Origin of the sequence: Salinisphaera sp. S4-8 (genome assembly GCF_040361235.1) — a bacterium.
In the GTDB taxonomy this organism is placed as follows: Bacteria; Pseudomonadota; Gammaproteobacteria; order Nevskiales; family Salinisphaeraceae; genus Salinisphaera.
The window spans coordinates 1-57,168 of the sequence record NZ_APNF01000006.1 but is presented as its reverse complement, the minus strand read 5'-3'; the positions used below and the strand labels follow the sequence as shown (position 1 = coordinate 57,168).

Sequence of the window (57,168 nt, the reverse complement as noted above, 5' to 3'; positions counted from 1 at the left end):
AGGCGTTTGATGCGTGCCGCCAGCGCCCGCTCGCGTAGCACCAGCGGGCGCCGCGGCAAGCGCAAGCGACCAGCGCGTTTAAACGATACGGCAGTATCGACGAACGGCGCGATATGGGGCAGCAGGTCTGGGTGCAACCGACTGCCATAGACCACATCGTGATCAAAAGCGGCCTGCACCAATGGATGGCCGACAAACGCACAAAACTGATGCTCGACCCCGGCCGGCACGTCCAGATTGATCCGATGCAGGATACGCATTACGTGGATTTAATCCTCCAGAAAATCGAAGCGTCAGCCGTTCACCGCCATGGCCGAGCCTATGCCGGGCCGGTCGCCAGACGCATGATGGCGCGATCGAGTGCCGGTCCATAATCGACGACCGAAAAACGCTGGCCCACATGGGCCAACCCCGCCCGGCTCACACGATGATAAGCCGCATCGCTGCCGAGCAACGTCATCACCGCAGCGGCAAGGCGATCCGGCGTCGGGGCACGCGGGGCGACGAGCTCGTCCTGGCGAGGATCGTAAACCCATGGCACCCCCAGTTCGGCCTGGCCATCAAGTTCGCGGGCGTATTCCGCCAAAGACCATTCCGGCGCGACCAGACTTTGTGCATGCTGTGTCGCGGCAAGTGTTTCCGGCAGGCCGTCGACCCAGGTGGCCACCACGGGGCACCCCCGAGCCTGGGCTTCGATGCTGGTACGCCCGAACGGCTCGCGCATGGATGCGACAAGCATGATGTCGATCGCATCATAGAATGCGCGCATATCATTAACACCCCCCTCAAAGCGCACGAAACGCGACAGCCCCAAGGTGTGTGCGGCTTCCCGCAGCGCCGCTTCGCGTTCGCCCGTACCGGCAATCGCCAGGCGCGCATCGATGCCATGAACGTCGCGTAGCACCTTGAGCACATGCAGCGCGATCAGATGTCCCTTGAGTTCGATCAGCCGGCCTGCACTGCCCAGCCAGATCGGCCGTTGCTGCGGTAACGCCGTGCGCGCAGCGTCTACATCGAGAATACCGTCGATCGCGCAATAGACCCGCTCGGTCGGCCCCTGCCAACCCCAGCGCAGCGCCAGCATGCGCTCCGCGGCCAGACTGTTACTGATCACGCCCTTTGCACGGGCCATATAGCCACGCGCGTGGCGGCGCTGCTCACGCCAGGCCTGCCCATGCTCGTAATGGATAAGCGGCAAGGCTGCCTGTTCGGCGATGTCTGCGATATCGCGATTGCCGATACTGTTCCACCCGACCAGCGCCGTTTCATTGCCGCGTACCAATTGGGCCGTGGCCGTACGGGCGCGCAGATGGCGAGCCGCGCGTGGCAAACGGATTCCGTGCCAGCGGGCTAGCGTGCGACGGGCAACCGTTCGCATCGGCGGTGCAACCACGGGCGTGAAACGTGGATGGATCTCGCCGTGCACGATTACGGTGTCGGCATGCGCGGCACCACGCCGATAGTCGGCGTATTGCGCAAACGATACCTCGGCGCCGCCCACGACATTCAGATTAAGCCGATAGATCAGGGCAGCCGGCGCCGCTCGACCATTCGATTCAACCGAATCGCCCATGTCTTGTGTCCTCGCCTTTGTATTCACGAAAGGCCTGGAACGTCGATTAGGCGCGTCCTACTCAGTCGACGGACGAGCGGGTGCAGCAACAGGTCGCTCATTCCGGTTCCTTGTCTACTGCGCGACTGTCCAGATAACCACGCAGGCGGCCGGCCCGCACCTGCCACTGCCAGCCATACTTGAGCCGAAAATGGCGTGGCCCGAAGGCAAAAGGCGCATAGCGTAGCCAGGCCCGAAGTGCGCCGGACCAATAGCGCAACGGCACGCCGAAGACATAGAGCCCGCGCTCAGAGCGACCATGCGTTAGCGCCATACTGCGTCCCCATAGGTAGGCGCGCGACCAGACCGCTTTCACGGTCAGTTGCTCCGGGCGCACGCGGTGCTCGGCGCGTGCCGCGGGCACATACACATACGGGTGATAACCCAATCGTGCCAGACGGTACTCGAATTCGGTCTCATCGCCCATCAGGCGATGCGTACCCCCTGGCCCGAGTCGCTCATCGAAACGGTGCTCGCCGATGGCGCTGCGCCGGATCATCATGTTCGGGCCGAGCGGCACACGGGTCGTCAGGCCCTCATCTTCACGTGCCTCGTAGTAGGCGAACATGGGGCTCTGGCGTACGTAGCGCTGGTCTTGAACCCAGTCCGGCGCACCGGCGGGAAATACGGGAATAATCGGGCCGCCGAAGATTGCATGATCCGGCCAGCGCCCTGCGGCGTCGATGTAGGATTGCAGCCAAGCGGGGCCCAGATTGACGTCGTCGTCGATAAAGACGACCAGCCCATCGTCGATCTGCTCGAGCGCCCTGTTGAGCGCGCGCGGCTTGCCTGGCTTGCCCTCGCGCAGCGGGTGCAACGAAAATCTGGCGTCACTTGCGAAACGATTCAGTACATCGGGCGTTTCATCCGTACTGGCATTGTCGACCGCAATCACACGCCAAACTGCATCTACCTGTTGTTGCGCTAGACATTCCAACGTAACCGCAAGCGACTGAGCGCGGTTGTGTGTGGCTACCACCACAGCAACCGGGGGGCGAGCGTCAAACAACGCGCGTTGATCAGCCATTGCGACTAGCCTTTGGAATCGAACAGACAAATCAGCATTAAACGCCGGCACGCCCACAATACCGGCGTATATGCTCGTTGAAGCAATACTGACGCGCGCGGAGAAAATTCCGCTGCATCCGGTGTTATCTTGAGCTCAAACGCACAGGCACCCTGCAGAATGGAAATACCAAACGAGCAGGCGCGTCATGATAACAATCTGAATCGGGACATGAGTGAGTTGGGCAACCATCCAGTCAAATCCAACCCAGCACCATCTGCCATGTGGCACGCTGCGAACGCTACGTCAGAATCTGCGCGGCAACCACGCGTTACGGTTTTCATACCGGCGTTTAACGTCGAACGCTATATTTCCGACGCGATCCGAAGTGTCCTGGCCCAAACCTTCACGGACTTTGAACTTCTCGTCATCGACGATGGGTCGACAGACGCTACATCGGCGGTCATCTGTAGTTTTGCGCACGACTCACGATTGCGGGCCGTATCCCATATCCAAAACCTAGGCAGGCCAGCCACCCGAAATCACGGTATCGACCTTGCGTGCGGTGAATATATAGCATTCCTCGACGCAGACGACATGTGCGCTGCAAACCGTCTCGAACGCCAGGTTTCATATCTTGACGCAAGTGGAGACGTGGCCGGCGTGGGAAGCTGGATGAACTCGATCGATACGAACGGCAACCCACTGGTTGGACAGACTTACCAATTACCAACTGCGCCGGACGATATCGCCTGTCGAATGCTCTACGAATGCGCTCTCGCGCAAAGCTCGATGACGGTTCGGCGCTCAGCATTCGAAAACTACCGTTACGTCGATGAGTTCTGGATTGCGCAGGATTACGAGCTGTGGGCTCGTATGATCAGAACACTTCGCTTTGCCAACCTGGCCGCATTGCTGACCGACTACCGGCGTCACGAAGCCCAGGTTTCGGTAACCCAAACCGCAGCCCAGCAAGCAGCCGATCTGGCGATTTATAGCCGTCAACTCGCTGCGCTTGATCTCGAGCACAGCGACCATGATCTATTGCGACACGGCTGCCTGTTCAAATGCCACGGCCGCAAACCGGTGCTCGAACACACGGGTCGACCGTTCGATACAAACTATCTGCGCTGGTGCCGGATATGGCTGGAAAAATTACTGCATGCGAATGAACGACACCAGATCTCTCCAGAACCGGCATTTTCCAACATGATCGTACATCGTTGGTTGTTTGCGTGTCGCAAAGCGGCACGTACCAGCTCCTGGTTGACGGTCGCGGTTGAGTTTTCGAAATCCTCGCTTTCTTTGCGTGTCACTACTTACCACTGGAATAAGTCCAAAACCGCTGCGCGGCCTGCCCCCTGACGACCCGAAGCGATCATTACTCACGTCAAATTCACGTAACGGTCTATCTGTTTTATGAGGTTATTCGGAAAACCCGCGAAGCCCACGCCAGCGCCGCGCTCCAGCGATGAAATCATCCACGCCTACGAAAACAACGAAAACATCACGCGTGACGAGTGCCGAATACTCTACGACCTGGTCGAAGCCCCCTGGGATCTGGGCTCGCAGACACATTATGAATCCTATGCCCACTTGATCGCGGTCACCGACAAGTACATCGACTGGGCCAATATCGACTGGGTGGTCGATTACGGCAGCGGTGTCGGGACGTTCACCAAGGCGCTCAAGGATGCCCACCCGCATATTCGCTCGCTCGGCATCGACTTCGACCGTGCGCGCGAAGCGGCCGACCGGCGTTTCGGGAACGATTTGTTCGACGCGTTCTATGAGATGACACCCGGCATCAGTGAATACGACCTGATGCGCGATGGCTTGCCGGATATCGATCTCGCACGTGTGTGTATCTGCTTTATCAACAGTACCTATTACGTGTTCACAGAGCAGCGGCGACGCCAGCGAATCGAACATATGTCACGCCTGATTGGGCGCTTCGAGGAACGAGCTCGAGCCAATGCCGTCAAGTATCTGCTCGTGACCGCCAACAATACCGACCGTGCGGCGGTCGATGCGATCAACAAGCGCGGCGCAGAATTGGTCTATCTATCACGCGATCTGGAACTGGCCAGCCGTATCGCACAGTTCAATTCCGAACTGCATACCCGCGTATGGCAACGATGAGTCGAGATCAATTGTGTTCGTTGGCGCCCTGCTGCATATCGCTGATCCAGGCCTGCCATATTGCGGCCACCGCACGGCGCTGTTCGGCGTATTCATCGGCCTTGATCATGGCTCGCTGACGTTGCAGCGACTGCGCATGGATGATGCGCCGATAACGTCGATAAGCCGAGGTAAGCGTCTTGATGTCGGCGTATTCCGCCCGCCCAGCTGATTCGTAGGTTTCCAGTACCCGAATCGCGTCGGTAAAGATCAAAAGTTCCGGGCACTCTGCACCGTAGGCGAGTGCGATGAACTGGGCGATGAACTCGATATCGATCAGCCCGCCGGGCATTTGTTTTACGTCGAGACATTCACCCTGACTTTCGTCCTTGACCCCGCGCATGCGATCCCGCATACCGCAGACCTCGCGCGCCAGTTCTTTCATATCGCGGCGCTTGCCGAGCACCGCGCGCCGGATCTCGTCGAAGCGCGTGCCTAGGCCCGCGTGGCCGCTGACCGGCCGCGCGCGCACCAGCGCTTGATGCTCCCAGGTCCAGGCGTGCTCCTGCTGATAACGTTCGAAGGCATCGATGTGCGTGACCATCATGCCGGCCTTGCCGCTAGGGCGCAGACGCATATCGATTTCATATACCCGCCCGGCCGCGGTCTGCGTACTCAGCACATGGATCAGGCGCTGCGCCAGGCGCGTAAAAAACGCCTGGTGCGTAAGCTGACGATCACCGTCGGTCATCGCCTGGGTGGCGCCGCCGTAGACGAATACCAGATCCAGATCGGAGGTATAGCCCAGCTCCAGACCACCCAACTTGCCGTAGGCGATGATTGCGAACGGGGCGCGTTCGCCGTTGTGGTCGCGGGGTGTGCCATAGCGACGGGTCATCTGATGCCAGGCCATATCAAGGGCCACATCGAGTACGAGTTCGGCCAGCTCGGTGAGATGATCGGACACGATCATCAGCGGCATGGAATTACTGACGTCCGCCGCGGCAATACGCAACGTCGCACTCTGCTTGAAGCGCCGCAGCGTATCCATACGCAGTTCGAGATCATCCGCGTCGATGGCCGCCATATCGGCGGCAAGACTGGCCGCCAATTCGGCACGCCGCGGCGGGCGATAGAGCTGGCGCGGGTCCAACAGACTGTCTAGCAACGAGGGCTGCGCGCGGATACGACTGGTAATCCACTCACTGGCCGAACACAGCCGCATGAGCGTGGACAGTGCAGCCGGATGCTCCACCAACAAGGCCATGTACGTGCTGCGGCCGACGATGGCGGACAAAACACCAATGGTGCGCGTGATCGCCAAATCGGGATCGTCGGCGCGGGCGGCGGCACCGAACAACAACGGAATCAGCCGCGCGATCCAGCGCCGCCCGCGATCCTCGAGGCCACGATAAAGACTCTGGCCCTGGATCTCTGCCAATGCCTCGCGTACGGCAACGACATTCTCGATGCCATATTCGGCCAGCAACTCGCGCGACTGCGCTTCGTCGAGATCGCCATCCCAGAAAGCGCTCAGGCGCTGGGTTTCCGCGTCGGCCGAGGTGTCGTCAGCCTGCGGCGACACGAAGACCTGCTCGAACGCCTGGTGGACGCCATCCCGCGTGTCCTGCATGGCCTGGCTGAACGCGTTCCAGCTGTCGTATCCCATCGACTCGGCGAGCGCCACGCGCTCTTGCTCGTCTTCGGGCAGCTCGTGGGTCTGGCGGTCGTCGACCATTTGCAGTCGATTTTCGGCACGACGCAGGAAGCGATAGGCGGTTTCCAGCTCCTGTGCTGTGTGCGACGGTAAATGGTCGTCTTGCGCCAAACGCTTGAGCGTCGGTAGCAAGCGGGCATCCTGCAGCGAGGGCTCCTGGCCGCCACGAATCAGCTGAAACGCCTGGACGATAAATTCGATTTCTCGAATGCCGCCGCTGCCGAGCTTTATGTTGTTCTGCAATTCGGCCTTGACGACCTGTCGATCGATCAGCGCTTTCATCTCGCGAATCGACTCGAACGTGCCGTAATCGAGGTAGCGCCGGTACACGAACGGACGCAGCGCCCGAATCAGGCTTTGCCCGCCGTTCAGATCGCCGGCCACCGGCCGTGCCTTGACCCAGGCGTAGCGTTCCCATTCGCGCCCGTGCGCCTGGTAGTAATTCTCCATTGCCGTGATGCTCGCGGTCAGCGCGCCGGAATCGCCGAACGGCCGTAATCGCGTATCAACGCGATAGACAAACCCCTCGGCTGTCGTTTCGCTCAGGATCTGGACCAGCCGCCGGGCAACGCGCTTGGTATAGCCTTCGGCATCCAACGGCTTGTCGCCATCGGACTCGCCCGGCCCGCGGTAGGCAAAGATCAGATCGATATCCGAAGAAAAATTCAGTTCACGACCGCCAAGCTTGCCCATGCCGATCACGATAAGCCGCTGCGCGTGGCCTTCGCTATCGCGCAAGACGCCGTGCCGTTCCTGAACAGCCTGCTCGGCCGCGACAAGCGCTGCCTCGATACAACGATCGGCCAGGGTGCTCAATGCCCCCAGCGTGGTTTCCAGCGCATCGATGCCGGCCAAATCACGCCAGGCGATGATCGCCATGCTTTCGTTTCGATAGGCTCTCAGCGCGGCGTCGAACGCATGCCCGGATACCGGCTGTGGCGCCTCGTCGACGATCTGCGCATCGATGTCATCGAATCGGCCGTGGCGGGCGAGCGCCTCAAAACGGTCGGGATTGTGTTCGCACCATGCGTCGAGAAAATGGCTCCAGCGGCGCACCTGCGCATCGGTTTCGGGTTGAGGCACTCAGAACACTCCGAATCGGTCGTCGGTCAACGCGCATGGTATCGCTGTTATCGGGTCGTGCCATCCCTATATGTGGCTCACCAGCAAACACGCCCGCAGGAACCATTGCTGCGCCGATGTTTGCCGAATCCCCTCGTTGCTGAAAGCACCAATCCGCCAACCCGCCGCCTCGATCGTCTGGCGCAGTCGGCCCGAACACATAAACAAATGCCCCCGCGCGACTACCCGCGTATGCGCGTTGCGCCCTCACCCCATATCGCACGCATAAAAAAGCCCCGCACGAGGCGGGGCTTTATTCACGCTGGGATTGGCATCCCGGACGTGGACCGCATGATTTACATCATGCCGCCCATTCCGCCCATGCCACCCATGCCGCCCATATCGGGGGCACCGCCCTTGTCGTCGTCCTCGGGGACGTCGGTCACGGCGGCTTCGGTCGTCAGCATGAGGCTGGCGATGGAAGCGGCGTTCTGCAGCGCGGTACGGCTGACCTTGGTCGGGTCGAGAATACCCATGGCGACCATGTCACCGTATTCGCCGGTCGCGGCGTTGTAGCCGTAGTTGCCTTCCTTGGAAAGCACTTCGTTGACCACGACGGACGGCTCGGCACCGCTGTTGTGCACGATCTGGCGCAGCGGCTCTTCGACCGCACGACGCAGGATACGGATACCCGCGTCCTGATCGGCGTTGTCGCCCTTGGCGTTTTCGATCGCCTTGAGGGTGCGCAGCAGGGCCACGCCGCCGCCCGGGACGATGCCTTCTTCGACGGCTGCACGGGTGGCGTGCAGGGCGTCTTCGACACGCGCCTTCTTCTCTTTCATCTCGACTTCGGTGGCCGCACCGACCTTGATCAGTGCCACACCGCCGGCGAGCTTGGCCACGCGTTCCTGCAGCTTCTCCTTGTCGTAGTCCGAGGAGCTTTCCTCGATCTGCGCACGGATCTGCTTGATGCGGGCTTCGATATCGCTGTTCGGGCCGGCGCCGTCGATGATGGTGGTGTTCTCTTTCGAGATCTGCACCTTCTTGGCTTCGCCCAGATCATCCAGCGTGGCCTTCTCGAGGCTCATGCCGAGATCTTCCGAGATCACGGTGCCGCCGGTGAGCACGGCCATGTCTTCCAGCATCGCCTTGCGACGATCGCCGAAACCGGGCGCCTTCACAGCGGCGACCTTGACGATGCCACGCATGTTGTTGACCACCAGCGTCGCCAGGGCTTCGCCCTCGACGTCTTCGGAGATGATCATCAGCGGACGGTTCGCCTTCGCCACGTTCTCCAGCAGCGGCAGCATGTCGCGGATGTTGGAGATCTTCTTGTCGTGGAGCAGGATGTACGGGTTATCCAGCTCAGCCTGCATTGTCTGGTTGTCGGTGACGAAGTACGGCGACAGATAACCGCGGTCGAACTGCATGCCTTCGACGACATCCAGCTCGTTGGACAGGCCGGAGCCTTCCTCGACCGTGATCACGCCTTCCTTGCCGACCTTGTTCATCGCATCGGCGATGATCTTGCCGATATCGGCGTCGGAGTTGGCCGAGATCGAGCCCACCTGGGCGATGGCTTTTTCGTCGTCGCAGGGCTTGGACAGGTTGGCCAGTTCGGCCACGGCCGCGTCGACGGCCTTGTCGATGCCGCGCTTGAGATCCATCGGGTTCATGCCCGCGGAAACGGCTTTCACGCCTTCGCGCACGATGGCCTGGGCCAGAACCGTGGCGGTGGTGGTGCCGTCACCGGCGATGTCGGAGGTCTTGGAAGCGACTTCCTTGACCATCTGCACGCCCATGTTCTCGAACTTGTCTTCGAGTTCGATTTCCTTGGCGACCGAGACACCATCCTTGGTGATCGTCGGCGCGCCGAAGCTCTTGTCGAGCACGACGTTGCGGCCCTTCGGGCCGAGCGTCACCTTGACGGCGTTCGCGAGCGTGTTGACGCCGCGTACCAGACGCGAGCGTGCGTCTTCGCCAAAACGTACTTCTTTAGCTGCCATTGCTAGCTTCCCCTAAATACTGTGTGCGTAAACGGTGAACGTCAGCGACGCGGGCTTAGCCCAGCACCGCCAGGATGTCGTCTTCGCGCATCACGACGACTTCGTCACCGTCGACCTTGATTTCGGTGCCCGAGAACTTGCCGAACATGACCTTATCGCCGACCTTGACTTCCGGCTTGCGCGTTTCGCCGTTATCCAGTGGCTTGCCGTTGCCAACAGCGACGACTTCGCCGCGCTGGGGCTTTTCGGCCGCCGTATCGGGAATGACAATACCCCCGGCCGTCTTCTGCTCTTCCTCGAGCCGTTTGATGACGACACGGTCATGTAAAGGACGGATATTCATGCCACCCTTCTCCTCGAAACGTTGGTTGTTGATCAAAACATATTGCCGACGTGCCATCTTCGGCCGCCGGGAGAGAGCGTCTTCATTGACGTTCTCAATCACCGCCATTGATGCGGCCGTGGCGCAGCCTTTCAAGAGCGCATCGATATTTTTTTCCGCTCGCGCCCACGAGCGAACGTTTTGAAGCCCAAAAGGATTTGAAAGGGTTTCTTGTCACTTTGCACTGCAACAATTATCTTGGGCGCGTCAATCAACCGCGCCGGCATCGGGCCGGCGACACTGGAGGGATCAATGGCCGAGAACATGCCACGCCGAGTCGCCATCGTCGGCGGCGCCCGTATTCCGTTCTGCCGCTCGAACACCAAATACTCGCATCAGTCCAATCAGGACCTGCTCACCGCCTCGCTCAAGGCGCTATCGGAAAAATACAAACTCGCCGGCAAGCAGATCGGCGAAGTCGCCGGCGGCGCGGTGCTCAAGCATGCGCGCGACTTCAACCTGACCCGGGAAGCGGTGCTCGGTACCGATCTGGATCCACATACCCCGGCCTTCGACGTACAGCAGGCCTGCGGCACCAGCCTCGAAGCCACCCTGCTGATCGCCAACAAGATCGCCATGGGCCAGATCGACTGCGGTATCGCCAGCGGTGTGGACACCACATCGGATGCGCCGATCGCGATCAACGAAGAACTGCGCAAGATCCTGCTCGACGTCAACCGCGCCAAGACGGGCGGCGAACGCGCGAAGCTGCTGGCCCAGATCCGGCCACGTCATATCGTGCCGAACTTCCCGGGCGTGTCCGAGCCCCGTACCGGCCTGTCGATGGGCGAGCACTGCGAGCTCATGGCCAAGGAATGGAAGATCTCGCGCAAGGCGCAGGATGAACTGGCCGTGGCCAGCCACAAAGCCGCCGCCCAGGCCTATGTTGACGGCTTCTATGACGATCTGGTCTTCCCGTATCTGGGCGTCGAACGCGACAACAACCTGCGTCCGGATACCAGCGTCGAGAAGCTGGCCAACCTCAAGCCCGCCTTCGACAAGGAAAACGGCACGCTCACCGCGGCCAATTCCACCCCGTTGACCGACGGCGCGTCTTCGGTGTTCCTGTGCAGCGAAGAATACGCCGAGGCCAACGGCCTGCCGGTACAGGCGTTCTTCACGCCCTATTCGCGCACGGCGGCCGTCGATTTTGTCGATGGCGGCGAAGGCCTGCTGATGTCGCCCACCTATGCCGTGGCCGACATGCTCGACGCGGCCGGGCTGACCCTGCAGGATTTCGATTTCTACGAAATCCACGAAGCCTTCGCCGCGCAGGTGCTGTGCACCCTCAAGGCGTGGGAATCCAAGAAGTACTGCAAGGAACGTCTGGGCCGTGACACGCCGCTGGGCTCGATCGATACCAGCAAGCTCAACGTCAAGGGCTCGTCGGTTGCACTCGGCCACCCGTTTGCTGCCACCGGTACACGCATCGTGGCGACGCTGGCCAAGATCCTGGACGAAAACGGGGGCGGCCGCGGCCTGATCTCCATCTGTGCCGCGGGCGGTCAGGGCGTGACCGCGATCCTGGAAAAACCGTAACGCCATATCCAAAGGGCATCGAAGGGCCCTTAAGGCGAATGAAAAGACGGGCCACGTGCCCGTCTTTTTTTGTGTGCGGCACGCGCGGCAGCAAACCAACCGGCCGGCATCGCAGCGATTCACACGCTGCGCCACGACTATCGAACGGTTGCGCGGCCACTGATCACGACGCACGCAGGCCTGTGATCCAAATGGATAGAGGACAGCATGATTCTAAGATGGCAGGATGACAAAACCGTGTCGGCGCAAGGGGAAATCACAGGCCGGCACGAATAATGCAAAGCCAGCGTAGCAGGCACAGACCCTTACGCTACGGCGACGATTCAGCAACACAATCAGGGGGTAGCATGAACAGCAACACGATTATCGATGGCATTATCGGGCTGACCCGGCCATGACGGTAGCCCGCGAACATTGGGGGAGTCGCCTGGGCTTCATCATGGCCTCGGCGGGTTCGGCAGTCGGGCTCGGCAATGTCTGGAAATTTCCTTACATGGCCGGGGAAAACGGTGGCGGCGCGTTCCTGATCATCTATCTGGGCTGCGTGTTGTTTTTCGGCCTGTCGCTGGTCATGGCCGAACTCCTGATCGGGCGCATCACCCAGCTCAACCCCGTTGGCGCCTTTCGCAAGCTCGGCGGCCGCGCCTGGGCCGGCGTCGGGGCCATGGGCGTACTCACTGCCTTCATCATCCTGTCCTTCTATATCGTGGTCGCTGGCTGGACGCTGGCCTATATCGTATTCATGGGTGAGAACACCTTTGGCGGCCTGAACGTCGACCAAAGCACGGCGATATTCGAAGGCTTCGTGGCCTCGCCCATCCAGCCAGTCATCTACGCCGCCGTCTTCACCGTTCTCATGGTCGGTGTGGTGCTTGGCGGGGTGGCGTCGGGCATCGAGCGCGCATCGAAATGGCTGATGCCGCTATTGTTCGTTCTACTGGTCGTTCTGGCGATTCGCGCCGTGAGCCTGCCCGGCGCCGGTGAAGGCGTGGCCTTCTATCTGATGCCGGATTGGAGCCGTGTGACGGCCGGCACCTGGGGTGGCGCGATCAGTCAGGCGTTTTTCTCCTTGTCGCTGGGCATGGGCGCCATGCTCACCTATGGCTCCTACATGTCGCGCGAGCAGAACCTGCCCCGTGATGCGTCGCTGGTCGTGGGCCTGGATACGCTGGTCGCCCTGCTCGCCGGGCTCGTCATTTTGCCGGCCGTTTTTTCTGCCGGCATGGAACCCAGCGCCGGCGCGGGGCTCACCTTCATGACCTTGCCCACGGTATTCGCGCAAATGCCGGCCGGGGCGATATTCGGGCTGGCCTTTTTCGTGCTGCTCGCTATCGCCGCACTGACATCGGCCGTGTCGCTACTCGAAGTGGTGGTGAGTTATCTCGTCGACGACAAGGGCATGAGTCGTTTCAACGCGGCCGTGGCCACGGGCATCGTGATCTTCATCCTCGGCATTCCGGTATCCCTGTCGCAAGGGATCTGGGCAGAACACACCATCGCCGGGATGAGCTTCCTGGATTTCGCCGATTTCGCCACTGCGCAGGTCATGATGCCGATTGGCGGTCTGCTGATTGCGTTGTTCGTGGGCTGGCAGCTGGGACCGCGTGCCGTCGAGTCGCTGAAGTCGCATCCCGATCAGTCGTTGCCGCTGGCCGGGCTGTGGTTGTTCATCCTGCGCTTTGTCGCACCGCTCGGGATTGCCTGGATTCTGCTACAGGGGTTTTTCTAAACAACGTCATTCGGGTTGCACACGTAGCCCACACAGGGGGATTCAAAAATGGAAATGCTTACTAACGCGCTGAGCACGCTCAGCGGCTGGGTCTGGGGCCCGGTCATGCTGATACTGCTGCTGGGCACCGGTATCTATCTGACCGTGGGGCTGCGCGGCATCCCGCAGCGCAAGCTGTTCTACGGTTTTTCGATGCTGTTCGCCGGGCGCAAACAGACCACCGAGCCCGGCGATATCACGCCTTTTCAGGCCCTGGCGACCGCCCTGGCGGCAACCGTCGGCACCGGCAATATCGCGGGCGTGGCCACCGCCATCCACCTCGGCGGGCCGGGCGCGGTCTTCTGGATGTGGGTGACCGCCATCGTGGGCATGGCCACCAAGTACGGCGAAGCCGTGCTGGCGGTGAACTATCGCGAAACCAATCGCGATGGCGCCTATGTCGGTGGGCCGATGTACTACATTCGCAACGGCCTGGGCGCGAACTGGAAATGGCTGGCCTTTGCCTTTGCCCTGTTTGCCACGGTCGCGGCCTTTGGCATCGGCAATACCGTGCAATCCAACTCGGTATCCCAGGTATTCGACGAAACCCTGTCGATCCCGCGCTGGCTGACCGGCCTGGTCATGGCGGCCGGCGTGTTCGCGGTGATCATCGGCGGCGTGCAGCGCCTGGCCAGCGTTACCGACAAGCTCGTGCCGGTGATGGCCATCGTCTACGTGATCGGTGCTGCGGTGGTGCTCATCCTCAATGCGGGTGAAGTCCCGGGTGCGATCGGGCTGATCTTTTCCGATGCCTTTACCGGCACGGCGGCCACCGGCGGCTTTGCCGGCGCCGGCATCATCATGGCCATCCGGTTTGGCGTGGCCCGCGGTATCTTCTCCAACGAAGCCGGCCTGGGTAGCGCGCCTATCGCCCACGCCGCCGCGCGGACCGACAGCCCGGTGCGCCAGGGCGTGGTCGCCATGCTCGGCACGTTCATCGATACGCTGATCGTGTGCACCATGACGGCACTCGTGATTATCGCCACCGGTGCCTGGTCGTCCGGCACCACCGGCGCGCAGTTGTCCGCCGAGGCCTTCACCACCGGCATGCCCGGCCCCGGCGGCTGGATCGTGAGCTTCGGCATGGTGATCTTCGCCTTCTCCACCATGCTCGCCTGGAGCTACTACGGCGAACGCACGGCTGAGTATCTGTTCGGCTCGCGTATCGTCACGCCCTATCGCCTAGTGTGGGTGGTGGCCGTGTTCGTCGGCGCGATCGCCGAGCTGGATTTCGTGTGGCTGGTCGCCGACGTAATGAACGCCCTCATGGCGATTCCGAACCTGATCGCCCTGGTGCTGCTCGCGCCGGTGGTGTTCAAGCTCACGCGCGCCTATTTCGATAAGACGTAGGTGACCACGCCGCGGTAAAATGGGTGACGGGATGCAGCCGCCCGGTTGCATCCCGTATCATCGCCACTACGTATCGTACCCCGCGACACGATAGCGAGAGCCCATGCCGAATTCCCGCAGCGCGCAGCGCCCTATTGGGGTGCTTTTTACCAATCTGGGCACGCCCGACGATACGTCGGTACCGGCGGTACGCCGCTATCTCGCCGAATTTCTGAGCGACCGCCGCGTAGTCGATCTCAATCGAGCGCTTTGGCTGCCCATCCTCTACGGCATCATTCTCACCTTCCGGCCCAAGAACTCGGCCGAGGGCTATCGATCGGTATGGACACCGGAAGGCTCACCGCTGCTGGTGTATGCCCGTCGTCAGGCGGAGCAAATCCAGGCCCGCCTCGACCGCGAAGTCGAGCGCCCCGTTCATGTGGCGCTGGCAATGCGCTATGGCAACCCCTCCATCGAAACCGGTCTGCGCGAACTCGATGCCGCGGGCTGTAAACAGGTGCTGGTGGTGCCGACCTATCCGCAATATTCGGCCACCACGGTAGCCACCACGTTCGACAAGATCGGCGAAGTGCTCGCCGACTGGCCGGAGCCGCCGGCGCTACGACAGATCAACCGGTATTACGACGAGCCCGGCTATATCCAGGCACTGGCCAACTCGGTACGCGAGCACTGGGCCGAACACGGGCGCGCCGAAAAGCTGGTGATGTCGTTTCACGGCATTCCCAAACGCTATGTGAAAAACGGCGATCCCTACCCGCGCGATTGCGGCATCACGGCGCAATTGCTGGCGACCGAACTCGGGCTGACCCGCAGTGAATACAAGGTCTGCTTCCAGTCCCGCTTCGGCCGTGAACCCTGGCTTCAGCCGTATCTCGATGAAACGATGAAGGCCTGGGGCGCGGCGGGCATGAAAAGCGTCGACGTCATGTGCCCCGGCTTTTCTTCCGACTGTCTGGAAACGCTCGAAGAAATCAAGGAAGAAAACCGTGAATACTTCGAGGAAGCCGGCGGCGGCTCGCTGCGTTATATTCCGGCCCTCAACGACCGCGACGATCACGTGGACATGTTCACCCGCCTGATCAAGCGCGAACTCTCGGGCTGGATCTGACCGGTCGACTTCCATGTCGACAGAATTCGCCCCCATCTGCTTAACGAATAAAGGCGTGCCATGGAGCTGATCGCCGACTTCGCCCTGAATTACGGGCTGTTTCTTGCCAAGGCGTTGACCGTGGTCATCGCCCTCGGCCTGGCCGTGGCCTGGATATTGAGCATGGTCGCTCAGGCCCGCGCCGCGCGTGAGGGCGATCGGCTCAAGATCACGCATGTCAACGAGCGCCTCGAGCGTATGGCCGACACGCTCAACGCCACCCTGCTCAACGACAGCGAGCGCAAGGCCCGCGCCAAGCGCAAGAAGGTCGAAGACAAGCAACGCCGCAAGGCAGAAAAACTAGGCAAGCGCCACGAACCCGCACGCCTGTTCGTGCTCGACTTCGATGGCGATATCCGCGCCTCGGCGGTGGAATCGCTACGCGATGAAATCACCGCCCTCCTGCAGGTGGTGGAAGCCGAAGACGAGGTCATGATTCGCCTGGAATCGGCCGGCGGCATGGTCCACAGCTACGGCCTGGCCGCCTCCCAGCTCGCGCGGCTGCGGGACGCCGGCATTCGGCTGACGGTCTGCGTGGATCGCCTGGCCGCCAGTGGCGGTTACATGATGGCCTGTGTGGGGGAGCGCATCGTCGCGGCACCGTTTTCCATCATCGGCTCGATCGGCGTAGTCGCCCAGATTCCGAACTTTCATCGCCTGCTCAAGGACAAACAGATCGATTTCGAACTGCATACCGCGGGCGATTACAAACGCACGCTCACCGTGTTTGGCGAAAACACCGAAGAAGGCCGGGCCAAGTTCCGCGAAGAGCTCGAAGACACCCACGGCCTGTTCAAGCATTTCGTGGCCCGCTACCGGCCCGCACTGGATATCGACCGCGTGGCTACGGGCGAACACTGGCACGGCACGCAGGCGCTTGATCTGGCCCTGGTCGATGAAGTCGCCACCAGCGACGATGTGATGCTCGCAGCCGCCCGCGACGGGCGCGACGTCTTTACCGTGGCCATCGAACACAAAAGCGGCCTGATGGCGCGTATCGCCGAGCAGTCACGGCTGGCGATCAGCCGCAGCCTGGGCGAAAGCGGTCTGGCCCGCGTGGTACATCGGGCGCGCTAGCGCGCCACCCGGCGGGCATAGCGGGCCCATTTTGTCCGCTGTGCCCTGCAACTGCCTGTATTGGCCAGGTTCTCGCACACCCCATGAAACTCGTATGCCTTGATACGGTCTTAGGCTGCGGGACGATCCGGGGTACGCCGGTCGTATGGTGAACACACCAACGAGAAAGAACCTATGACGCCAATCGCACGTACGCGTTTCACGACGCTGATTTTTTCCTTTTTCCTGTTAATGGCTTTGAGCAACGCGCAAGCCGCCATACCCAGCGGCATGCTCAGCGGCGACAACCCGTCGCTCGCGCCCATGCTCGACAAGGCCCTGCCGGCCGTGGTCAACGTGGTGGTCACCGGCAAACCGCAGCAGATGCCGGATAACCCGCTGTTCAACGACCCCTTCTTTCGGCGCTTTTTCGACATGCCCGAACAGCAACAGCAGCGCCAGACGCCGCGTCAGCCCACCGCTGCCGGCTCGGGCGTGATTGTCGACGCCGACAAGGGCTATGTGCTGACCAACCACCACGTGGTCACCGACGCCGAGAAGATCGTGGTCCGTCTCAACGACAACCGCGAGTACGAGGCCAAGCTCATCGGCGACGATCCGGAAACCGATATCGCGGTTCTGCAGATCAAGACCGACGACAAACTCACCGAACTGCCCATCGCCAACTCCGACGATCTGCGCGTGGGTGATTTCGTGGTCGCCATCGGCAACCCCTTCGGCCTGCGTCAGACCGTGACCTCGGGCATCGTCAGCGGCCTCGGCCGGCACGGGCTGGGCAATCGCTACGAAGACTTCATCCAGACCGATGCCTCCATCAACCCCGGTAATTCCGGCGGCGCCCTGGTCAATCTCCAGGGCGAACTGGTGGGCATCAACAGCGCCATTCTGTCGCGCACCGGCGGCAATATCGGTATCGGCTTCGCCATTCCCAGCAATCTGGTCAACAACGTCTATACCCAGATCGCCGAGAACGGCGAAGTGCAGCGCGGGCGCCTGGGCGTGGTCGGCCAGAACCTGACCGCCGATCTGGCCTCCGCCTTCGACCTGGATATCAATCAGGGCGTGGTCGTGGCCCAGGTCATGCCGGATTCCCCCGCCGCCAAGGCCGGCATCAAGGAACGTGACGTGATCACGCAGGTCAACGGCAAGGACATCGACGACTTCTCGCAGCTGGCCAATGCCATCGGTCTGAAATCACCCGGCGACAAGGTCACCATCACCCTGTTGCGCAACGGCAAGGAACGCGAGGTCAAGGCCACGCTCGGCAACGCAGCCGACGCGCCCGACAGCGCCGGCACCGCGGGCGGTAACAGCAGCGACCTGGCCGCCGGGTTGCAAGGCGCGAGCTTCGGCCCGCTCACCGACGACAATCCGCTGGCCGGAGAAGTCGAAGGCATCGTGGTAACCGACGTCGAACGCGGCTCGCCGGCCGCACGTGCCGGCCTGCGCCCGGACGATGTGATCACCTCGATCAACCGCCAGCCGATCAGCGAGGTGTCGCAGCTGCAGAAACTCGCCGGCCCGGATACGAAGCAACTGCTGTTGCACGTACGACGGGGCCGCGGCGCGCTGTTCCTGCTGATCCGCTAGCCCGCTTACGCGATCCACGCGATCGCTACTCAAGGCCCGGCTTCTTGCCGGGCCTTTTTTTTGTATATTTCCCGTAGCGCCTGCCGGGCGCTATACTCGGAGCCCTATCCAGGGAGCGCTATGAGCCAGTTCGAGATCGCCCACTTCGAAGACCGTGTCGAGGCCTTGATCCAGGCCTATCGCGCGCTGCTGCGCGATTACGAAGCGCTCCAGCATACTTATGAGCAGGAACAGGCCCGTAATCGAGAAACGCGTGAACGTCTCAACGGCGTGATCGAACGTATTCGCGCCCTCGAGGCGGAAGCCGACAACGCCTAACGGATCGACGCATGCCGCCAGAAAAACAAACCGCGCTGACCATCCGTATCCTCGGCCGCGATTATTCCATCGCCTGCCCGGAGGGCGAGCGCGAAAGCCTGTTGCATTCCGCCGAATACCTGTCGCGGCGCATGCATGCGATCCAGCGCAAGGGCAAGACGCTAGGCATCGAACGCATCGCCGTGATGGCCGCGCTCAATATTGCCCGCGATCTGATCGCTGCCGAACGCCGGCTCGAGCGCCAGGACGCCGGCCTGCCCGCCACCGATGGCGAAATCACCGAGCGCCTGTCGCAGCTCCAGCTGCATATCGAATCCGCGCTCAAGGAACCCAACTAGCCGGGTAACTCATCATCGCGCGCGAAGACAGCCCTCGCTTTGCGATAATCGCCTGCGGCCCCGGCACACGCGATCGTTCGATCGCATGATTGGCACCACCGCTTCGAGCCGCGTATCATCAATCTTGCCGGCACTCCTGCGGTGTTCGACGACCTCCCGGTTCCCCTTGAGCCTAAGTACCTAAACCGGGGTGGGAAACGTCGCAGGTGAGTACGCCCGCCTTGCTGCGGGAAACCTAATGCGGCGTGGAACGCCCCACTTGAGCATTCGTCTCAAGGATAGTGGACGGTCGACGGCACAGGCGGGAGTGTCGGCCCTTTCGTTTTCTCTGCCAGTCGTGGATGCTGTCACGCCATGAGCGTTTCCATCGACGACCAGCGCCGCGCCGCGCTTCGCGCGCGCCGCCGCCTCGCCCCCCAGCAAGCCCGTAGGGCCAGCCGCCAGGCCTGCCAACGCATTGCACGGCTGCCCGTGTTCCGTCGTGCGCGCCGTATCGGCCTGTACTGGCCCATGCGCCACGAAGCCGATCCGCGGCAGCTGCTGCCCTATTTTCAGGCACATCAGCAGGCTTTATTGCCGCGTGTCGCCGGCCAGCAGCTGGAGTTCATCGCCATCGACGGTGCGGAGTTTCGTCAGCGCCGCAGCGCGCTGGGTATCGTCGAGCCCACCCAGCGCCATGCCCGGCCCGTAGCCGCGCTCGATCTGCTCATCATGCCCCTGGCCGCGTTCGATGCCGCCGCGCGCCGTATCGGCATGGGTGGCGGCTTTTACGACCGCACACTCGCGGCCAAGCGCAATCGCGGTTTTCGCGGCCCCTGGCTGCTGGGCCTGGCCTTCGACGTGCAGCGCGTCGACCGCATCGCCACCCGCGCTTGGGACATTCCTCTGGATGCAGTGGCCAGCGATGCCGCCATTTACCGGCGCGCGACCTGCCCCGGGTCACTGCGGTAAACTCGGGCGCAACGCACTCAATACGTTTTAAAGGACTGGCTACGCATGCGTTATTGGCTGATGAAATCCGAACCCGACGAGTTCAGTATTCAGGATCTACAACAGCGCAAGAACCAGACCGAAGGCTGGGACGGCGTCCGCAACTATCAGGCGCGCAACTTCATGCGCGACGACATGTCGGAAGGCGATCTGGCTTTCTTCTACCACTCCAACACCAAGGTGCCCGGCGTGGTCGGCATCATGCGTATCTCGCGGGCCGGCTATCCCGACGACACGGCCTTCGACCCGAAGGATGCCCACTACGACCCCAAATCCGATCCGGCAAAGCCGCGCTGGTATCGCGTTGACGTCACCTTCGAGCGCGAACTCGAACGCGTGATTTCCCTGGCCGAAATCAAGGATCATGCCGACGAACTCGGCGATTTCCCGCTGGTGCGCAAGGGCAACCGTTTATCAGTCATGCCGGTGGATAAAGAGCACTGGGATTTCATCCTCGGCCTGGAACACAACGCACCGAAATAGCCCATTCCCTGCGCACGTCGTCCTGCGCCCCAACTTAAAGAGGCCCGATTCATGCCCCAAGATCCGATTGCCGCGTGGCACGAACTCGTCGAACGCCGTAGCCCCGAAGGACTGGATGCGCTGGTTGATGAAAACGCCGTGTTCTACTCGCCCGTCGTCCACACGCCGCAAACCGGCAAGGCCGTCACGGTGCAGTACCTCAGCGCAGCACTACAGGTATTCGTCACCGACGATTTCCACTACGTGCGTCAGGTGAAAGACGACAACAACGCCATCCTCGAATTCGAGGTGGAACTGGACGGTATCCAGGTCAACGGCGTGGATATGATCCGCTGGAACGACGCCGGCAAGATCACCGAATTCAAGGTCATGCTACGACCGCTGAAGGCCGTCAACCTCATCCATCAGAAGATGGCGGCCATGCTGCAGCGCGGCTAGCGCGTAGCCACGGCCTGATCGACCCGCTCGGTCACTGCTCCCACCGGAATTAGCGCCATAACACCTGCGTCGTCCTCGATACGGGTGCCCCATTTGAGGGTATCGGGCGTGGCGTTGCGATAGCGGGCTGCGGCTTCGGCGAAATAGTCGACACAGAATTCGCGTGAGCGGTAGGCGCCGCTGCGGCGTGGGTCGGTCGCGGCATGCAGCGAAATCGTAGTGATGTCGGTGGCGTTGGCCATATGCGCCGGGCCGGAATCAGGGGTGACCAGTATCCGGCCGCGCTCGAACAGGGCGATCAGCTGTTTGAGGTTGGTCTGGCCGATCAGGTTGGTGGCCGGCGTTGTCATCGCCGTCTCGATATCGGCGCCCATCTGACGTTCGAGGTCACTCGGCCCACCGACCAAGACAACTCGGAGCCCATACTCGCGCGCTGCGTAGTCGGCGACCGCGGCGTAGCGATCGGCCACCCAGTTGCGGCGCGTATGACTCGAACAGGGGCTGATGAACAGAATTTCGCGGGCATCGTCGCCGAGCAGTTCGCCCGCCCGCGCACGATCGGCCTCGGCGATTGGCACACGCCAATCCATGACCGGCTCGGTCGCACCCAGCATGCCGGCAAAGGCGAGAAAGCCGTCGACGACATGTCGGCTTTCCACGGCGGGGATACGTTCGCGCACGAACAGGCGCTGGGCGTCGCGCGCGCGGCGGGCATCGAAGCCAATACGCCGGTTAGCCTTGACCAGCAGACTGATGCGATTGGCCCGCCAGCTGGCATGCATATTCAACAGCGCATCGAAATGGCGACCGGCGAGTTGGCGCTTGAGATCGACAATCGCCGCACGCCCACCGCGTTTGTCATAGACCAGACAATCCACACCGGGGATATCGGCCAACAGTCCGGCTTCGGCCTTGTTGATGATCCAGCTGATCTGGATATCGGGGCGCGCCGCCTGCAGGGTCCGGATCGCGGGTACGACGTTGGCGCAGTCGCCGAGTGCCGACAGCCGCAGAATACAGACTCGGCGCGGTATTGCGTCCTGCCGCCCGCCGGTCATTGCGCAGGTTTGGCGTCGTCCGGCTCGCCGCTATCGTTTGCGCGCTTGTCATCGCCCGGCGACGGCCGGTCGGCCGAGCGCTCGGCTTCGATAAATATCCGTTTGACGTTTTCGCAGCGTGCCTTGATATCGCGATCCATGCGCTCGATCTCGGTCTGGATCTGCTCGCCGGTCAGGCCGCCGGCAAAGCGCACACTGATATTGACGAGAATGAAATTCGGCCCGACATGCATGGTCAGCACTTCGTTGACCCGGGCAACGGCGTCGTGGGTGGACACCACGTCGCGAATATCGCGGACCACGTGCTGATTGGCCGCTTCGCCAATCAGCAGGCCCTTGGTTTCGATCGCCAGCCATACGGCCGTGATCGCGAGGATAATGCCGATACAGATCGAGGCGATGCCGTCGAAGATCTCGATACCGGTGAGCTGGCCGGCCAGCAGCGCCGCGAAAGCCACCACCAGGCCGAGCATGGCGGCACTGTCTTCGAACAGCACCAGGAATGCGCCCGGGTCCTTGCCGCGGCGCACGGCCTCGAACACGCCCCACTTGCCCTTCACCCGGTTGAATTCCTTGGCCGCGACAAACCACGCCGCACCTTCGAAAAGCATCGCCAGGCCGAGCACGATGTAGTTGATCAGCGGGCTTTCGACCGGATGCGGGTGCAGCAGGCGATTCACGCCTTCGTAAATCGAAATGCCGGAACCCACCGCGAAGATGAGCACCGCGACCATGAAGCTCCAGAAATAGATTTCCTTGCCATAGCCAAACGGAAATTTCGTATCCGGCGGGCGTTTGGCCCGCTTCATGCCATAGAGCAGCAGCCCCTGATTGCCCGTGTCCACGGTCGAGTGAATGCCTTCGGCCATCATCGCGGCACTGCCAGTGAAGGCCGCGGCGACGAACTTGGTCACCGCAATCAGCAGATTGCCGGTGAGCGCGGCGATGATGACGGTCTTCGAACCCGAGGCCATGGCGTTATCCCTGAGAGACAAACGGCCGCCGCCCACACGGGCGACGGCTTGAACGATCGATCAGTGCGAGTGCAGAAACAGCTGGTAGGCCGGGTTCTGACTTTCCTCGGCGTAGTCGTAACCCAGCGCATCCAGCGTGGCGCGGCAGTCGGCCTGCTGATCGGGCCCGACCTGCATGCCCACCAGCACGAGCCCGTGGGCATGACCGTGGTTGCGATAGTGAAACAGCGAGATGTTCCAGCGATCGCCCACGCTGTTGAGGAATTTCAACAATGCGCCCGGGCGCTCGGGGAATTCCACCCGGAACAGCACTTCGTCACCGGCACCACGCGCCCGGCCGCCGACCATATGGCGCACATGCAGCTTGGCCATTTCGTTGCGGCTCATATCCACCACCTCGTAGCCATCGGCTTCGAGATCGGCGATCAACGCATCGCGCTCGGCTACGCCGTTGGTGAGCTTGACGCCACAGAACACCTGGGCACGCTCGGCATCCGCATAGCGGTAGCTGAATTCGCTGATCGAGCGATCGCCAATACGCATACAGAACTGGCGAAACGAGCCGGGGCGTTCCGGAATGGTCACCGCCAGCAGCGCTTCGCGGCGTTCGCCCAGTTCCGCGCGTTCGGCGATATAGCTCAGCCGGTCGAAATTGACGTTCGCCCCCGACGTGATCGCCACCAGATCCTGGTTTTCGATACCGGTTTCGGCGACGTATTTCTTCGCACCCGCCACGGCCAGCGCCCCGGCCGGCTCGGCCAGCGCGCGGGTGTCTTCATAGATATCGCGCACCGCGGCACAGATTTCATCCACGCTGACGGTCATCATCGCGTCGACATGCTTGCTGCACAGCCGAAACGGTTCCTTGCCGGCCTGCTTGACGGCCACGCCATCGGCAAACAGCCCGACTTCCGGCAGCATCACCCGCTCGCCCGCACGCAAAGCCGCGCCCATGCTCGCGGCATCTTCGGGCTCCACGCCGATCACGCGGATCTCGGGGCGTACGCTCTTGATATAGGCGGCCACGCCGGCCAGCAGCCCGCCGCCACCGACACACACGAACACCGCATGAATATCCTGCGGATGCTGACGCACGATCTCCATACCGATCGTGCCCTGGCCGGCGATGACGTCCGGATCGTCGTAGGGATGGATATAGACCAGCCCATCGCGTGCCTGCAATTCGGCCGCGTGGGCCGCGGCTTCATCGTAGCTGTCGCCGTGGAGCACGATCTCGCCGCCAAAACCGGCCACCGCCCGGACCTTGATCTCGGGCGTGGTGCGCGGCATGACGATCACTGCGCGAATACCCATATTGCGCCCGGACAGCGCCACGCCCTGGGCATGGTTGCCGGCCGATGCGCAGATCACGCCGCGCTCACGCTCTTCGGGCGTGAGCTGGGAAATTTTGTTGTAAGCGCCGCGCAACTTGAACGAATGCACCGGTTGCAGATCTTCGCGCTTGAGATAGAGCGCGTTACCGATACGCTCACTCAGCTGGCGGGCCTGCATCAACGGCGATTCGATCGCCACATCGTAGACACGCGCGGTGTTGATGCGCTTGAGATAATCGGCATCGCCGATATCCACGGCCGGCGCGGTCGACGATTCGGCGGTCTGTTTCAGGCTGCTGTTCATGGGTCGCATGGGTTAGAACAAGCGTCAATGCTAAACCCTTGCGTGCTTGCAGACCATCGTCGAGGCGTATCCAGGCTACCGATATCGGCTCGCGACAGGCACACGCCATCGCGTATCATGCGCCCAGTTTGTCGACCGGGGTCGAAATGGACACCAGCATTGTTTTTGTAGGCGGCGGCAACATGGCCACCAGCCTGATCAGCGGCCTGCGCAACGCCGATTGGGCCGGCGATCGTATTACCGTCATCGAGCCGGATGAGGCCAAGGGCGAACAGCTCGCCAAAGACTACGGCGTGAACACCGTCGCCCAGGCGGATGCGCAAACCCTCAAGGCGGATGTGATCGTGCTCGCGGTCAAGCCGCAGATGCTACGTGAAGTCGCGCAAGGCCTGGTCGAACCGCTGGGCGATCACAAGCCGCTGTTCGTGTCGATCGCTGCGGGCGTACCGATCGCCGGGCTGCGCGAATGGCTGGGCGCGGATCATGCCTATGTTCGCTGCATGCCCAATACGCCATCGCTGATCGGCGCGGGCGCGACCGGCCTGTATGCCGACGACGGCGTGAGCGATGAGCAGCGCAAACTCGCCGACGCCATCCTCGAAACCGCCGGCGTGACTGCCTGGGTCAACGACGAATCGCTACTCGATGCGGTCACTGCCACCTCCGGCAGTGGCCCGGCCTATTTCTTTGCCTTCATGGAAGCCATGCAGGCGGGCGCAATCGAACTCGGCCTGGATGAAGCTACCGCCCGCGAGCTGGTACTGCATACCGCACTCGGCGCCGCGCGCATGGCAATCGAATCCGGCGACGACCCGGCCACCTTGCGCGAAAAAGTCACTTCGCCGGGCGGCACCACCGCCGCCGCGCTCGAACAGTATGCCGAGGGCGATCTGAACGCACTCGTGGGCCGGGCCATGCAGGCCGCGGCCAGTCGTGCCGACCGTCTTGCCACCGAACTGCTCGATAAGTAGCCGATGCTCAACAACGCCAACGACGCCCTGCTGTTTCTCGTCGATACGGTCTTTGCGCTGTATATCGTGGTCGTGCTCATGCGCGTGCTGCTGCAGTGGGTGCATGCGGACTTTCGCAACCCCATTTCGCAGTTCGTCTGGCAGGCCACGCGCATGCCGGTAGGCCTGATCGGCAAGCTCATCCCGCGCTGGCGCAATCTGGACATCCCCGCGCTGGTCTTCGCGGTGATCCTTTGCTTCATCAATATCGAGATCGATCTCGCCCTGGCCGCGCCCCAATTCGGCCCCCAGCCCGTGCTCGCCCTGTGGTGGTCCGTGCTCAAGGCCGCGGTGCTGGTCTGCAATTTCTATTTCTTCACCATCCTCATCCAGGCGCTGATGTCGTGGATATCGCCCGGCCAGTATTCGCCGGCCACGGCGATTCTGTGGACGATCAACGAACCGCTGCTGCGCCCGGTGCGCAATATCGTGCCTATGGTCGGCGGGCTCGATCTGTCGCCGCTGGTGCTGATCATCGGTTTGCAGGTCATCAGCCGCCTGCTGCCGCTGCCGGGCCTGTTCCGTTAGCGATATGACCAGCCACGCCCACACGCCGGCATCGGTGGGTCTCGTTGCGCCGCAGACCCTGCACGTCGAAGGCCCCATGCGCCTGGATTGCGGCAAGCAGCTGACCCACTTCGATCTGGTTTACGAAACCTACGGCACGCTCAATGCCGATGCCTCGAACGCGGTGCTGATCTGCCACGCCCTATCGGGCAATCATCACGCGGCCGGCTACCACAGCGAGCAGGACCCCAAGCCGGGCTGGTGGGACAAATGCATAGGCCCCGGCAAGATGATCGATACCGATCGTTTCTTCGTGGTGTGCCCGGCGAACCTGGGCGGCTACAACGGCTCCACCGGGCCGGGCAGCTTGCATCCGGACACCGGGCGCCACTACGGCCCGGATTTCCCCGTGGTGACCGTCGCCGACTGGGTGCGCTCGCAGGACATCCTGCGTGCGGCGCTGGGTATCGAGCAGTGGTGTGCGGTCATTGGCGGCAGCCTCGGCGGCATGCAGGTCATGCAGTGGGCGATCGACTTCCCGAATCGGCTGCGCCATGCGGTGGTCATTGCTGCCGCACCCAAGCTATCGGCCCAGAACATCGCCTTCAACGAAATCGCCCGTCAGGCCATCGTGACCGATCCGGAATTCCACGGCGGGCGCTACTACGAACACAACGTGGTCCCCCGGCGCGGCTTGATGCTTGCACGCATGCTCGGCCATATCACCTATCTCTCCGACGAAGCCATGCGCGCCAAGTTCGGCCGCGACCTGCGCGACGGGCGGATTTCCTACGGCTTCGACGTGGAGTTCCAGGTCGAATCCTATCTGCGTTATCAGGGCGCGTCGTTCGTGGATCGTTTCGACGCCAACACCTATCTGCTGATGACCAAGGCGCTGGATTATTTCGATCCGGCCCATACACACGGCGGAGATCTGGCCAAGGCCTTCGCCCCGGTAACCGCACGTTTCATGGTGATTTCGTTCACTTCGGACTGGCGTTTCGCGCCGGCGCGCTCGCGCGAGATCGTGGATGCGCTGGTCGATGCCGGCAAGCAGGTCTCCTACGCCGAGGTGACGTCCGATCTCGGCCACGACGATTTTCTGCTAACCATGCCGCACTACGTAAATACGCTGCGCGCCTATCTCGATCGCGCCGCACGCGAGATCGGCGCATGAATACGCAAGCCACGAACAGCCATGATGGCCTGCGCGACGATCTGGCGCTGATCTCGAACTGGATCACCCCCGGCGCGCGCGTGCTCGATCTGGGCTGCGGCGACGGCGCGCTGCTGGCCCATCTGCAGGGCCACAAGCAGGTCAGCGGTTACGGCCTGGAAATCGATGCCGACAACGTCATCGAATGCGTGGCTGCCGGCGTGAACGTGCTCCAGCTCGATCTCGATGCCGGCCTGGAACAGTTCGAGGACAACAGCTTCGATTTCGTGGTCATGAGCAGCGCGCTCCAGGAAGTGCGCCGGCCCGACGAGCTCATCGACGAAATGCTGCGTATCGGGCGTGACTCGATCGTGACCTTTCCCAACTTCGGCCACTGGAAACCGCGTATATCGCTGGGCCTGCGCGGGCTGATGCCGGTCTCCGGTTCCTTGCCGAACCGATGGTACGATACCCCCAACATCCATCTTTGCACCGTGCGGGATTTCGAAACCTTATGTCGGCAAAAACAGGTGGACATCGTACGCAGGCACGTGGTCAATCATGCGCATCGCAGCAATATCGGCATGCGCACCTTTCCCAACCTGCTCGGCGAAATCGCCCTCTACCAGCTACGCCATCACGCCACGCGCTGATCGCGCTCGCATTTTTCGCCCTGCTGTGGATCGCCCTGCCGGCAGTCGCCGGTGGCAGTATCAACAGCGGCGACTATGTGCTGCATTACAGCGCCGTGAACAGCTTGCAGATCCCGCAGGCCGTGGCCGACGCCAACGATATCGAGCGCGACGGCGATACCGCGATCGTAATGATCACGCTGCAAAAACCCACCGGCGATGCGCCCCTGAATGCGGTGCCGGCGAACGTCACCGGCAGCGCACGTTCGCTCATGGGCGAACGAAAAACGCTTTCGTTCAAGCGTGTGGAGAGTGCGAACAGCGTGTACTCGCTGGCGCCGGTGGCAATCAAGGATGATCAGACACTGACCTTCGATCTGAACGTGCAGGCCGTAGATGGCCGCGCCACCATCCCGGTCCGCTTCAACCAGACGTTCTTTACCCGCTAAGCGCTGGTTGCTGCTGGTACCACGGCATGCCCACGACCATTGTTGATGGTGCAGAAAACATAGCGGGCCGTGCTCAAGCAAGCAGGTTGTCCGCAAATGAACGCGAGGAAACGCGAATAAGACACCAGAGCAATGGATTTCAGGGCCGGGATCGGTGGTTCGAGGCAAATACCAACCGCTGTCGAAGCGCGTAAAGCCTTCGCTGGTAGTTCTTCGAGCGACTTCGCGGCCGGCTCGCGCCTCGAGCCCGCAACGCCTGCAACGCCTGCAACGTACCACGGTATCCGCGTGAATCTGCGTTGATCTGCGGAGGGTTTGCCTCGTCAAGACAAACCCCGAAAGGACGGGCGACCACTGATGCGTATGCGCTGCGGAAAAAGTCGGTCCGCGCCGTTCAAGCAGGCAGGTTGTCCGCGAATGAACGCAAAGCCACGCGAACAAGGCGAAAATCAGATCGCGCCACGCCCGGGTGGCCTGCTGTTCACGCCGCAAGCTGGGCCCTGTACTAAATAATCAAACCGCTTGGATACGATCAAACGCGCCCTTGGTACGTGACCAAACGCTACGTACTTGTGTCTTCTGGCGCTCAGTTGCAGCCAAACACCGGACGCGGCCGTTGCACGGCGCCTGGCGACCGCCGCGTTTTCGAAGCCGGCGACCATGTTTGCGTTCCTTGGCGCATCCGGTAGCGCCCAGGCGAATGCCCTGTTGGATCGATCCGAGTAAGCAAAGCTTAGTAGCCCGACCGTGGTGCGATGGATCCGGCTACGCGCCGGTCACCGCGAGCTTGGCGCGAATGAACTGCTCGTGCGGCAGGTATAGCAGTTCGGAAAGTTCGCGTAGCAGATGCTCTTCATGGGCATCGATATGGCGGTCGGCATAGGCCACGCGCCACAGCATTTCCAGGACCTGGCGTTTTTCGCCCTCATCGAGGCCGTCATTGAGGGTCTTGAGGTATTTGTACAGCGATACCGATTGCTGCGCCTTGGGCGCGGCCGCGGCCATGAGTTCTTCGGTTTCCCCCGCATCGAGGCCGAAGTGACTTTGCAACTGACGACGTATCTCGGCGTATTCGACCTCGTCGTGGCGATGGTCGGCATGGGCCATCTCCAGCAGCAGTACGGCTGCGGCGATGCGCTGGGCGCGCTCGATATCGCGCGGTTCGTCGACCTGCGGATTGAGCGCCTGGCTCAATCGTTCAAACAACCCCATTACAGACTCTCTTTCAGATGCGCGACCACGCGTTTTCTCAGATCGGTAAGCCGGCCATGCAGGAAGTGCCCGGCCCCTTCGAGAATCTGGACATCGACCGGCGGCTCGAGTTCACGTACCGCCGCGATCGACGCATCGACATCGATCACATCGTCGGCATCGCCGAACACGGCGAGCCAGTCGGTTTGCGGACGGGGCAGCGCACCGTCGAAATAGGTCGACGGAAAGCCGACCGTCACCAGGCTCGGCGGCGCGTCGCGATCGGCCAGCCGTAGTGCGACCGCCGAACCGAACGAAAACCCGGTGAGTGCGGCCAGCGGCAAGTCGGAAGCGGCCAGCGCCCAGTCGCGCACTGCGGCCGCATCGTCGACCTCGCCGACGCCGGCATCGTAGCTGCCCTGGCTCGCGCCGACACCGCGAAAGTTGAAGCGGATCGCGGCAAGCCCGGCCATGACCGCGGCGCGCGCGATCATGAACACCACCTTATTGTCCTTGGTGCCGCCATGCTGCGGATGCGGATGACAGATCACCACGATACCCCGCGCGCCCTCCTCGGGCGTATCGATATCGATCTGCAGTTCGCCGGCCGGGCCGTCGATCTGTCCGCTGGCGCTTTCGCCGGCTTCAGGCCATTCGAGCATGGTTTTCTAGGCTTTGTCGGATGGATCAGGCAGGTTCGAGCCGGAGTCCGGGATGCCGCCCGTGCTCGGGTTCTCGGCATTCTGGGCCGCGGCCACGCGTTCGCTCGCCGCCTCGGCGCGTTCGGCACGTGCGCGCCGGCGTTCGCTGCTGCTTTTCTTGGGCGCGTAGTAGATCACCGTATCGCCCTCTTCCGGGCGCGGTGTGCCGCCCGCGGCATGAAACAGCACCGTGCTATCGGCATAGAGCGTGGCAATAATCACCGCATCGGCCGGACAATCGCGCCGAAAATCCTCGCGCGTATAGGTATCGGTCAGGCGCGTCTTGTAGAACTGCCAGCTCTGGAAATGCTTGCGCCAGAGTTCTTCGTACTGGGCGTTCTCGTGAAAAGCCGGACGCCCACGCAACGGACGGGCCACGACCTTGGACTCGTTGTCCTCGTCGGCGGCATACATCGGCAGCTGGAATACGCGATCGTGCTCGAGGCTGGTCACGAAATGCGAACACACCAGTGCGTTATAGGCATCGTTGCTGGTGGCAGCCAGCAGGCAGGATATTTCGTTGAGTTCCAGCGATTGCTGGATCTGGTCCGACAGCACCTCGCCGTAGAGCACGCGCACGCCCGCCAGACGCGCGGTACGCAGACGATGCCAGGATGAATCCACCAGCAGCACCTGCACATTGAGCTCGTTGGTGAGCGCTCGCGCGAGCTCGGTCGACCAGGGCGAGGCGCCGACGATAAGCACACCATTGGGCTCGGCCGACAGACGCAGCCAGCGCGATACGCGCCCAATCGAGAAGCCGTGCAGAATAACGGTCGAAAAGACGATGGCGAAAATCAGCGGCAACAGCTGCTCGGCGCCGCCATAGCCGGCCTCGACCATGCGCGGGCCGAACACACCCGCCACGGCGGCCGCCACGATGCCGCGCGGCGCAATCCATGCCACCAGGGTGCGGTCGCGCCAGTTCATGTCGGTGAACGCGGTCGCCAGCAATATGGCCACCGGCCGCACGACGAACACCACGGCGAACACGAGCGCGGCCGCATGCCAGTCCAGATGCAGCAACACGTTCGGGTCGAGATCGGCCGTGAGCACGATGAACACGGTCGACACCAGCAAAATGGTGATGTATTCCTTGAATCGGCGCAGCTCCGCCATGCCGGCAATCGAGAGATTGCCCATTACCATGCCCATGACCGTCACCGCCAGCAGGCCGGCTTCGGCAAAGAACTCGCTGGCTACGCCATATATCACGAGCACGAAGGCGAAGGTCAGCGGCGCCTTGAGATATTCCGGCACCCAGGTGTGATTGAACGCCCAACCCAGCGCCAGCGCGACGCCCCCGCCGAGCAGGAACGAGATCAGAATCGCCCAGCCCAGGTCTACGAATACCTGCGCGCCGTCGGCGGCATCGGCCCCGGCGAACACGAAATACTGAAACACCAACACCGCCAGCAACGCGCCGATCGGATCGTTGATGATGCCTTCCCATTTCAGATAGGAGGCCGTGCGCCGGTTGAGCCCGGCCTGGCGCAGCATGGGAATGATCACGGTCGGCCCGGTCACGATCAAAATCGCGCCGAACAGCAGTGACACCGCGATCGACAGCTGGCCGATATAGTAGGCGGCTGCCGTATACAGCGCCCAGGAAAGCACCGCGCCCACTGAAACCAGGCGTTTCACGCCCGACGCGGCCTCCTTGAACTCGTGCAGGCGCAGGCTCAGCCCGCCCTCGAACAGGATGACCGCGACCGCCAGCCCGACCATCGGCGACAAGACATCGCCAATATCCTCGGAGGGATTCACCACACCGAAGACCGGCCCCGCCAACACGCCACTGACCAGAAACAGCACGATCGCCGGCATGCGCAGCCACCAGGCGATCCACTGCGAGAACACGCCCAGGGCGACAATCGAAATCAGGATCAGGGAAAGATGATGTTCCATTCAGCGTTCGCTAGGCGACGCGGGGCGCGCATCGGAAACACGGGTAACCATAGCCGGCACGCGGCCGGCCCACAATGGCAACGTACGGGCAGTGGCCGCGCTCAGAGCGAATCCCAGCTGCTGCCCTTGCGCCGACGCCGGAACAGCGGCAGTACCAGCCCGATAATCACGCCGCCGATGAGAATCAGCGCGCCGATCTTCATGCCATCGCGCCGGCTTTGCAGGGCCGCGTTTTCGTGGCGCAGACGCTCGTTGTCGCTACGCATCGACAACAGCTCTTCGCGGTATTTCTCGTTTTCGTTGCTGATGCGTACCGCATCGGCCGACGTTTCGCGCAGCTGCTGCAGGCGCTGGGACAGCTCCTGATTCTCGTTCTGCAGGTTCGTCTTGGTCTCGGTCAGCTCTTCCGAGCCGCTGCGAACTTCGGAGAGCTGCTCCTTGAGCTGCTCGTTTTCCTGCTTGAACTTCTCGACCTGGGCCTGCATCGAGGCGATGCGCGTGCGCGCGGCCGGCTGATCGGACAAAAACCGGGTCAGCACATAACCGGTGGTGCCATCGGCAGTCCGTACCTGGGTCCAACCATTCGCCTCGGAGAGCGTGGTCAAGCGATCGCCGGCTTCCACCAGTTCGCTGATGCGATAGCCCGTGCCCGGGCCACGACGCATGTTGATCGACAACTCGTCGCTGACATAACGCGTGGCGGCAGTGGCAACGCTGCTGAACAGCATGATCCCGACAAGGCCGGCGAGCAGCCCGGATTGATAACGCATGAGAGGCCTTTCTTCGATTCAGGTTTCAGTCGTTCGAGCGTCGGCACGCAATCCGCGTGGCGCTAAGCACCACGGCGGTCGGCCAGCGCCCGAGTGTAGCAAACCCGTGCCGCGCTTCGACGCTCTTTTTAAGCGGGTGTCGCCAATGGCGCGAAACTGCCCCGCCTGCGACTGCATTATGGCTGCCCGCTCGTTAGACTACGCCGGTTTATCAGCAGCGGCGCGACCATGGAACTGACCGATATCGGCGCGAACCTCGCGCATGAAAGCTTTGCCGATGATCTGGACGACGTGCTGGCACGCGCCGAGGCGGCGGGCGTACGCCGGCTCGTGATCACCGGCAGCGATCTGGACAGCAGTCAGGCCGCGGTTGATCTGGCCGGGCGCTATCCCGGCCAGTGCTTCGCCACGGCCGGGCTGCATCCGCATCATGCCCTGGACTGGAGCCCGGCCCACGAACAACTCATGCGCGACAGCGCGAGCGCCCAGCGACTGGTCGCCATCGGCGAAACCGGGCTGGATTTCTTTCGTGATATCGCCCCGCGCGATGCACAGGAACGCGTTTTTGCGGCCCAGCTGGCCGTGGCTTGCGATCACGGCCTGCCGGTCTTTCTGCACCAGCGCGACGCCCATGCGCGCTTTCTGCCCATTCTGCGCGAGCATTTACCCCATCTCACGCGGGCGGTGGTGCACTGCTTTACCGACAGTGCTCAGGCACTCGATGCCTATCTCGACGCCGGCTGTTATATCGGGGTCACCGGCTGGATATGCGATGAACGCCGCGGGCGTGATCTCTACGCCAATGTGGCGCGTATCCCCGACGACCGCCTGATGATCGAAACCGATTGTCCCTATCTCATGCCGCGCACGATCCGGCCCAAACCCAAAACGCGGCGCAACGAACCGGCCAACCTGCCGTGGGTGGCCGAAACCGTCGCGGCCGCGCGTGGCCAGTCGGTAGCGCAGGTCGCGGCACTCACCCATGCAAACGCGGGCCGTTTTTTCGCGATCGAGGGCTCGGACGCGCAGGGGCAGTAGTACGGATAGTCGCAAGGGGGTGAAAGCCGTTATGCTGGTTTCACCACTTTCGAATCCAGAGATTCTCATGAGCCAGAGCGCCGAAACCGAAACCCTTAAAAAAGACATCGAACAACTGCGTAACGACCTGGCCGCGCTCGCGAAAAGCTACCGTGCCTCTGGCGAGAATCACGCCCAGGCCGGCCTCGATGCCGCCCGCGGCAAATACGACGAATTACGCCGCGAAGCCGGCCGTCATGCCCAGGACGTGGGCAGCGAAATCGAAGCCCGCCCGTTCACCAGCGTGCTCGCCGCTTTCGGTATCGGCCTCGTTCTGGGCAAGCTGATCGGCCGCTAGGCCATGGGCACCGTTAAAGAAAAGATCATTCAGGTACTCAGCCTGAATGTCGTGCTCTGGCTGCTGATGCTGCTGGTGTTCAGCGGCTTGCTGCTGTGTACCGCCGGCGTTTATCTATGGCTGGCCACGCATTACACGCAGGTCGAGGCACTGCTGCTTGCCGGCGGCGGGCTGATCGGCATCGTCGTGCTGTTGCTGATCGTGGTATTGCTGTCCAGACGCAGCACGCCGGCCCAGAAGCAGGCCCCAGCCAAGGCAAGCGCGAACAAGCCGGTGAACGCTTACGCCGACAACGCGATCGAACAGCAGCTACGCCCGATTCTCGGTAACCAGGCAACCGACTGGGCCAAGCGCAACAGTGGCGTGGCGATCGCCGGGGCGCTGACCGCCGGCGTGGTACTGGCCGCAAGTCCGCGTGCGCGCGCGCTGATCGCCGGTGCAGCCGGGCCGATCTTCACCCGTAAGGCCATGCAGATGTTCGAGCGCATGACTGATAGCTAACCGAAATGGCGCCGCGGGCATGTCGAAAGGCGGCATGTCGGCGGCGCCGGTCTACGAAGCGAACCCTAAAACCCGCGCGCACCAGATCGCGCGCGATGGCGTAACGCGTCGCTGGGCTTATCGGTTTGTTCGGCCCGACCTGCGTCGCCCGGCCTGAGTTGCATGGAGTACACCATTGCCCTTCAATCCTTCGGGCTTGGAATAGGAATGATTATCAGTTAGTTTTTAGCCGTTCATTCATTCCGTGTTGGCGTATTTACGATGAAGCCTGTCTCGATTCTCCCCCGTTGCGCGCTAATTGGCGCGGCGCTCCTGTTTGCTCAAACCGTATCTGCCCACGGCGACGATGCCCCCAGCGTGGCCGAGGTCGGCGAACATATCGGCGACTACGAAAATGAAATCGCGGACATGACCGATACCGTGGCCGCGATCGTCGCCGATTACGACAAAGGCGATTCGGTCGGCGAACGGGTCGACGAGCTGGTCGATACCTGGGAGAACGTCGAATTCCACGAAGCGGTCGAAACCCATGCGATGGTGCTCTACCCGCCGATCTGGACCGCGCTGGGCGGGCTGCGCGAAGCCGTGGACGAACCGGATGCCACCGCCGAGGTCCAATCCTGGCAGGCGCGTTTCGATCATGCCCTGCACGAAGGCGTTGGCGCCTTGAAGCTGGTGGCCGCACAAGGTGCCGCGGCACCGACCCCCAAACCCGCGGAACCGGCCGATGCCTCGACCATCGATATTATCAAACGCAATCTCGATACGGTGGTGGAACGCTATCGTTCGGGTGATGTCGAAGCCGCAAATACGCTTCTCCATCAGACCTATATGGAACGCTTTGAAGGTATCGAAGGAACCCTGATCGAAAGCGATGCCGATCTCGTGACCGACCTCGAAAAAGACTTCAATGCCACCCTGCCGCTGCTGATGGAAAAATCCGCTTCGCCCAATAAACTGGCCTCGGCGGTGGAATCCATGCAGGCCAAGCTCGACCGCGCCCAGACCATTCTCGACGAAGCGGCCGATAACAAACCGTCGGTGTTCTAGCCATGGATCGTCGCAGCCTGCTCAAAAGTGCGTTGGCACTTGGCCTGCTCGGCCCGGTAACCCCGTTGTGGGCGGCAGAAACGACGGCTGCGGCCGAGTCGGCCGACGACCTGCCGCCGCTGTCGGGCTCGCTGACGGTGTATCTGGGGCGCGGTGAAGGCGGACTCTATGACGATATCGTCGCCGCCATTCGCAAGCGCAACCCGGACCTCGATCTCAAGATCCGGCGTGCGCCCTCGGCGGCCCTGGCCAACACGCTGATCGCCGAATCCAAGGCGGGCGTGCGACGCGCCGATCTGTTCTGGTCGATCGATGCGAGTTCGCTGGGCGCAGTGGCCGCGCACGCGAAGACCACGCCCATACCCGGCGCGATCCAGCAGCACATCAAGCCCGATTTTCGCTACGACCAGTGGGCCGCGATCTCGGGCCGCCTGCGTACCGTGCCGTACAACCCTACGCGAATCGATCCAGCGCAGCTGCCTTCGCACATCATGGACTTCGCCGATACCGACCTGAAGATCGGCTGGGCGCCGGCCTATGGGGCGTTTCAGTCGTTCGTAACCGCCATGCGCCTGCTTGAAGGCGAAGATCGCACACGCGAATGGCTGCTGGGCGTCAAACGCCAGGCCAAGAGCTATGCCGGCGAACTGGGCGTAGTCATGGCGGTCGCCCGGGGCGAAGTGGACGTCGGCTTTGCCAATCACTATTACACCCTGCGGCTGAAAAAAGGCCAGCCCGATGCCAATGTGGCCCTGGCGCTTACGCAGAATGATGCCGGCAGCCTGGTCAATTCCTCCGGCGTACTGTTGCTCGACGACAATCCGCTGGCGCGCAATTTCCTGCGTTATCTGCTCAGTCGCGAGGTGCAGTCCTTTCTGGCCAGCCAGGCCTACGAGATTCCCATGGCCGCTGATGTGGCGCCGCCGGCCGGCCTGCCGGGCAAGATCCATCCGCCCGAAATCGATCTCACCCGCCTGAGCGATTTACAGCCGACCCTGGATTTGCTGCGCGAAACGCGCGTGCTATGAAGCGCGTGCCGCTGCTGTGGCTGGCTGCCGCCGTCATCGCGGCGGCCGCGCTCGCCCCCGTCGTCGTACTGGTATTCATGAGCCTGAATGCCGATGTGCTATTCGACGGGCGCAGTATCGAAATCCTGATCAACACCGGCCTGCTTGGCCTGCTCACGGTCGCCGGTGCTGTGATCATCGGCGTGCCGCTGGCGATCGTGACTACTTATACGGCCATGCCGCTGCGCCGGCTATGGGTGGCCCTGCTCGCCGCACCACTGGCCGTGCCCAGCTATCTGGGCGCATTCGCCTTCTTTGCTGCCTTCGGCCAGGGTGGCGAAATCGACGCGCTCATCGGCATCGCCACCCCGCGCGCCGAGGGGCTGATCGGCGCGACGCTGGTGATGACGCTCTATACCTATCCGTTCGTGTTCCTTGCCACGCGCGCTGCGCTGCAGACACTGGATGCCAACGTCGTCGATGCCGCGCGCACGCTCGGACTGCCATTGCCGGCCGCACTACTGCGTATCGTGCTGCCACGCGCCGCCAACGGTATCGCCGCCGGCGCGCTATTGGTCGCGCTGTATACCCTGTCGGATTTCGCGACCCCGGAGATCATGCACCTGGATACCTTCACCCGCATGATCTATGTCGAATACAACGCCTTCGGCCTGGATCGTGCGGCGTTGATGTCGTTGCAGCTGCTGGCCCTGGTGGTCTGCGTGCTGGTGCTGGAAGCGCGTATTCGCGTACGCCGCGAACGCCCGGGGCGCGTGCTGCGTTTGACGCTGGGCTGGCCGCTGCGCGTAGCGGCCACGCTGCTCGCGGTCGCGGTGCTCGCGGCCGCGTTGGTCCTGCCGATCGGAATATTCCTGCTCTGGCTGATACGTGAAGGCGGCGCCGGCTTCGAACTCGGCTATGCCCTCAATTCCGCCTACGCCGCGCTTCTGGTTGCCGGTGCGGCGGTCACCGTGGCCTTGCCGCTGGCCTATGCGGCAAGCACGGGCTGGTTCGGCAAGTTGTGTGAGCGCGCCAGCTATCTGGGTTTCGGTATTCCCGGCATCGTCATGGGCACGGCACTCGTCTATCTGGGCCTGCGTGTACCCGTGCTCTACCAGACGCTGGCGCTGATGGTCGCCGCACTCACCCTGCGTTTTCTGCCGCTGGCCGTGGGCAGCGTGCGCTCCAGCACCGAGCGCGTGGAATCGAGTCTGATCGGTGCCGCACGCAGCCTCGGCGCAACACCGGCCGAGGCTTTCAGGCGGGTCAGCCTGCCGCTGATTCTGCCCGGCATCGTGGCCGGGGCCGCGCTGGTATTTCTGGAAGCCATGCGCGAATTGCCGGCGACCCTGCTGCTTCGGCCGAACGAATTCGATACCCTTGCCACCTATCTCTGGCGTGTCTACGAAGCCGGTTACCTCGGGCGCGGCGCGTTGCCCGCCCTGGCGTTGATCGCCGTATCGGCAATTGCGCTCGTACTTATGCTTTCCGGCGAGGCACGCCGTCAGCGCACCCTCGGTGTGTAGACAGGACAACAGCCCATGCTAGAAATCGACAATCTGTCGATCCGTTATGACAATGCCCCGGCGGTCGAAGACTTCAGTCTGGCACTCGCGGACGACGAAATCGTAACCCTGGTCGGACCGACCGGGTGTGGCAAGACCAGCGTGCTACGCGCCGTCGCGGGCCTGATCGCCCCGTCCGCGGGCGAGATCCGTATCGGCGCCCACCGTATCGATGCAAAACGCCAGGTACCGCCGGAAAAACGCGGCGTCGGCCTGGTGTTTCAGGATTTCGCGCTGTTTCCGCATCTCAACGTTGAAGACAATATCGCCTTTCGCCTGAAGGACCGCGCGCCGGCCCGCCATTGGCTGCACACGCTGGGCATGGAAAAGCATCGTCATGCCATGCCCGATACGCTCTCCGGCGGCCAGAAACAGCGCGTGGCCCTGGCCCGCGCCCTGGCCCATGCGCCGTCGGTGCTGTTGCTCGACGAACCGCTGGCCAGCCTCGACGCCGCACTCAAGGCCGAACTGCGCTGGCAGATTCGCCAGGCCCTGAAGGCCGCGCGCGTACCGGCGATCTGGGTCACCCACGATCAGACCGAAGCGCTGTCGGTCGGCGATCGCATGGGCGTGATGCGCGCCGGCCGGCTCGAACAGCTCGACCGGGCCGATGTGTGTTTTCGCAAACCCGCGACCCGGTTCGTTGCCCGTTTTCTCGGCGATGCCGCCTTCGTGCCCGGCTGGATCGAGGCCGACCGCGTGCATACGGATCTTGGCGACACACCGCTGGATGACGCCCATTACGGCCACGGTGATCGCGTGGATGTACTGGTACGCCCGGACGATCTCGCACTTCGTCGTACAACTGACGGCAACAGTCGTATTGAATGGAGCCGCTACGAAGGCGAAACCCGACTGCATGGCGTTCGCCTCAAGCAAGGCGAGCAACTGCTCGTACGCACCAACCACGAAGATCGCTTCGAGGATGGCGAGTCGGTCGACATGCGCATCTGTGCCGGCCATGCGCTGGCTCTGTTCGAGCGCTCGGCACGCGAAGCGCGCGCTGAACCGGCATAAACTGAATTAACAAACAATAACTTATATCGCGTTTTTAATCGCGTTTCGATAGTTTAATCAATACCGCGCCCAGGAGCGCGCCGAGCAGCGTCAGGGCCGCACTCACGCCAAAGGTCAGGCGAAACGCATCCGCCGGACCGATCAACCAGCCGGCAACGGTCGGCCCGATCAGCTGGCCGGCGGCAAAGAATACGGTGACATAACTCACCGCCAGCGGTGCCTGATCGATATTCACCCGTTCCGTCGAGGCCGCCAGCGACGAGGTGAACATGCCGGTCACGGCCGCACCCAGAATCACGTAATGGGCGGCGAAGCCGAACAACGAAGGCGATAACACCGGCAACACGGTGCTCACGAACGCCAGGCTCATGGCCAGCGTCAGGCTCTGGGCGCGCCCGAGCCGATCGGACAGATTGCCCCAGAGCGGGCCGAACAGAATACCCAGCATTCCCATGAACGACGCCAGCGCCCCGGCGACATCGTCGTCAATATCCGCGGCCAGCGCATAGCTGTACATGAAGATGGCCTGCACGATATAGGTCATGCCAACGATGCCGTAGATCAGCCCGACGATCACGACATAGGGGTGACGAAAAACCGCCCGTCGCGCACGGCGGCGCTCGCTCACGCTCAGGGTATTGCCCGTGGGCTGGCGCCGCGGCGGGTCGTGCACGAATACCAGCGTGGCCAGTAGCGAAACCACGCCTACACCGGCAAACAGCAGCCACACATGGCGCCAGCCGTCGTCGGCATCGAGCTGGTTGAGATAGGGCACGATCCAGCCGGCGCACATCAGTCCCGTACCGACCCCGCTGTTGAGCAGGCCGATCACCAACCCGCGGCGGGCGGGAAACCAGGCCCCCATCAGCGAAATCAGCGGCGTATAGGCAAAGGCGGTGCCCATACCCAGCAACGCCATCAGGGCCAGCAGCGTGGCATAGTCGCTGGCCGCACTCAGCCCCGAGAAACCGACGATCACGAAGACCAGCCCCAACAGGATCGATCGACGCGCCCCGTGGCGCGCGGCAAGTGCGCCCGCGACCATCACCAGCGCCAGATAGCCGAGCGCCGTTGCGGTGCCCAGATGCCCGGCCTGCGTATTACTCAACGCCAGCGATTCACGCATGGCCGGCAGAATCAGGCCGAACGACAACCGCGCCAATGCCACGGTGACAAGCGTGACCGATACGCCACTGGCAATCAGCAAGACCGAGCGCGTATTCACCGGTTCACCGCCCGCGCGAATGAAAACGGCTGCGAATGGCACCGTTCATCAGTTAATGTAAAACAAAATGACATTCGACTATGGCACTGTAATTCATATATAAATTCGCCCACTTCAGGCGTTACGACCGCGACTCGTGACGGCTGTCGCGCGATGACTGAAATGACAGCGCGCTTGCAAACGCGGATACTCGACAGCGCGATCGCCCTTACCTCACGCGAGAAAACACGATGAAGAAAACGAGCTTGACTATCGCCCTGCTGGCAACCACTACAGTGCTTGCCGCCTGTGGCGGTTCCGATCATCCGCCGCACCATGGCAAGGCAGACGTGATCATGCCGCCGGCGTCGCCGTCGATTCATTTCAAGGTCAACGACGCCAACGGGAACACGCTCGATCTGCTGATCGAATGCGGTGAAAAGACACCGCTCAAGCAATGTGCGGATGTCAATGAAGACATCCTCGACAAGGTCGCCAAGATGCGTGAGAGCGCCGGCAAATAAGCCGTGCCTTGCAGCCGGGCATGACCAAACCGTCATGCCCGGTGGCCATGGCGCAGCCACTCAATGTCGCAACGCTTTCTTGTCGAGCTTGCCGACCGGCGTCAGCGGAATCTGGGCGACGATATGAATGGCCTTGGGCACCTTGTAGGCGGCCAGGTGTTCACGACAATACGCCATGATCCTGGCTTTCACATCGGCCACCGGCTGCGCCTGCCCGGTTTCGGATAACTGGACATACAGGTTGACGATATCGTTGCCGGGGCGTTGCGCGTCGGCACTGCCGATCACCGCTGCCAGCTCGATTTCCGGCAAGCCCTTGAGTACGTTCTCGACCTCGACCGAGAACACCTTGTAGCCGCCGACGATGAGCATGTCCTTGCTGCGATCGCAGATGGTGATATAGCCATCGGCATCCATACGCGCGATATCGCCGGTATAGAAAAAGGTCTTGCCGTCGTATTCGCGCAGGGCCCGCGCTGTTTCCTCGGGCAGACCCAGATAGCCATCAAAGACCTGCGGCCCATGGGCGATCAACTCGCCCGGCTCGTCGGTTGCCATGGGTTCGCGACCGGTTTGCGCATCCACGATACGAATATCGGTACCCACCACCGGCAGGCCCACCGTACCTGGCCTGGCCCGACCGAGCGGATTCATCGTCAGTACGGGGCTGGTTTCGGTCAGGCCATAGACCTCGCAAAAGCGCCCTTCACCGACGATCGCCTCGATTCGCGGAATAAGCTCGGGCGGCATTGGCCCGGCGCCGGACAGCGCAATCTTCAGATGCGAAAAATCCACGTCGGCAAACGCCGGCTCGTTCAGCAGCATCTGATAAAGCGTGGGTACATTCCCAAACAACGTCGGCGGATAACTCTGCATCGCCTGACAGAAGGATTTCAGATCGCGCGGGTCGGGCACCACGATCAGCCGTGCCCGCTGGCGGAGCCCGGTCAGGCATACGCCGAGCCCGGCGACATGAAAATACGGAAACACGGAGGCGAAGGTTTCCGCGCCCAATTCGTAATCGACCAGACGCTCGGTCTGGGCAGCATTGGCCTGCACGTTGGCAAGCGTGAGGGCGGCGCCTTTCGGGCGTCCCGTTGTGCCCCCGGTGTACTGAATGAAAACCACATCGTTCAAGCCGATATCGCTGACCACCGCTTCGTCGCTGGCGGTCTTGACCGCTGGCCAGAACGCGACCAGGGGAAGCTGGCGTGTTTTGGGCAGCGTGAATTTCTCCACCTTGCCCAGCAGATGGGCGAGCGTTTTCTTCCATGCCGGCAAAAAGTCGATCGGCGAGCATACGATCACGGCCTTGAGATCGTGCAGCGCCCCATCGTTGGGTGCGAGTGCGCTCTCGTAAAGCCGATCCAGCGTAACCAGCACCCGAATATGCGCATCGCTCACCTGGTAGGCCAGCTCCGGCGCGCTGAGTAGCGGCGACACGCCCGACACCGGACAGCCGAGCTTGGAGGCCGCGACCAGGCTGATGACATACTGCGGCGTATTCGGTAGATGGATACCGATCACATCGCCGCGCGTCACACCCTGCTCGATAAGTACGTGTGCGAAACGGTTGGCCCAGCGATCGAGCGCACCATAGCTGATGGATACGCCCAGATATTCCATGCAGGGCGCCTGCGGGGCGTCACGCGCATGCGCTTGAACAATCCGGGCCAGACTGCGCGTATCCAGTGTGGGCATCTGCAGCGCGTCGCCACCATCGGTCCGGCTCGCGAATTCATTCGCTTGGACGGCCATCGTCTCCTCCAGGGTGTTTCATGAACACCGTTTTTATTATGTTCGCGACACGGACATCGGGCATTGGCCAGAGCGCGCCGGTTTTTTATGAGTGTTCGATGTCGCGCGCGCCTCGTCAAGCGCTCTGGCGTTTTGCATCTCGCATGACGCTTCGCGCTCCGAGAAGCGGACGTTAGCGTAGCGATCGGCTCGCGGGCAGCGGCGGCTGACGGGCGATAACCGATCGTGAATAACGGACTTTTTTCGATCGGCGCGACAACTAAACCGGAACTGCGATCGGCCGATAACGCTTGGCGATGACTGTGCCTCGACCCTCACTATCGCTACGCCCTAGCAGGACTGCACGACTTGACCCCGATTACCTACCACCTGGCGCCTATCGTGCTCGCGGTCGTGATATCGAGCGTGACCTGCTATGCCGCGATCGACATACTCAGCCGGGTACGACGAAGCCATACCCGCGCCAAATCGGCGTGGCTGATTGCGGGCGCCTGTGTGCTGAGCACCGGGGTCTGGTCAATGCATTTCATCAGCATACTGGCCGTCAAACTACCGTTTACCCTAGGCCACGAATTCGATCTGACGTTCCTGTCGTGGCTGGCCACCTTCGTTGCTGCCCTGCTGTTCTTTGTCGTTGCCAGCCGTCCGACGCTTAGCTACACCGCAACCCTGGCCGCTGCCCTGCCGATAGCCGCCGGCGCCTGGACCCTGTTTTATCTCGGCAATCTCTCGCTCCAACTCGAACCCGCAATCCACTATCACGCATTGGCGACCGCGGGTTCGGCACTGGCCATGTATATTCTGGTGGTCGCGGGCCTTCGGATCGTGCATCGTCTGACCGCGACGGATCGTGCGCTGCACGTGCCCCTCGTTGCCGCCTCGTCGCTTGGCCTTGGGATCGCGCTGGCGCTATGCCACCACCTGGGGCTGTCGTCACTGCGTTTTCCCGGCGAGGCGATAAGCACGGGCAGCGTATCGCTCGACCCTTTCTGGCTATCCTTGCTGGTGTCTTCGTCGACGCTTTTTCTCATCGCGCTGGGCGTGTTTGCCGCGCTGCTGGATCGCCAGCTCGATCGTCAGACCGCGGACCTGGTCACGTCGTTGCGTAAGGCCAATGCGCAACTGCGCTACCGCAGCCACTACGACACGCTCACGGGTCTGCCCAACCGCGCCAGCGTCTACGAACGCATACAAGCCGCAACCGCAACACCGGATCACAACCGCAGCAGCGCGTTGCTCTATATCGATCTCGACGGCTTCAAGCTCATCAACGACAGTCTCGGCCATGCCGTAGGCGATATGCTGCTGCAACGCGCCAGCGACATGTTGTGCAAACTCGCCGTCGAGCAACACATGCTCGGGCGCATCGGTGGCGACGAGTTCCTGCTACTCATGGAAGATGTCGACGAGCCCGAAACCGCCGAAGCGTTCGCACAAAATCTGCTGGCCGAGCTGGCACAGGTGAGCGAGCGCGGCGCGACCCTGTCGGCCAGCATCGGCATCGCGCTGTTCCCGACCGACGCGGCCGATGCCACCGCGCTGATCACGGCGGCCGATCTGGCGATGTATACCGCCAAGCGCGCCGGCAAGAACCGCGTACGCCGCTACCTGCCGAGCATGGGCCTCAAGCAGGCCGAGGCTTTTCAGATACAGGACGAACTGCGTGCCGGCATCGATAACGACGAACTCGTGGTCTACTACCAGCCCAAATACCGGACCGCCGACGGCGGCCTGGCCGGCGCGGAAGCGCTCGTGCGCTGGCAGCATCCCACCCGTGGATTGGTCAGCCCCGGCCTGTTCATCGAGGTCGCCGAACGTAGCGGCCTGATCAACGATCTGGAGCTATGTGTCATCGATCAGGTCTGCCGCCAGATCCGGCGCTGGCGCGCGGCCGGTTTCCAGGTGCCACCGGTATCGATCAACCTTTCGGTTGCGCGGCTGCTCGACGAGCGCCTGATCGACCAGATTCGCAGTGCGCTGGCGCGCCATGAACTCACCCCGGACTGCCTGATACTCGAAATCACCGAAACCCTGGCCATGGAAGAGTTCGAAACAGCGACCCGGGTTCTGGGCCAGCTCAGCGATCTGGGCATCCGGATCGCACTCGACGATTTCGGTACCGGCTATTCGAGCTTGTCCTATCTGCAGAAACTGCCGATTCATCAACTCAAGGTCGACCGCTCGTTTACCGCCAGTCTCGACGATGCCACATCCACGACTCATAGCGAGATCGTGAAGCTCATCATCAATCTTTCCCACGTGCTGGGGATCACGGTAGTCGCCGAAGGCGTGGAAACGCGTAGCCAGCAGCGCTATCTCACCCAGGCCGGTTGCGACGAGCTACAAGGCTATCTGCTGGACCGGCCCATGCCGGCCGAGGAATACGCACGACGTCTGAGCGACGCACCCGATCACCGGGGCGTCGCCGCCCAGCCAGCACAGGGGCCGGCGGTCGGCGCGAAGGACACCCCGCTACGATCCGACCTCAGGCAGGCGATCATGCCGTAAGCGGCAAATCGGGCCATGGTATAGGCGTCTATTTCCCCTGAGCCTGCCATCGTGCCGCCCGGATTCGCGGGCCGAAACCGAACGGCGCACCTATCCTGTCGAGATCGCGGCGATAAAAAAGGGCCGATCGCAGCACGATCGGCCCTTTCTAGCCTTGACGCATTTTAGCAGGCGGCTACATCACGCCGAGAAACCACAGGATGGCCACGACGATGACCACCAGGCCAACCAGATAGATAATATTGCGCATGAGTTCTCCGAATATGCGTAGCGAGATCACGATATGTGACCGTTAGGCATGGTATCAGCTGGCACCGGTCAATCGCAGTTTTCCCAAATGAAGAAACAATAAATTACAGCGCTCTCCCGGCGAAGACGCGCTGCTAAGCAACCCAGCCCGCACGGCATCAGACCGCGCACAACGCGGCGCGACCATCGGCTGCACGCTAGGGCCAGGGATACGGCGCGACCGGCAGATCGCGGGCATTAAGCTCCTGCACGACACGGCGACGCGCCTTGACCACATCGGGGATCGACAAACGGCGCAGGCGCGCGACCTCGTCGGCACTGAACGCGGGCACCGGATCGTTGGCCGGCGCCTCGGCCCAGCGTGCAAAGATATAGTTCATCACCGCCGCGATATCGGCATTGTCCAAGCCGGAACCCACCACGCCGGGCACATGCATGAGGTAGGCACGGCCCGCCTCGAGGCGGCCGAAGGAGCCGACATAGCCGCGCAGGTCGGGAATACCGCCACGCAGGCTGCCCGACCCGTCGGCGCGATGACAGCCGCTGCAATGAATCAGGTACTGCGTCGCCGGGCCCGGCGACGCGTGTACGGGCACGTAAAACCCCACGCTCGCCATCACAACGGCGCCTACAAGGGCGCGGCCTGCGACAGCGCAGACAAGTCGCCGCGTCGCACCTGAAGACCTACACACACGCCTGCGCACCGCCGCTGTCAGCATGCGTCGAACCGCCTGCGCATAACGGACCATGCGTACCGTCCAGAAAGCCGGCGCGGCCCAACGACTAAGCCCGACGTATTTCACGGTGCGCGCTCGATCGAAACGCAACGGCGTCGGCCGCGGCCAGTGCTCGGCGGTTCGGCACCCAGGTACCTCAGCTCGCATCAGGCGGCAGGCGCGTCGTCCACCTGGCCGACCAGCACCGCGACCGTGCAGTGATAGCCCATCGACTTGTTGGCCATGCACCAGTTGATATCGTTATGCAGACTCATCTGGTAGCCGGGGCGTTCGCGGGCGCTGTTCACGCATTCCGTCCCGGTACAACTGGCCTTGCCGCAGCAGTCGTTGTAGGACACCACGTAGTCCTTGCCGTCGGTCGGGTTGCGACAGGTACCGACCCACGACACCTTCGACGCCTCCGCGCCGGGCGGGCAGCTGGTGAGTGTACCGCCACAATCGTTGCAAAGATTGCCGTCGATGGCGCAGTAGCGCCAGTAGTCACAGGCGGTCGGATCATCGTCCTGGAGCTTGCCACCATTGGGCGTGGCTGCGATCGCACGCCCGCCCTGATCGAACGGCAACACCGGCAACAATGCCGTACCCGCCATGAACAGCGCCGCACGACCGATGAAGCTGCGCCGGCTGTAGCGCTGCGCCGCGTGGCGCATCATGCGTTCGGCACTGGCATCGGTCTTGGCGGTCAGCGCATCGAGTAGTCGTTTCATGGGATATCCTCGTGGATTGAGTGCGCCGTAACGATCAGCGCGCGGCGGCGCCCTGCTCGTTGTCGCCGATATAGTTCTGAATGGAAGCCACGCCCATGTCATGGGCATTGAACAGGCTTTCGAGCTGTTCGCGGGTGTTGACCAGGCCTTTCGCGCGCACCGCGCCCTGGCGATCGAGCACCACCGCATAGGGCAGACGGGCCACGCGATAGCCCAGCCCCAGCTCGGTCGACAACACATAGTCGAAGTCGGTCAGGCGCGCGTTGTCGATGAATCGGCGCTGCTTGTCTTCGTCGCCGTCGCTTGCGAGCACCACGGCCAGCCAATCGCCCTCGCTGGAGCGGATCGAACGCAGAATGGGAATGAGCTTCTTGCAGATTGGACAGGTGGGTGACACGAAGAACACCAGTGTGGCCTTGTCCTGCGGCGCGCCGATGGACACCGTGCCGCCGTTGAGACTTTCGAGGGCGAACTTCGGCGACTGCTCACCGACTTTGGGGCCGGAGTCATTCATCAACGCGCCCATCGGGGCGATACGCTCGTAGATCACGCCAATCTGGCGCGCGAGCACGATAAAGCCGAAACACAGCGCCAGAAACGCCAGGCCGAGGAACACCACGGCAAAGGTCAGAGCAGTCATAGCGGTCCTCGTTTTTTCAGAAACACGCGATTGGCATTGAGCTGTTCGAACAGCAGATAGATAGCCAGGGCAAAAACACCCGCAGCGATGGCAACAGCCCGATCCGCCACAGCCAGCGGCCCGGGCACCACGCCCGCGGCGAACAGGGCCAGTACGATCAGCGCCGCATTACGCCAGAGCAGCGATGCGCTCAGCATTTGTGGCGCGCCACCACAGCCGCACTCGATACGGCTGTGCCCACGCGCGAGATTGATACCGATCGCCACGCCATAGCCGGCAAACAGCAGCGCGCAGCCCACCAAGCCCGCGGTGCGGGTAAGCGGCAACGCTACGCCGGCCGCAAGGATGAATTCGATCGCCACCAACAGGCCCGACACCGGCACCACCCAGGCCTGGGGTAGCAGTCGGTAGTCGGCAACGAAGCCCTGCAGCTCGACAACATCAAGCGCCTTGTGCAATGCGGCGCGTAATACCACCAGCAGCACGAATACGCCGGCCGCAGCGCTGGCGAGTTCCCCCATCGCGGTCATTGCGCGCTCGTGCGCGCTGGCGCGGTCATCAGCGACGTGGTCCAGCCCACGCGCTCGTCGGAGTCGGTCTTTTTGAACTTGAAGCCGTCGTCGCCCGCGGTATAGACATCGACACTGGACTCTTCTTCATTGGAGCCATACAAGGTCGGGCGCTCACCCTGGCTGGTCGCGATTGCCACCAGATGCGGCGCCTTCGAGCGGGAGAGGAGTTTTTCGTCCGCCAGACTGTAGGCCCATATCTGTTCCGACATATCCTTGTGGCTGCCTTCGTAGGCATCGGAATGCACGATCATGAACAGCATGTCGTTGGCGGCGTTATAAGCCGTCACGCCGTAGCCGCCTGGCGCCCAGTCACCATCCACACCCTCGGTCACGGCGAGTTTTTTGACCAGCTTTGCCTTGTCGCCGCTATCGTCGACGACATACAGATTGCCGTTGAAGGACGTGAACACGAGATGTCCGTCCTGCGTGCGTACCGAATGCAGATAGAGGGCGTCGGCCTCGACGTTGAAGAATTTGTCCGACGGCGTTGCCCCGGGATCCTGTTCGTCCACGTCGTAGCTGTTGAGCGTGCCCGGGCCGCACAGTGTGGTGAACCGATGACCTTCGGCGCTCGGATAAATCCCATAGCAGCCCGGGGTCGGGATCTCCTTGAGAACGCTCATGTCGTCGACCGAGACCACCGTGACCGAGGTGCCCGGCGTGGCGTTCTGGACATACACATACTTGCCGTCGGCACTGATCTCGATGAGATGCTCCATGCCGATCGCCTTGACCGCCTTGTTCGGCACTTCCACTTCGGCCACCGGCTTGAGCGTGTCGATGTCGAATGCCTGTACGACGCTATGGATCGGGCCATAGGTATAACGCTCCATGTAATCGGAGAGCGTATAGACCCGGCTGTGATCCGGGCTGACGATCAATTGCGAGGTCAGGCCCATCGACAACAGGCCCTGGTAATCCAGTCCGTCCTGCGAATAGACATGGATACGGCTGGCACCGTCCCAGCTCGCCTGGTTGACCAACACCAGCGGCCCCTCGGCAATGCCCTGCTCGACCGTGAAGGTTTCCGGTTCGAACGCCGATGCCTTGGTGGACGTGTCGGTATCGTCGGCGGCGGCCACCGCGCCGGCGAACGTCAACGCACACACGACGGCAGTCGCGGTTTGGCGTGCAAGCCTTTGAAATCTCGTCGCTGTCATCGCATGACCCTGGTAAAACGGCAGTCGCTAGCCCATTGCAAAAGCCGGGCCATGTACGCCAGAGCGCATAGCGCCGCATCACGCGGCTGCGCTTGTCGTCTGACTGCCCCCCAATGGTTCGACTGCGCCCCGTATCGGACACCGGCTGCACAAAGGCTGTGCAATACACCTGCTTTGCCCCGGCATTGCCTCGGCACGAACTTTTCCGGATAGCCGGACGCCGACCCGGCTCGCCACAATGGCCGCCGCGCGCTGACGAAAAGCGTGGCTTGTCGCCTGCACCCAGCGTTGACGTGATCGCACAACGCATGCCCTCTGCCATCGGTTCAATATCGACCGCGCGATAGACACGAGGCGTACGATGCCTCTGTGCGAACACAGCTTGGCAACGGTCGCAACACCTGCGTGGGCAGACCGCTGCCCGGGCCAGCGACCAGCCTGTATCATGCATTCAATGGCGCCAATCCCGGCGCGACCGTCTCAAGGAGCCCCCATGGCCAGCAACGTTGCCGAAATCGTCGTCGAGACGCTTACCCAAGCCGGCGCCAGGCGCTGCTATGGCGTGGTGGGCGATACCATCAACCACTTCACCGACGCGATCCGGCGCTCGGAGATGGACTGGGTGCATGTGCGCCACGAGGAAGTCGGCGGTTTCGCGGCCGGCGCGGAAGCCTTCATCACCAACGAACTGGCCTGCTGTGCCGGCACCTGCGGCCCGGGCAGCACCCATTTCGTCAACGGCCTGATCGAATCGCACCGCAACGGCGCGCCGGTGGTATTCATCGCCTCCCAGGTCGCGACCGCGGAAATGGGCGTGGGCTTTCCGCAGGATGTCGACCAGCGCCCGATCTATGCCCAATACAGTGTCTTCTGCGAGTATGTATCGAGCCCGGAAAACGCCCGCCGGCTGACCGCGATCGCGGCCCAGAAAGCCCTCAACGAAGGCGGCGTAGCCGTACTCATCGTACCCGGTGATCTGTTTACCCAGAAGCCGGCCGATAGCCTGCCCTATCGCACCCTGCGCTTCGATCCGGTACTGCGCCCCAACGACGCCGACCTCGACGCCATCGCCGCCAAGCTCGATGCTGGCAAGAAAGTATCGATCTATGCCGGCTATGGCTGTCGCAACGCCCACGATGAACTGATCGCCCTGGCCGACAAGCTGGGCGCACCGATCGCCTGGACATCGCGAGCCAAGGATTTCGTCGAATACGACAACGAACTCGAAGTGGGCATGACCGGTGTCTTCGGCCTCGAGGGCGGCTACAAGGCGGTGTCGGAATGCGACACTCTGCTGCTACTGGGCTGCAACTTCGCCTGGGCGCAGTTCTATCCGGAAAACGCCACCATCATCCAGGTCGACACCAATCCGGGGCAGATCGGCCTGCGTCACCCGATCGATATCGGCGTGGTCGGCAGCACCCGCGATACCTGTGCGGCGTTGATCGACCGGGTTCAGAAAAAGACCGATCGCGACTGGGTCAACGATTGTCGCAAGACCTATCTCGACGCACTCGACCATGCTGCGGCCCAATCGGACTACGACGACCTGATCCACCCGCAGGAACTCACCCTGCTACTCGACGAATACGCCGACGACGATGCCGTATTCACCGCGGACGGCGGCAGCCCGATGGTCTGGTGTCTGCGTCATATCCGGGCCAACGGCAAACGCCGTACCCTGCCCAGCCTGGTGCACGGCACCATGGCCAACGCCTACCCGCAGGCGCTGGGTATCGCCAAGGCGTTGCCACAACGCCAGGTCATCGCCATGTGCGGCGACGGCGGGCTGAGCATGCTCATGGGCGATCTGCTTACGCTTGTGCAGGAGCAAATCCCGGTCAAGTTGGTCGTGTTCAACAACAGCTCACTGGGCTTCGTGGAGATCGAGCAAAAGGTCGAAGGCCTGCTCGATGCCTATACCGAACTCAAGAACCCGGATTTCGGCCGTCTCGCCGAGGCCATCGGCCTGTGGGGTCGCAAGATCGAGAAGAAGCACGATCTCGCCGATGGCGTGCGCGACCTGCTGGCCCACAACGGCCCGGGTATTCTCGATGTGAAGGTCAATCGCATGGAACTGGTCATGCCGCCGAATATCGAGCCCGGCCAGGTCGCCTCCACCGCCCTGTATTCGACCAAAGCGATATTCTCCGGCCGGATGGATGAGGTCATCGATCTCGTACGCAACAATTTCGGGCGCCGCTGATTGGCAAGGGGGCCCTTGATCCCGGATGAGATTCGGCCGCCTGATCAGACCGGCATGTGGTCCGCGAATGCACGTAAAGAAACGCGAATAAAGCGAAAACCGGATAGATTGAAGCGCTATGTCGTTGCGCTTCCAGCCTCATGCGCAACTTGGCACGCCTCAACAGGAGGCATGAGCAGTGCTCATGCCGTCCCGTCGTCGCTGGACCGCCACCGGGCCGGTTCGTTGTGTTCCGGCCCGGCGTCTTACGCGAAGTCCGGCGCTTCAGGCGACGGTGAAGCGTGACACCGCCTGTTGCATGCGCCCGGCGTTGGATTCCAACACGCTCGAGGAGGCCGCTGCCTCTTCGACCAGCGCCGCATTCTGCTGGGTCACCTGGTCGATCTGGCTCACGGCCTCGCTGATCTGACCGATACCCGAGCTTTGCTCCTGCGAGGCCGCCGAAATTTCGGAGATCAACGCGCTGACGCGGTGGGCGTCGGCTTCTATCGAGCGCATGGTTTCATTGGCCTTGTCGACCAGTTCCGTACTGCGGCCCACCTGCGCGGCAGAACCATCCACCAGTTGGCTGATATCGTGCGCGGCATCCGCCGAGCGTTTGGCGAGCTGGCGCACTTCGCTGGCCACCACGGCGAACCCGCGGCCGTGCTCGCCTGCGCGCGCGGCTTCCACCGCGGCATTGAGCGCCAGCAGGTTGGTCTGGAAGGCAATACCGTCGATCATCTCGATGATCTGCGCCATTTGTTGAGAGCTGTCGCGCACGGCGTGCATGGCGCTGACCACATCGGACATCACGCCCCGCCCCTGTTTGAGCGATTCATCGGTACGTTCGGATAGCGATTTCACTTCCCGTGCGTTATCCGCATTCTGGCGTACCGTAGCCGACAACTGCTCCATGCTCGCCGCCGTCTGCTGTAGCGACGCGGCCTGCTGCTCGGTACGCGACGACAGCTGGGTGTTGCCGGCCGCGATCTCGCGGGCACCGCTATCGACCGACGCCGCGGTATCGCGAATCATCGCCACCACCTCGGCCATGTCGGCACGCATATGCTCGATTGCCTGCAAAAGACTGCCCTCGGGGGCATCGCGCCTATCGTGGCCCGAACTGAAATCACCCGCCGCCATGGCCTGGACCTGGCGTCTTGCCGCATCGGGCTCGCCACCGATATCGCGATAGATGCCCCGGCCCACGCGCCAGAACACCAGCGTAACCAGCGCACCAATCGCCCCCAGCAGCGCCAGGTTGATCAGCAACGAATGGCGGATCGCCGCGTTGACGTCTTCGATGTACACGCCCGAGCCCACGAGGACATTCCACGGCTCGAACAGCCGTACATAGCTGACTTTGGCGCTCGGCGCCTCGCCCTTGTTGCGCTCCCATTGGTAATCGACGAACCCGCCACCGTTCATGCCTGTTTCAATGAGCTCTCGAAACAGATACTTGCCGCTGGGATCCTGGAAATCCAACATGGGCTTGTCCGGCCCAATCGTCGGATGACTGGCGAGAAAGCCCTCGGGCTTGACCGCGAAGACATAGTTGGTTTCGTCGAAACGCAGCGTACGCAACTGTGCGTAGGCCATTTCGCGTGCCTGTGCCGGCGCCATTTCGCCGCGCTCGACCCGCTGTTCGTAGTCGGCCAACAGGCTCGTGGCATAGTCCACGATCTGCTGCACGCCCATGCGGCGCTCCTGCAACATCGCAGAGCGCTCGAACACGCTGATGACCAGCACGCTCGCGATCATGCCCACCCACATGAGCAATAGAATCAACCCGAGCTTGTGGCGCAACGCCAATGGCTTTCGCCGGCGTTGCGTCGGCGACGCACTGTGTTCGTGGGTATGGGCGTCGGCGGTGTCTGCCGGCAACCCCAGTTGGTCTGCAACTACGGCCATTGATTTGTACTCGCTAGGTTCGATTACACCAATCGTCTATCGAACTTTCGGCAGCGAGCCGAAGGCCTTTAGCACCGGCCGGCGGTTTTTCCATCGCCACGTGCTAGACCTTTGAACGCAAAGCGATCAAAACCGCCTGCAATCGGCGACAGCGCAGCGCCCAGGCGCACGGCCATGGCCTCAAGGCCCCACCAGGGGCCGTTTCTTCAGCCCGGCGTGCGACCGTCGATGACGGTCAGCGCGGCGAGCTAACCCGTGCGACCGAGCCGTTTTCGCATTCGCACGTTGTCGATCGCCACACCGCGGCGTATGGGCGTTTGCGCCTGTACGCACTCGAAACCCCAGACGTCGAAAAACGCCACCGCCGCCAGGCTGACATTCGAATAAAGCCGGTCCAACGCTCGTTCTCGGGCTGTTTGATGCAGGGTGTGCATCAATGTATTGCCAATACCACGCCGCGCGAAATCGCCGTGCACGAAAAAGTGGTCGATATAACCGTCGGACTGCAGATCGGCATAGCCCACTGCTCGGCCATCGATTTGGGCAACGAACGGCGCGATCGTATCCAGATGGGCCGCCCAGGCATCGCGGCCGAGCTCGGCCGGCGCCCATGCGGCGATCTGGGCTGGCGTGTAATAGGTTGCGGCCGTGCCGTGTACTGCCGAATAGAAGATATCGAACAACGCCGGCGCATCGTCGGGCCGGTAGGTACGAATCTCGACCCCGCCACGATCATCCACCGCCGCTACAACCGGTTGGGCGCGGCCGGGCGCTGGGCGCGACTTGCCCGGGCGTGACGGCTGATCTCACGGGCGATTTCGGCCAACAGGGCACTCGGCAGACAATGCCCCAGCGCGGGTATTTCGATACAGCGGGCCGCGGGGAACAGATCGGCGATATGGGTACCGTGCGGTGGCGGATTGAGCGGGTCCTGGCCGCCCTGTATCACCAGACACGGAACCTGGGCATGGGCCAGCGCCTGCCCGCGCTCGAGCGGAATCGGCGCGGCCTGCCCGTGGTTGGCCGGCTGCTGCCAGTACCCGGCATGTTCGATACAACGTTGTTCGCGCGCACGCCAGTCGGCGGCGTCGAAAGCGAGCATGTCGCCACACAACACCCGCCATTCCGCGACACGGCGGGCCAGTTCCGCTTCGCGTGTCGCACTGGGCTCGGCGCGGGCGGCCAGCACCGCCAGCACGTCCTTATCCGGCAGCGGCAAGCCATCGGGCGAGGGCTCTCCTGGGAACGCCCGCCCGATATTACCGACGAAATCCACATCCAGCGCGGCGCCACACATCACGGTAAGGCTGTGCAGCCGCTCGGGGTAATCAAGCGCCAACACCTGCCCCAGCGTGGCGCCGATCGACAGGCCCACCACATGGGCGCGCTCGACCTGCCAGGCATCGAGTACCGCGATCGCATCGTCAGCGAGCGCCTGCAAACTGTAAGGCGCACTTTCGAATTCCAGGCATGTCGAGCGCCCGGTATCCCGGTGGTCGTAACGCAACACCTGAAACCCGCTGGCCACCAGCAGGTCGACGAATTCGTCCGGCCACATCATGGCCGAGGCGTTGGCGCCCGCGATCAACAGTATCGTTTCATCAGCGTTCGAGCCGGCGCATTCGCTCCAGAGCGCGCGCTGCTCCACGGCTACGAATTGTTCAGCCATCCGATTCCTCTACAAATACTTCGACGATTAACGGCCGTGCGTCATGCGTTGCCCTCGGCCGCCCAGACGGCCGCCAGCAGTACATCAACCGCAGCCAACGGGTGCCAGTCGTTGTGCAACCGCGCCTGCTCGGCGCAACAATCCACGACCAGTTCCATCATCGCAGGCCGCCGATCGCCCGGATATTTTCTCAGCTGCAAGCTGACGCGGGCCGTGGACAACCAGCGAAGACCTTCGACCGACCAATGCCGATCGGCGGGCGACCACAACACCCGGCCCGATCGGTTATCGACAATAGCGGGGTGATAAATCCAGTGCGACGCACCCGCTTCCCAGGGCGTTGCATGGACCGCGTAATGGCCATCGGGCGAATCGGTGATTTCGATATCGGCTTGCAAAACGTCGGCGAATCATCCCGCTCAGCGGCCTATTATCGGTCGGTTTATTGTCTTGGCCCAGCATTATCGGCATTACCCGCGTGCTAGCTTGCTTACGGGTACCGCCGGCCATGGGCGTCGAAAAGCACCGCTGCAATCGGTCGCGCGGCTTACTGGGCGGGGGTGTCACTGGCGGCGAAATCGAAAGCTGCCAGCTCAGCGGCCGTGAGTTCGGCCCCTTCATGCACGGCCGTCGCGTGCGCACCGCTTACGAAACACAACTCGCGCAGCGCGCGATATTCCACCTGCGTCAGCCCGCCTTCGAACTCGCCCAACGGATGAATCACCGCCGCGATACGAGCTCGCAGCAACCAACGTCTGGGCAGGCGCGTCCACGCCCATGTTCCGACGATGAGATCGCTCCCGACCGGCGCCATCTCGCCCCGCGAAGTGCCGCCCGAATCGGGCATTGCGTTGGAAATACCGCTTAAGACCAACAGGCTGGCAATAACAACAGGTCGCAGAAAATTCATGCTCTCCCCCGATAGACGCACATCGAACCCGGCAAAACCAAGTCGCCTGTTTATTATGACCATTCGACGTGGCAGACGCATTAATCGGCTTACTACTTGAGTCGCGCCGATACGGCTGGTTGCGCCGAAATCCCTATACAGATTTGGCAATCCCCACTGCCGGCCTAACTATTGCTGAGTTCCGCATACTGCCCTCGCGGATTCGGTTCCACCTCCACTCTGGCACGGCTGCTCAATCTTTCTCGGGTTTTGCGAGCAACGCGCGAAACATCTTCTCGGCTTCGGCCATACCGTCGTCCGATAAAACCACCGACTTCGCCTTCGTTCTTGGGTTACTAATCAACCCTCGTTCGTATAGCCGATCGGTCGCTTCCCAGGGAAAGCCCTTCCATGCCCGCCTATCGTCGTGCAGCGTCAAGTACAGCAACGCGAGCACGGCCGCGTCGATTTTATCGTCATCAGGTTCCATAAGCGGACATTACCGCGTCCGCTCAGCAAGATCCAAATCGGCTCGAACCGATTCCGAGCGCCTCAAAGCGCTGCGGGTGACCGGCGCCACATGTGGCAATGCAAGACCTTACCCTAATTGCCACTTATCTAGAAGATTCACGATTTTCGGAATAGAGCTAGCATCCGCGCGGTATTTCAACAGGTAGAGCAGTTCACCTATTTCGCTGCGAGTGCTCTCCCACTGGTCATGCCCAAACTCGTTTGGCCCAAGATAGGTACTGCTTAGTGTATGTACATCAAAGGCAAGCCCCTTATTCCAATTTCCTTCTAGCTTTATAGACATATCGGAATCTCCCTCTTCCAGCTTCTAACGCCGAAGCTCAGTTGCCGACCGAAGCGCGGCAGCGCTTTGGGCGGTCAACTGCAGAGTTTTGTTAGATTTTTTCTTCATGAAAGTACCGACCTTCTAGGGCGCTGCTGAAATAGCGCCCAAATCTCGATGCGAAGCCCGACCAGCCAAGCGTATTC

55 protein-coding genes and 1 other RNA gene (1 of these 56 only partly in view) are annotated in these 57,168 nt (G+C 62.3%); 29 read left to right on the top strand and 27 right to left on the bottom strand.

All coding sequences use genetic code 11. The features are described 5' to 3' along the window. From S4A8_RS10545 to S4A8_RS10535, 3 genes are all read right to left on the bottom strand, one after another. Positions 1-260: the start of a glycosyltransferase gene (locus S4A8_RS10545; protein ID WP_353220116.1), read on the bottom strand. It extends 949 nt beyond the left edge of the window; only the first 260 of its 1,209 coding nucleotides appear in the window; it begins with the start codon at positions 258-260; its stop codon lies beyond the left edge, outside the window. Between the two features lie 59 nt (positions 261-319). Next, a complete protein-coding gene (locus tag S4A8_RS10540; protein WP_353220115.1) occupies positions 320-1,573 on the bottom strand; it encodes a glycosyltransferase family 4 protein in 1,254 nt (417 codons plus the stop codon). 97 nt (positions 1,574-1,670) lie between these two features. After that, entirely contained in the window at positions 1,671-2,639 is a 969-nt protein-coding gene (locus S4A8_RS10535) for a glycosyltransferase family 2 protein (protein WP_353220299.1), read from the bottom strand. Positions 2,640-2,798: 159 nt separating this feature from the next. Between S4A8_RS10535 and S4A8_RS10530 the strand changes: the two genes are divergently transcribed. After that, complete coding sequence (locus S4A8_RS10530) at positions 2,799-3,983, top strand: glycosyltransferase family 2 protein (RefSeq protein WP_353220114.1); 1,185 nt, start codon at positions 2,799-2,801, stop codon at positions 3,981-3,983. 54 nt (positions 3,984-4,037) lie between these two features. Then, positions 4,038-4,760, top strand: coding sequence for a class I SAM-dependent methyltransferase (locus tag S4A8_RS10525; protein WP_353220113.1), 723 nt, complete (start codon positions 4,038-4,040; stop codon positions 4,758-4,760). Positions 4,761-4,767: 7 nt separating this feature from the next. Here S4A8_RS10525 and glnE read toward each other — a convergent pair whose 3' ends face one another. The 3 genes from glnE to groES form a co-directional block, all read right to left on the bottom strand. After that, the gene (gene glnE, locus S4A8_RS10520; protein ID WP_353220112.1) at positions 4,768-7,539 is read right to left on the bottom strand and encodes a bifunctional [glutamate--ammonia ligase]-adenylyl-L-tyrosine phosphorylase/[glutamate--ammonia-ligase] adenylyltransferase; all 2,772 of its coding nucleotides are present in this window, start codon (positions 7,537-7,539) and stop codon (positions 4,768-4,770) included. Positions 7,540-7,874: 335 nt separating this feature from the next. Beyond that, a complete protein-coding gene (gene groL / locus S4A8_RS10515) occupies positions 7,875-9,524 on the bottom strand; it encodes a chaperonin GroEL (RefSeq protein WP_353176109.1) in 1,650 nt (549 codons plus the stop codon). Positions 9,525-9,579: 55 nt separating this feature from the next. Next, positions 9,580-9,867, bottom strand: a complete 288-nt coding sequence (groES, locus tag S4A8_RS10510; RefSeq protein ID WP_006913560.1) for a co-chaperone GroES — start codon at positions 9,865-9,867, stop codon at positions 9,580-9,582. A gap of 291 nt (positions 9,868-10,158) precedes the next feature. On the opposite strand from groES, the gene S4A8_RS10505 reads away from it, so the two are divergent. The 12 genes from S4A8_RS10505 to S4A8_RS10450 all read left to right on the top strand — a co-directional run bounded on the left by S4A8_RS10505 (position 10,159) and on the right by S4A8_RS10450 (position 20,944). Continuing rightward, positions 10,159-11,445 (top strand): acetyl-CoA C-acetyltransferase, encoded by a 1,287-nt coding sequence (locus S4A8_RS10505; protein ID WP_353176110.1) that lies wholly within the window; start codon positions 10,159-10,161, stop codon positions 11,443-11,445. Positions 11,446-11,839: 394 nt separating this feature from the next. Further along, the gene (locus S4A8_RS10500; RefSeq protein WP_353220111.1) at positions 11,840-13,174 is read left to right on the top strand and encodes a sodium-dependent transporter; all 1,335 of its coding nucleotides are present in this window, start codon (positions 11,840-11,842) and stop codon (positions 13,172-13,174) included. Positions 13,175-13,222: 48 nt separating this feature from the next. Next, complete coding sequence (locus S4A8_RS10495; protein WP_353220110.1) at positions 13,223-14,563, top strand: alanine/glycine:cation symporter family protein; 1,341 nt, start codon at positions 13,223-13,225, stop codon at positions 14,561-14,563. 103 nt (positions 14,564-14,666) lie between these two features. Further along, positions 14,667-15,671 (top strand): ferrochelatase, encoded by a 1,005-nt coding sequence (hemH, locus tag S4A8_RS10490; protein ID WP_353220109.1) that lies wholly within the window; start codon positions 14,667-14,669, stop codon positions 15,669-15,671. A 60-nt stretch (positions 15,672-15,731) separates the two neighbouring features. Then, positions 15,732-16,787, top strand: a complete 1,056-nt coding sequence (gene sohB, locus S4A8_RS10485; RefSeq protein ID WP_353220108.1) for a protease SohB — start codon at positions 15,732-15,734, stop codon at positions 16,785-16,787. Positions 16,788-16,961: 174 nt separating this feature from the next. After that, positions 16,962-18,377 carry a DegQ family serine endoprotease gene (locus tag S4A8_RS10480; RefSeq protein ID WP_353220107.1) on the top strand — a complete coding sequence of 472 codons (1,416 nt, stop codon included), beginning with the start codon at positions 16,962-16,964 and terminating at the stop codon, positions 18,375-18,377. A 120-nt stretch (positions 18,378-18,497) separates the two neighbouring features. Beyond that, complete coding sequence (locus S4A8_RS10475; protein WP_353176117.1) at positions 18,498-18,695, top strand: hypothetical protein; 198 nt, start codon at positions 18,498-18,500, stop codon at positions 18,693-18,695. Positions 18,696-18,706: 11 nt separating this feature from the next. Further along, positions 18,707-19,033 (top strand): cell division protein ZapA, encoded by a 327-nt coding sequence (locus S4A8_RS10470; protein ID WP_353176119.1) that lies wholly within the window; start codon positions 18,707-18,709, stop codon positions 19,031-19,033. A 130-nt stretch (positions 19,034-19,163) separates the two neighbouring features. Next, positions 19,164-19,345: non-coding RNA, 6S RNA (gene ssrS, locus S4A8_RS10465), on the top strand. Between the two features lie 42 nt (positions 19,346-19,387). Further along, positions 19,388-19,984, top strand: coding sequence for a 5-formyltetrahydrofolate cyclo-ligase (locus S4A8_RS10460; RefSeq protein WP_353220106.1), 597 nt, complete (start codon positions 19,388-19,390; stop codon positions 19,982-19,984). 45 nt (positions 19,985-20,029) lie between these two features. Beyond that, complete coding sequence (locus S4A8_RS10455) at positions 20,030-20,506, top strand: EVE domain-containing protein (protein ID WP_353220105.1); 477 nt, start codon at positions 20,030-20,032, stop codon at positions 20,504-20,506. A 51-nt stretch (positions 20,507-20,557) separates the two neighbouring features. Next, complete coding sequence (locus S4A8_RS10450; protein WP_353220104.1) at positions 20,558-20,944, top strand: nuclear transport factor 2 family protein; 387 nt, start codon at positions 20,558-20,560, stop codon at positions 20,942-20,944. Here the strand turns inward: S4A8_RS10450 and S4A8_RS10445 are convergent. From S4A8_RS10445 to ilvA, 3 genes are read right to left on the bottom strand one after another with little or no spacing between them, the layout of a single operon-like run. Continuing rightward, the gene (locus S4A8_RS10445) at positions 20,941-22,002 is read right to left on the bottom strand and encodes a glycosyltransferase family 9 protein (protein ID WP_353220103.1); all 1,062 of its coding nucleotides are present in this window, start codon (positions 22,000-22,002) and stop codon (positions 20,941-20,943) included. The genes S4A8_RS10450 and S4A8_RS10445 overlap by 4 nt on opposite strands. Beyond that, positions 21,999-22,976 carry a cation diffusion facilitator family transporter gene (locus S4A8_RS10440; RefSeq protein WP_353220102.1) on the bottom strand — a complete coding sequence of 326 codons (978 nt, stop codon included), beginning with the start codon at positions 22,974-22,976 and terminating at the stop codon, positions 21,999-22,001. Before S4A8_RS10440 ends, S4A8_RS10445 begins: the two co-directional genes overlap by 4 nt. 60 nt (positions 22,977-23,036) lie before the next feature. Then, positions 23,037-24,614 carry a threonine ammonia-lyase, biosynthetic gene (gene ilvA, locus S4A8_RS10435; protein WP_353176199.1) on the bottom strand — a complete coding sequence of 526 codons (1,578 nt, stop codon included), beginning with the start codon at positions 24,612-24,614 and terminating at the stop codon, positions 23,037-23,039. 146 nt (positions 24,615-24,760) lie between these two features. On the opposite strand from ilvA, the gene proC reads away from it, so the two are divergent. The 5 genes from proC (at position 24,761) to S4A8_RS10410 (ending at position 28,368) form a co-directional block, all read left to right on the top strand. Continuing rightward, a complete protein-coding gene (proC, locus tag S4A8_RS10430; RefSeq protein WP_353220101.1) occupies positions 24,761-25,585 on the top strand; it encodes a pyrroline-5-carboxylate reductase in 825 nt (274 codons plus the stop codon). Between the two features lie 3 nt (positions 25,586-25,588). After that, positions 25,589-26,152 carry a YggT family protein gene (locus tag S4A8_RS10425; protein WP_353220100.1) on the top strand — a complete coding sequence of 188 codons (564 nt, stop codon included), beginning with the start codon at positions 25,589-25,591 and terminating at the stop codon, positions 26,150-26,152. Between the two features lie 4 nt (positions 26,153-26,156). Then, positions 26,157-27,308 (top strand): homoserine O-succinyltransferase MetX, encoded by a 1,152-nt coding sequence (gene metX, locus S4A8_RS10420; RefSeq protein WP_353176137.1) that lies wholly within the window; start codon positions 26,157-26,159, stop codon positions 27,306-27,308. Beyond that, the gene (gene metW / locus S4A8_RS10415) at positions 27,305-27,940 is read left to right on the top strand and encodes a methionine biosynthesis protein MetW (protein ID WP_353220099.1); all 636 of its coding nucleotides are present in this window, start codon (positions 27,305-27,307) and stop codon (positions 27,938-27,940) included. Before metX ends, metW begins: the two co-directional genes overlap by 4 nt. Before the next feature lie 77 nt (positions 27,941-28,017). Continuing rightward, a complete protein-coding gene (locus S4A8_RS10410; RefSeq protein ID WP_353220098.1) occupies positions 28,018-28,368 on the top strand; it encodes a DUF4426 domain-containing protein in 351 nt (116 codons plus the stop codon). A gap of 765 nt (positions 28,369-29,133) precedes the next feature. Here S4A8_RS10410 and S4A8_RS10405 read toward each other — a convergent pair. From S4A8_RS10405 to S4A8_RS10390, 4 genes are all read right to left on the bottom strand, one after another. After that, positions 29,134-29,580: a tellurite resistance TerB family protein gene (locus S4A8_RS10405; protein ID WP_353176143.1), complete on the bottom strand. Its 447-nt coding sequence runs from the start codon at positions 29,578-29,580 to the stop codon at positions 29,134-29,136. Next, positions 29,580-30,221: an alpha/beta hydrolase gene (locus S4A8_RS10400; protein WP_353220097.1), complete on the bottom strand. Its 642-nt coding sequence runs from the start codon at positions 30,219-30,221 to the stop codon at positions 29,580-29,582. Before S4A8_RS10400 ends, S4A8_RS10405 begins: the two co-directional genes overlap by 1 nt. Positions 30,222-30,227: 6 nt before the next feature. After that, on the bottom strand, positions 30,228-32,168 hold the full coding sequence (locus S4A8_RS10395) for a cation:proton antiporter (RefSeq protein ID WP_353220096.1): 1,941 nt from the start codon (positions 32,166-32,168) through the stop codon (positions 30,228-30,230). 101 nt (positions 32,169-32,269) lie between these two features. Next, positions 32,270-32,938, bottom strand: coding sequence for a TIGR04211 family SH3 domain-containing protein (locus tag S4A8_RS10390; protein ID WP_353176148.1), 669 nt, complete (start codon positions 32,936-32,938; stop codon positions 32,270-32,272). Positions 32,939-33,166: 228 nt separating this feature from the next. Between S4A8_RS10390 and S4A8_RS10385 the strand changes: the two genes are divergently transcribed. The 7 genes from S4A8_RS10385 (at position 33,167) to S4A8_RS10355 (ending at position 39,453) form a co-directional block, all read left to right on the top strand. After that, positions 33,167-33,976 (top strand): TatD family hydrolase, encoded by an 810-nt coding sequence (locus S4A8_RS10385; RefSeq protein ID WP_353220095.1) that lies wholly within the window; start codon positions 33,167-33,169, stop codon positions 33,974-33,976. 67 nt (positions 33,977-34,043) lie between these two features. Continuing rightward, complete coding sequence (locus S4A8_RS10380; RefSeq protein WP_353176152.1) at positions 34,044-34,313, top strand: ElaB/YgaM/YqjD family protein; 270 nt, start codon at positions 34,044-34,046, stop codon at positions 34,311-34,313. Positions 34,314-34,316: 3 nt separating this feature from the next. Further along, on the top strand, positions 34,317-34,814 hold the full coding sequence (locus S4A8_RS10375) for a hypothetical protein (protein ID WP_353176153.1): 498 nt from the start codon (positions 34,317-34,319) through the stop codon (positions 34,812-34,814). Between the two features lie 357 nt (positions 34,815-35,171). After that, positions 35,172-35,864: a hypothetical protein gene (locus tag S4A8_RS10370; protein WP_353220094.1), complete on the top strand. Its 693-nt coding sequence runs from the start codon at positions 35,172-35,174 to the stop codon at positions 35,862-35,864. A gap of 2 nt (positions 35,865-35,866) precedes the next feature. Continuing rightward, entirely contained in the window at positions 35,867-36,892 is a 1,026-nt protein-coding gene (locus S4A8_RS10365; protein ID WP_353220093.1) for a substrate-binding domain-containing protein, read from the top strand. Further along, positions 36,889-38,397, top strand: coding sequence for an ABC transporter permease (locus tag S4A8_RS10360; protein WP_353220092.1), 1,509 nt, complete (start codon positions 36,889-36,891; stop codon positions 38,395-38,397). Before S4A8_RS10365 ends, S4A8_RS10360 begins: the two co-directional genes overlap by 4 nt. A 15-nt stretch (positions 38,398-38,412) precedes the next feature. After that, on the top strand, positions 38,413-39,453 hold the full coding sequence (locus S4A8_RS10355) for an ABC transporter ATP-binding protein (protein ID WP_353220091.1): 1,041 nt from the start codon (positions 38,413-38,415) through the stop codon (positions 39,451-39,453). Between the two features lie 34 nt (positions 39,454-39,487). On the opposite strand, the gene S4A8_RS10350 is transcribed toward S4A8_RS10355, so the two are convergent. Then, the gene (locus S4A8_RS10350; protein WP_353220090.1) at positions 39,488-40,720 is read right to left on the bottom strand and encodes an MFS transporter; all 1,233 of its coding nucleotides are present in this window, start codon (positions 40,718-40,720) and stop codon (positions 39,488-39,490) included. Positions 40,721-40,908: 188 nt separating this feature from the next. Between S4A8_RS10350 and S4A8_RS10345 the strand changes: the two genes are divergently transcribed. Further along, positions 40,909-41,181 (top strand): hypothetical protein, encoded by a 273-nt coding sequence (locus tag S4A8_RS10345; RefSeq protein ID WP_353220089.1) that lies wholly within the window; start codon positions 40,909-40,911, stop codon positions 41,179-41,181. A gap of 60 nt (positions 41,182-41,241) precedes the next feature. Here the strand turns inward: S4A8_RS10345 and S4A8_RS10340 are convergent, their stop codons facing one another. Next, positions 41,242-42,939, bottom strand: a complete 1,698-nt coding sequence (locus S4A8_RS10340; RefSeq protein ID WP_353220088.1) for a class I adenylate-forming enzyme family protein — start codon at positions 42,937-42,939, stop codon at positions 41,242-41,244. Between the two features lie 348 nt (positions 42,940-43,287). Here S4A8_RS10340 and S4A8_RS10335 point away from each other — a divergent pair, with 348 nt between their 5' ends. Then, a complete protein-coding gene (locus tag S4A8_RS10335) occupies positions 43,288-45,447 on the top strand; it encodes a putative bifunctional diguanylate cyclase/phosphodiesterase (RefSeq protein ID WP_353220087.1) in 2,160 nt (719 codons plus the stop codon). 446 nt (positions 45,448-45,893) lie between these two features. Here the strand turns inward: S4A8_RS10335 and S4A8_RS10330 are convergent, their stop codons facing one another. The 5 genes from S4A8_RS10330 to S4A8_RS10310 form a co-directional block, all read right to left on the bottom strand. After that, positions 45,894-46,292, bottom strand: coding sequence for a cytochrome C (locus tag S4A8_RS10330; protein WP_353220086.1), 399 nt, complete (start codon positions 46,290-46,292; stop codon positions 45,894-45,896). 287 nt (positions 46,293-46,579) lie between these two features. Then, a complete protein-coding gene (locus S4A8_RS10325; RefSeq protein ID WP_353220085.1) occupies positions 46,580-47,140 on the bottom strand; it encodes a methylamine dehydrogenase light chain in 561 nt (186 codons plus the stop codon). Positions 47,141-47,174: 34 nt separating this feature from the next. Next, positions 47,175-47,780: a methylamine dehydrogenase accessory protein MauD gene (gene mauD, locus S4A8_RS10320; RefSeq protein ID WP_353220084.1), complete on the bottom strand. Its 606-nt coding sequence runs from the start codon at positions 47,778-47,780 to the stop codon at positions 47,175-47,177. Continuing rightward, a complete protein-coding gene (locus S4A8_RS10315; protein WP_353220083.1) occupies positions 47,777-48,310 on the bottom strand; it encodes a MauE/DoxX family redox-associated membrane protein in 534 nt (177 codons plus the stop codon). The genes mauD and S4A8_RS10315 overlap by 4 nt, the downstream gene beginning before the upstream one ends. Then, positions 48,307-49,512, bottom strand: coding sequence for an amine dehydrogenase large subunit (locus S4A8_RS10310; RefSeq protein ID WP_353220082.1), 1,206 nt, complete (start codon positions 49,510-49,512; stop codon positions 48,307-48,309). Before S4A8_RS10310 ends, S4A8_RS10315 begins: the two co-directional genes overlap by 4 nt. Before the next feature lie 493 nt (positions 49,513-50,005). Between S4A8_RS10310 and S4A8_RS10305 the strand changes: the two genes are divergently transcribed. Beyond that, entirely contained in the window at positions 50,006-51,718 is a 1,713-nt protein-coding gene (locus S4A8_RS10305) for a thiamine pyrophosphate-dependent enzyme (protein ID WP_353220081.1), read from the top strand. Positions 51,719-51,982: 264 nt separating this feature from the next. Here S4A8_RS10305 and S4A8_RS10300 read toward each other — a convergent pair whose 3' ends face one another. From S4A8_RS10300 to S4A8_RS10270, 7 genes are all read right to left on the bottom strand, one after another. After that, positions 51,983-53,611 (bottom strand): methyl-accepting chemotaxis protein, encoded by a 1,629-nt coding sequence (locus S4A8_RS10300; protein ID WP_353220080.1) that lies wholly within the window; start codon positions 53,609-53,611, stop codon positions 51,983-51,985. A gap of 248 nt (positions 53,612-53,859) precedes the next feature. Then, the gene (locus tag S4A8_RS10295) at positions 53,860-54,351 is read right to left on the bottom strand and encodes a GNAT family N-acetyltransferase (protein ID WP_353220079.1); all 492 of its coding nucleotides are present in this window, start codon (positions 54,349-54,351) and stop codon (positions 53,860-53,862) included. A gap of 5 nt (positions 54,352-54,356) precedes the next feature. Continuing rightward, entirely contained in the window at positions 54,357-55,280 is a 924-nt protein-coding gene (locus S4A8_RS10290) for an alpha/beta fold hydrolase (RefSeq protein WP_353220078.1), read from the bottom strand. Positions 55,281-55,321: 41 nt separating this feature from the next. Next, positions 55,322-55,678, bottom strand: a complete 357-nt coding sequence (locus tag S4A8_RS10285; protein WP_353220077.1) for a hypothetical protein — start codon at positions 55,676-55,678, stop codon at positions 55,322-55,324. A 149-nt stretch (positions 55,679-55,827) separates the two neighbouring features. Beyond that, entirely contained in the window at positions 55,828-56,190 is a 363-nt protein-coding gene (locus S4A8_RS10280) for a hypothetical protein (RefSeq protein WP_353220076.1), read from the bottom strand. A gap of 232 nt (positions 56,191-56,422) precedes the next feature. Beyond that, complete coding sequence (locus S4A8_RS10275; protein ID WP_353220075.1) at positions 56,423-56,659, bottom strand: DUF6429 family protein; 237 nt, start codon at positions 56,657-56,659, stop codon at positions 56,423-56,425. A gap of 108 nt (positions 56,660-56,767) precedes the next feature. Further along, on the bottom strand, positions 56,768-56,983 hold the full coding sequence (locus tag S4A8_RS10270) for a hypothetical protein (RefSeq protein ID WP_353220074.1): 216 nt from the start codon (positions 56,981-56,983) through the stop codon (positions 56,768-56,770). Positions 56,984-57,168: the final 185 nt, after the last annotated feature.

Coding starts and splice junctions, on each gene's coding strand:
- S4A8_RS10540 (WP_353220115.1), bottom strand. CDS start 1,573: ATGGGCGATTCGGTTGAATCGAATGGTCGAGCGGCGCCGGCTGCCCTG.
- S4A8_RS10535 (WP_353220299.1), bottom strand. CDS start 2,639: ATGGCTGATCAACGCGCGTTGTTTGACGCTCGCCCCCCGGTTGCTGTG.
- S4A8_RS10530 (WP_353220114.1), top strand. CDS start 2,799: ATGGAAATACCAAACGAGCAGGCGCGTCATGATAACAATCTGAATCGG.
- S4A8_RS10525 (WP_353220113.1), top strand. CDS start 4,038: ATGAGGTTATTCGGAAAACCCGCGAAGCCCACGCCAGCGCCGCGCTCC.
- groL (WP_353176109.1), bottom strand. CDS start 9,524: ATGGCAGCTAAAGAAGTACGTTTTGGCGAAGACGCACGCTCGCGTCTG.
- groES (WP_006913560.1), bottom strand. CDS start 9,867: ATGAATATCCGTCCTTTACATGACCGTGTCGTCATCAAACGGCTCGAG.
- S4A8_RS10505 (WP_353176110.1), top strand. CDS start 10,159: ATGGCCGAGAACATGCCACGCCGAGTCGCCATCGTCGGCGGCGCCCGT.
- S4A8_RS10500 (WP_353220111.1), top strand. CDS start 11,840: ATGACGGTAGCCCGCGAACATTGGGGGAGTCGCCTGGGCTTCATCATG.
- S4A8_RS10495 (WP_353220110.1), top strand. CDS start 13,223: ATGGAAATGCTTACTAACGCGCTGAGCACGCTCAGCGGCTGGGTCTGG.
- hemH (WP_353220109.1), top strand. CDS start 14,667: ATGCCGAATTCCCGCAGCGCGCAGCGCCCTATTGGGGTGCTTTTTACC.
- sohB (WP_353220108.1), top strand. CDS start 15,732: ATGGAGCTGATCGCCGACTTCGCCCTGAATTACGGGCTGTTTCTTGCC.
- S4A8_RS10480 (WP_353220107.1), top strand. CDS start 16,962: ATGACGCCAATCGCACGTACGCGTTTCACGACGCTGATTTTTTCCTTT.
- S4A8_RS10475 (WP_353176117.1), top strand. CDS start 18,498: ATGAGCCAGTTCGAGATCGCCCACTTCGAAGACCGTGTCGAGGCCTTG.
- S4A8_RS10470 (WP_353176119.1), top strand. CDS start 18,707: ATGCCGCCAGAAAAACAAACCGCGCTGACCATCCGTATCCTCGGCCGC.
- S4A8_RS10460 (WP_353220106.1), top strand. CDS start 19,388: ATGAGCGTTTCCATCGACGACCAGCGCCGCGCCGCGCTTCGCGCGCGC.
- S4A8_RS10455 (WP_353220105.1), top strand. CDS start 20,030: ATGCGTTATTGGCTGATGAAATCCGAACCCGACGAGTTCAGTATTCAG.
- S4A8_RS10450 (WP_353220104.1), top strand. CDS start 20,558: ATGCCCCAAGATCCGATTGCCGCGTGGCACGAACTCGTCGAACGCCGT.
- S4A8_RS10445 (WP_353220103.1), bottom strand. CDS start 22,002: ATGACCGGCGGGCGGCAGGACGCAATACCGCGCCGAGTCTGTATTCTG.
- S4A8_RS10440 (WP_353220102.1), bottom strand. CDS start 22,976: ATGGCCTCGGGTTCGAAGACCGTCATCATCGCCGCGCTCACCGGCAAT.
- ilvA (WP_353176199.1), bottom strand. CDS start 24,614: ATGAACAGCAGCCTGAAACAGACCGCCGAATCGTCGACCGCGCCGGCC.
- proC (WP_353220101.1), top strand. CDS start 24,761: ATGGACACCAGCATTGTTTTTGTAGGCGGCGGCAACATGGCCACCAGC.
- S4A8_RS10425 (WP_353220100.1), top strand. CDS start 25,589: ATGCTCAACAACGCCAACGACGCCCTGCTGTTTCTCGTCGATACGGTC.
- metX (WP_353176137.1), top strand. CDS start 26,157: ATGACCAGCCACGCCCACACGCCGGCATCGGTGGGTCTCGTTGCGCCG.
- metW (WP_353220099.1), top strand. CDS start 27,305: ATGAATACGCAAGCCACGAACAGCCATGATGGCCTGCGCGACGATCTG.
- S4A8_RS10405 (WP_353176143.1), bottom strand. CDS start 29,580: ATGGGGTTGTTTGAACGATTGAGCCAGGCGCTCAATCCGCAGGTCGAC.
- S4A8_RS10400 (WP_353220097.1), bottom strand. CDS start 30,221: ATGCTCGAATGGCCTGAAGCCGGCGAAAGCGCCAGCGGACAGATCGAC.
- S4A8_RS10395 (WP_353220096.1), bottom strand. CDS start 32,168: ATGGAACATCATCTTTCCCTGATCCTGATTTCGATTGTCGCCCTGGGC.
- S4A8_RS10390 (WP_353176148.1), bottom strand. CDS start 32,938: ATGCGTTATCAATCCGGGCTGCTCGCCGGCCTTGTCGGGATCATGCTG.
- S4A8_RS10385 (WP_353220095.1), top strand. CDS start 33,167: ATGGAACTGACCGATATCGGCGCGAACCTCGCGCATGAAAGCTTTGCC.
- S4A8_RS10380 (WP_353176152.1), top strand. CDS start 34,044: ATGAGCCAGAGCGCCGAAACCGAAACCCTTAAAAAAGACATCGAACAA.
- S4A8_RS10375 (WP_353176153.1), top strand. CDS start 34,317: ATGGGCACCGTTAAAGAAAAGATCATTCAGGTACTCAGCCTGAATGTC.
- S4A8_RS10365 (WP_353220093.1), top strand. CDS start 35,867: ATGGATCGTCGCAGCCTGCTCAAAAGTGCGTTGGCACTTGGCCTGCTC.
- S4A8_RS10360 (WP_353220092.1), top strand. CDS start 36,889: ATGAAGCGCGTGCCGCTGCTGTGGCTGGCTGCCGCCGTCATCGCGGCG.
- S4A8_RS10355 (WP_353220091.1), top strand. CDS start 38,413: ATGCTAGAAATCGACAATCTGTCGATCCGTTATGACAATGCCCCGGCG.
- S4A8_RS10345 (WP_353220089.1), top strand. CDS start 40,909: ATGAAGAAAACGAGCTTGACTATCGCCCTGCTGGCAACCACTACAGTG.
- S4A8_RS10340 (WP_353220088.1), bottom strand. CDS start 42,939: ATGGCCGTCCAAGCGAATGAATTCGCGAGCCGGACCGATGGTGGCGAC.
- S4A8_RS10325 (WP_353220085.1), bottom strand. CDS start 47,140: ATGAAACGACTACTCGATGCGCTGACCGCCAAGACCGATGCCAGTGCC.
- mauD (WP_353220084.1), bottom strand. CDS start 47,780: ATGACTGCTCTGACCTTTGCCGTGGTGTTCCTCGGCCTGGCGTTTCTG.
- S4A8_RS10315 (WP_353220083.1), bottom strand. CDS start 48,310: ATGACCGCGATGGGGGAACTCGCCAGCGCTGCGGCCGGCGTATTCGTG.
- S4A8_RS10310 (WP_353220082.1), bottom strand. CDS start 49,512: ATGACAGCGACGAGATTTCAAAGGCTTGCACGCCAAACCGCGACTGCC.
- S4A8_RS10305 (WP_353220081.1), top strand. CDS start 50,006: ATGGCCAGCAACGTTGCCGAAATCGTCGTCGAGACGCTTACCCAAGCC.
- S4A8_RS10300 (WP_353220080.1), bottom strand. CDS start 53,611: ATGGCCGTAGTTGCAGACCAACTGGGGTTGCCGGCAGACACCGCCGAC.
- S4A8_RS10290 (WP_353220078.1), bottom strand. CDS start 55,280: ATGGCTGAACAATTCGTAGCCGTGGAGCAGCGCGCGCTCTGGAGCGAA.
- S4A8_RS10280 (WP_353220076.1), bottom strand. CDS start 56,190: ATGAATTTTCTGCGACCTGTTGTTATTGCCAGCCTGTTGGTCTTAAGC.
- S4A8_RS10275 (WP_353220075.1), bottom strand. CDS start 56,659: ATGGAACCTGATGACGATAAAATCGACGCGGCCGTGCTCGCGTTGCTG.
- S4A8_RS10270 (WP_353220074.1), bottom strand. CDS start 56,983: ATGTCTATAAAGCTAGAAGGAAATTGGAATAAGGGGCTTGCCTTTGAT.